Source organism: Flavobacterium tructae (assembly GCF_002217475.1).
Classification (GTDB): domain Bacteria; phylum Bacteroidota; class Bacteroidia; order Flavobacteriales; family Flavobacteriaceae; genus Flavobacterium; species Flavobacterium tructae.
The window spans coordinates 57,672-104,080 of record NZ_MUHH01000036.1 but is presented as its reverse complement, the minus strand read 5'-3'; the positions used below and the strand labels follow the sequence as shown (position 1 = coordinate 104,080).

Annotated in this window: 34 protein-coding genes (1 of these 34 only partly in view); 23 read left to right on the top strand and 11 right to left on the bottom strand. The window is 36.1% G+C overall.

Annotation, left to right across the window (positions count from 1 at the left end):
- The first annotated feature begins 1,080 nt into the window (after nt 1-1,080).
- The 5 genes from B0A80_RS16650 to B0A80_RS16630 all read left to right on the top strand — a co-directional run bounded on the left by B0A80_RS16650 (nt 1,081) and on the right by B0A80_RS16630 (nt 19,553).
- Nucleotides 1,081-13,692 (top strand): Ig-like domain-containing protein, encoded by a 12,612-nt coding sequence (locus tag B0A80_RS16650; protein ID WP_089078011.1) that lies wholly within the window; start codon nt 1,081-1,083, stop codon nt 13,690-13,692.
- A 46-nt stretch (nt 13,693-13,738) separates the two neighbouring features.
- Entirely contained in the window at nt 13,739-14,671 is a 933-nt protein-coding gene (locus B0A80_RS16645) for a PorP/SprF family type IX secretion system membrane protein (protein ID WP_017497149.1), read from the top strand.
- A gap of 12 nt (nt 14,672-14,683) precedes the next feature.
- The gene (locus B0A80_RS16640; RefSeq protein ID WP_089078010.1) at nt 14,684-16,621 is read left to right on the top strand and encodes an OmpA family protein; all 1,938 of its coding nucleotides are present in this window, start codon (nt 14,684-14,686) and stop codon (nt 16,619-16,621) included.
- Between the two features lie 246 nt (nt 16,622-16,867).
- Nucleotides 16,868-18,874 (top strand): NAD-dependent DNA ligase LigA, encoded by a 2,007-nt coding sequence (ligA, locus tag B0A80_RS16635; RefSeq protein WP_017497147.1) that lies wholly within the window; start codon nt 16,868-16,870, stop codon nt 18,872-18,874.
- Entirely contained in the window at nt 18,861-19,553 is a 693-nt protein-coding gene (locus tag B0A80_RS16630; protein WP_089078009.1) for a lysoplasmalogenase family protein, read from the top strand. Before ligA ends, B0A80_RS16630 begins: the two co-directional genes overlap by 14 nt.
- Here the strand turns inward: B0A80_RS16630 and B0A80_RS16625 are convergent.
- Both B0A80_RS16625 and B0A80_RS16620 read right to left on the bottom strand, forming a co-directional pair.
- Nucleotides 19,546-20,457 (bottom strand): bifunctional metallophosphatase/5'-nucleotidase, encoded by a 912-nt coding sequence (locus B0A80_RS16625; protein ID WP_089078008.1) that lies wholly within the window; start codon nt 20,455-20,457, stop codon nt 19,546-19,548. The genes B0A80_RS16630 and B0A80_RS16625 overlap by 8 nt on opposite strands.
- Nucleotides 20,458-20,484: 27 nt before the next feature.
- Nucleotides 20,485-21,264, bottom strand: a complete 780-nt coding sequence (locus B0A80_RS16620) for a 5'-nucleotidase C-terminal domain-containing protein (RefSeq protein WP_017497144.1) — start codon at nt 21,262-21,264, stop codon at nt 20,485-20,487.
- A gap of 47 nt (nt 21,265-21,311) precedes the next feature.
- Between B0A80_RS16620 and B0A80_RS16615 the strand changes: the two genes are divergently transcribed.
- The 18 genes from B0A80_RS16615 to B0A80_RS16530 all read left to right on the top strand — a co-directional run bounded on the left by B0A80_RS16615 (nt 21,312) and on the right by B0A80_RS16530 (nt 38,607).
- Nucleotides 21,312-21,824, top strand: a complete 513-nt coding sequence (locus tag B0A80_RS16615; RefSeq protein WP_017497143.1) for a DUF6913 domain-containing protein — start codon at nt 21,312-21,314, stop codon at nt 21,822-21,824.
- A gap of 16 nt (nt 21,825-21,840) precedes the next feature.
- A complete protein-coding gene (gene dapA / locus B0A80_RS16610) occupies nt 21,841-22,722 on the top strand; it encodes a 4-hydroxy-tetrahydrodipicolinate synthase (protein WP_017497142.1) in 882 nt (293 codons plus the stop codon).
- A 137-nt stretch (nt 22,723-22,859) separates the two neighbouring features.
- Nucleotides 22,860-23,654 (top strand): outer membrane protein assembly factor BamD, encoded by a 795-nt coding sequence (locus B0A80_RS16605; RefSeq protein ID WP_017497141.1) that lies wholly within the window; start codon nt 22,860-22,862, stop codon nt 23,652-23,654.
- Nucleotides 23,655-23,663: 9 nt separating this feature from the next.
- A complete protein-coding gene (locus tag B0A80_RS16600; protein WP_007807938.1) occupies nt 23,664-23,981 on the top strand; it encodes a DNA-directed RNA polymerase subunit omega in 318 nt (105 codons plus the stop codon).
- A 9-nt stretch (nt 23,982-23,990) separates the two neighbouring features.
- Entirely contained in the window at nt 23,991-25,205 is a 1,215-nt protein-coding gene (coaBC, locus tag B0A80_RS16595) for a bifunctional phosphopantothenoylcysteine decarboxylase/phosphopantothenate--cysteine ligase CoaBC (RefSeq protein WP_089078007.1), read from the top strand.
- Between the two features lie 74 nt (nt 25,206-25,279).
- Nucleotides 25,280-26,164 (top strand): type IX secretion system protein PorD, encoded by an 885-nt coding sequence (gene porD, locus B0A80_RS16590; protein WP_089078006.1) that lies wholly within the window; start codon nt 25,280-25,282, stop codon nt 26,162-26,164.
- A 50-nt stretch (nt 26,165-26,214) separates the two neighbouring features.
- On the top strand, nt 26,215-27,867 hold the full coding sequence (gene recN / locus B0A80_RS16585) for a DNA repair protein RecN (protein WP_089078005.1): 1,653 nt from the start codon (nt 26,215-26,217) through the stop codon (nt 27,865-27,867).
- Between the two features lie 53 nt (nt 27,868-27,920).
- Nucleotides 27,921-28,619 (top strand): hypothetical protein, encoded by a 699-nt coding sequence (locus tag B0A80_RS16580; protein ID WP_070908540.1) that lies wholly within the window; start codon nt 27,921-27,923, stop codon nt 28,617-28,619.
- A 69-nt stretch (nt 28,620-28,688) separates the two neighbouring features.
- Nucleotides 28,689-29,879, top strand: a complete 1,191-nt coding sequence (gene fabV / locus B0A80_RS16575; RefSeq protein WP_089078004.1) for an enoyl-ACP reductase FabV — start codon at nt 28,689-28,691, stop codon at nt 29,877-29,879.
- Between the two features lie 127 nt (nt 29,880-30,006).
- Nucleotides 30,007-31,005: a glycosyltransferase gene (locus B0A80_RS16570; RefSeq protein WP_070908538.1), complete on the top strand. Its 999-nt coding sequence runs from the start codon at nt 30,007-30,009 to the stop codon at nt 31,003-31,005.
- A gap of 2 nt (nt 31,006-31,007) precedes the next feature.
- Nucleotides 31,008-31,604 carry a dephospho-CoA kinase gene (gene coaE / locus B0A80_RS16565; RefSeq protein WP_089078003.1) on the top strand — a complete coding sequence of 199 codons (597 nt, stop codon included), beginning with the start codon at nt 31,008-31,010 and terminating at the stop codon, nt 31,602-31,604.
- A gap of 59 nt (nt 31,605-31,663) precedes the next feature.
- The gene (locus B0A80_RS16560; RefSeq protein WP_017497134.1) at nt 31,664-33,250 is read left to right on the top strand and encodes a sensor histidine kinase; all 1,587 of its coding nucleotides are present in this window, start codon (nt 31,664-31,666) and stop codon (nt 33,248-33,250) included.
- Between the two features lie 3 nt (nt 33,251-33,253).
- Nucleotides 33,254-33,970, top strand: coding sequence for a response regulator transcription factor (locus B0A80_RS16555; RefSeq protein ID WP_017497133.1), 717 nt, complete (start codon nt 33,254-33,256; stop codon nt 33,968-33,970).
- Between the two features lie 614 nt (nt 33,971-34,584).
- Nucleotides 34,585-35,331 carry a hypothetical protein gene (locus tag B0A80_RS16550; protein ID WP_089078002.1) on the top strand — a complete coding sequence of 249 codons (747 nt, stop codon included), beginning with the start codon at nt 34,585-34,587 and terminating at the stop codon, nt 35,329-35,331.
- A gap of 3 nt (nt 35,332-35,334) precedes the next feature.
- Nucleotides 35,335-36,726 (top strand): RtcB family protein, encoded by a 1,392-nt coding sequence (locus B0A80_RS16545; protein ID WP_089078001.1) that lies wholly within the window; start codon nt 35,335-35,337, stop codon nt 36,724-36,726.
- 13 nt (nt 36,727-36,739) lie between these two features.
- Nucleotides 36,740-37,351 (top strand): hypothetical protein, encoded by a 612-nt coding sequence (locus B0A80_RS16540; protein ID WP_089078015.1) that lies wholly within the window; start codon nt 36,740-36,742, stop codon nt 37,349-37,351.
- Nucleotides 37,339-38,028 carry a peptide chain release factor H gene (prfH, locus tag B0A80_RS16535; RefSeq protein ID WP_089078000.1) on the top strand — a complete coding sequence of 230 codons (690 nt, stop codon included), beginning with the start codon at nt 37,339-37,341 and terminating at the stop codon, nt 38,026-38,028. Before B0A80_RS16540 ends, prfH begins: the two co-directional genes overlap by 13 nt.
- A gap of 75 nt (nt 38,029-38,103) precedes the next feature.
- On the top strand, nt 38,104-38,607 hold the full coding sequence (locus B0A80_RS16530) for a tetratricopeptide repeat protein (RefSeq protein WP_070908532.1): 504 nt from the start codon (nt 38,104-38,106) through the stop codon (nt 38,605-38,607).
- Between the two features lie 120 nt (nt 38,608-38,727).
- On the opposite strand, the gene B0A80_RS16525 is transcribed toward B0A80_RS16530, so the two are convergent.
- From B0A80_RS16525 to B0A80_RS16485, 9 genes are all read right to left on the bottom strand, one after another.
- Complete coding sequence (locus B0A80_RS16525) at nt 38,728-39,474, bottom strand: acyl-[acyl-carrier-protein] thioesterase (RefSeq protein ID WP_089077999.1); 747 nt, start codon at nt 39,472-39,474, stop codon at nt 38,728-38,730.
- Between the two features lie 75 nt (nt 39,475-39,549).
- The gene (miaA, locus tag B0A80_RS16520) at nt 39,550-40,470 is read right to left on the bottom strand and encodes a tRNA (adenosine(37)-N6)-dimethylallyltransferase MiaA (protein ID WP_089077998.1); all 921 of its coding nucleotides are present in this window, start codon (nt 40,468-40,470) and stop codon (nt 39,550-39,552) included.
- Nucleotides 40,471-40,555: 85 nt separating this feature from the next.
- A complete protein-coding gene (locus tag B0A80_RS16515) occupies nt 40,556-41,395 on the bottom strand; it encodes an ion transporter (RefSeq protein ID WP_089077997.1) in 840 nt (279 codons plus the stop codon).
- A gap of 30 nt (nt 41,396-41,425) precedes the next feature.
- The gene (locus B0A80_RS16510; protein ID WP_089077996.1) at nt 41,426-42,787 is read right to left on the bottom strand and encodes an exonuclease domain-containing protein; all 1,362 of its coding nucleotides are present in this window, start codon (nt 42,785-42,787) and stop codon (nt 41,426-41,428) included.
- 98 nt (nt 42,788-42,885) lie between these two features.
- Nucleotides 42,886-43,233, bottom strand: a complete 348-nt coding sequence (locus B0A80_RS16505) for a four helix bundle protein (protein WP_089077995.1) — start codon at nt 43,231-43,233, stop codon at nt 42,886-42,888.
- Between the two features lie 41 nt (nt 43,234-43,274).
- On the bottom strand, nt 43,275-43,934 hold the full coding sequence (locus B0A80_RS16500; RefSeq protein WP_089077994.1) for a YggS family pyridoxal phosphate-dependent enzyme: 660 nt from the start codon (nt 43,932-43,934) through the stop codon (nt 43,275-43,277).
- A gap of 12 nt (nt 43,935-43,946) precedes the next feature.
- Nucleotides 43,947-44,840: a 3-hydroxyacyl-CoA dehydrogenase family protein gene (locus B0A80_RS16495; RefSeq protein WP_089077993.1), complete on the bottom strand. Its 894-nt coding sequence runs from the start codon at nt 44,838-44,840 to the stop codon at nt 43,947-43,949.
- Between the two features lie 92 nt (nt 44,841-44,932).
- A complete protein-coding gene (locus B0A80_RS16490) occupies nt 44,933-45,898 on the bottom strand; it encodes a Gfo/Idh/MocA family protein (protein WP_089077992.1) in 966 nt (321 codons plus the stop codon).
- Nucleotides 45,899-45,992: 94 nt separating this feature from the next.
- Nucleotides 45,993-46,409, bottom strand: the 3' portion of a protein-coding gene (locus B0A80_RS16485; RefSeq protein ID WP_070908526.1) for a LytR/AlgR family response regulator transcription factor. The gene runs 306 nt beyond the window's last position; 417 of the gene's 723 nt are visible here — the last part of the coding sequence; its start codon lies beyond the right edge, outside the window — the gene reads right to left on this strand; the stop codon is at nt 45,993-45,995.

Below are 46,409 nucleotides of genomic sequence, written 5' to 3'. Positions count from 1 at the left end.
GTAGTAAATATCAAATCCTTCCTGTTTTTATGTCTTTTTTGTTCAATTTCAATCGATTACCTTTTTAAATTGTAATCTTTTACTTTCTTTTTTGATGATTTTGAAAAAAGATAAAATATTTTCATTCTTTTAATTCATCTCATTTTGACGTTATTAGGGCAGGTTTTTCCGATGATTTACCTGTTTTTTCTATTTTCGTTTTTTCTTTAAATTTAAAAAACAGGAAAATTATACTTGTTTGGTGTTTTCCTTTTTTCTAATTTTAGTATAAGAAAAAGTTAAACAAAACTTTTTGTTCTTTTTCCAAAAACAACTATTTAAGTTATTATGTAATACATCAAATAGTGTTTTTTGTATGATTATCTAGAGTTGAGGTTTTTTATAATAACTTAATTAGTTTGCGTATGGAATTGATCACTACTTTCTTTATCAAGTTTGCATTAGGTTTTCGTATTATTTTAGCTTTATCTTGTAAGAGTTTGAAAAAAAATGAATTTATCATCAAATTTAATTTTTGTTCCACTTCAGACTTGTTTCATAAATTTTCCAGTTTTAGTATTTTTTTATTTTCAAATCCCAATAAGGGGTTTGTTGATGAAACGTATTGTTGTGTTTAAAAATTTTTTAAATCCGCACTGCGTTTTTTAAAATGAATTGATTCAATTTTTAGAGTTCTGTTCTAAAAGAAACAAAGTTTATAAAAAGAGTAATCAACTTTTTATGAATATTGAATCAGACTATATAGGAGGTAGAATTTCCCAATTCTCCAAAACGTATATTTTCTTTCATGAAAATTGGTTAATAACAAATCACCCTTTTTGGAAGTCTGATTTCGATCTGTATTTCCGCACTTTTTTTGGTATGTCTTTTATTCGAAAGAATAGGAGCGGTTCTTTAATGTACTTCTGTTTAGAGTGTACAGCATGATTTTTTTTTACTGAAATGTTGTTTACATTCTTAGTATTCTGGGAATCTAAATTTTATTTCAACAAGTTGATTATTAGTGTTTTTTGAAATTGCCTAAGCATAAGTGCTTATCGCAAGAGGTATTTTATTGTCCATTTTCTAATCTTCCAAATTATGAAAAAAAAATTTACTTTTTATGATCTTCTTATGAAGAGGAGATTATTGGGATTAATTTTTTTACTGCTCTTTTGCAATGAAAATTTTGCCCAGACTTTTTGTAGACCCATCTCTCAAACGAACAGTAGAGCGGGAGTATGTTTGGGAACTACAGAAGTACTAAACCCAACCTTTGCTTATGATGCAAATACAAGTACGTATGCATCATTAACCAATGCGCTGGGTGTACTTTGTTCCGTGCAGGAAACAGTTAAATTTAGTCAGATGGCGAAAGCCGGTGACCAGATTGTAATTGTTTACGGATCAAATGCCGATTTGCTGGATGTTGGATTATTGTCTAATGCGACAATCCAGCCAAGCAATTCAGTCAATAGTACAAGCAGTACGGCATTGGCTTTAAACAGTCCGTTGCTGAATGTGAACGCGATTAGCGGAGCAACTACAGGTACAATAAAGTATACCCTAACGGCCGATTCCGATCAGGTAAAGGTAGAAATTGGCGGGTTACTTAGTGTCTTGACTAATATACGTATATATGATGTGCGATTGGAGTTTGCAAAACCAACCATTACCGGAGGAGCCACTCAGTCTGTTTGTTTAGGACAGTCTATTGCACTTACTGCAACTCCTGCAGCTGGTACTACATTGGCCTGGTACAGTTCGCCAACATCTACCACAGCTCTTTCAAGCGTGAATACTTTTACAACACCGGCATTAACCACAAGTACTACTTATTATATAGGTATAACCAGAAGTGCAGGTTGCGAAAGTGACGAAAGATTTCCGGTAACTATTAATGTTCTGGACCCGGTATTGCCAACGATAAGTACGGTTGGAACTTCAATTTGTTCTTCGGGAGCAACACAGGCAACTACCTTGTCGGTTATTAATCCGGTACTGGGAACGACTTACTCCTGGTACAGTGCACCAACAGGTGGTGTGGCATTGAGTACAGGCAGTACCTATACACCAACCGTTCCGACGGGTGTGACCAATTTTTATGTCGAAGCATCGATTGGTTCCTGTGTGACACCAACACGAACTCTGGTTACGGTTACTTCAACTCCGGTTCCCGGGGTCGCTACTATTTTAACCCAAAGCGTATCTATATTATCTGGTCAGAATGCTACTTTAAGTGCTTCAACAGCTGAAGCGGGAGTAACTCTGGATTGGTATGATGTACCTACTGGCGGAACAAAGTTATTAGGAGATTCAAATACATTTACCACTCCGATATTAGTGGCAACCAAAACATATTATGTGGAGTCTCGTACTATTGCAGGAGGCTGCGTTAGCGCTACGAGAGCTCCTGTTACAGTAACGGTTTTAGCTAATCCTTTGGGAGGATGTCTGGAAGCCAACAGTCAGCAAACTACTCAAAACGGTCTTTGTTTACTTTGCTCTTCAAGTGCCCAGAATAATTCTGTTGACGGGAATAGCACTACTTCCTCCTCTATAACGCTGCCAGTAGGTTTAGTCAATGGGTGGATTCAGCAAACCTTACAATTTAATAATCCCGGAAAGACAGGTGATTTTATAGATGTTGACCTGGAGTTACCTGGAGGAATTGCTGATCTGAGCTTGTTAGGCGCTGTCAGTCTGGCTACTTATAATGGTGCGACTTATAATAATGATCGCACTTTTATCAATAACGCTCTGGTTACCTTACAATTGTTGTCGGGGGATAAGTTTAGAGCGACTATTACAGCGGGAGCCAATTTTGATCGTGTAGAAGTTAGATTGGGCGGACTGGTATCTGCCTTAACGACTTTAAAAATTTATCAGGCTACTCATCGCTATAAGCTGCCATCATTTACAGGAAATACCACAATTTGTGGAGGACAAACGACTACTTTAACGGCAAATATTGTTGCTGGCGAAACTATTAAATGGTACGACGCTCTAACAGGAGGAACTTTGTTAGCCAGTACAGCGGCTTATACTACTCCGGCTTTAACGGCAAATACGACGTATTATGTAGAAGTTACTCGCGATGGTTGCGTGAATAGTGAAAGAAATCCTGTTACTGTTACTGTAAATAATCCCATAGCTCCGGCAACTGTTGTTGCTAGTCCTTTGAATTTGTGCAGCGGAACTTCAACAACAGTGACTATTGATTCACCGGTTGTCGGGACTGTTTACAAATGGTATGATGCAAGTTCCGGTGGGAATTTAGTATTTACAGGTACTGTTTACAATACACCAAATCTGACGGCTACGACTACTTATTATGTCGAAGCTTCAATCGCAAGTTGTATAAGTGCAACCCGCACACCGGTTACGGTAAATGTTAATTCACGACCTTCAGCACCGGTTGCGGTATCTTCACCTGTGATTATTCAGTCCGGTCAGGATGTAACACTGGCCGTTGTAGCTAATCCGGGGATTAAACATACGTGGTATGATGTACCTACGGGAGGGACTTTTTTGGCCACTAATGTCGACAGTTTCACACCTAGCCCGTCACTAACAGCCAGTAAAACATTTTATGTAGAGTCGGTAGATTTAACGTCAGATTGTACCAGTAGTACAAGAACCGCAATTGTTGTTACCGTAATTACCGGAGTGAATAATTGCTTATTAGCCAATTCACAAATAACCACTAAAGGAGGAACCACAAATTGTTTAACCTGTAGTTCCAGTGCAGATGGAAACTCTGTAGACGGTAATAATGCTACAGCAGCTACTCTTTCAATACCTATTGGTTTAGTAACAGATCATATTCAGCAAGATTTAACTTTTCCAACAACGGGGCAGGCAGGCGATATTATAGATGTGGAACTGGGAATTCCTGTTGGACTTCTTGATATTAGTGCACTTTCTAATGTTAGCCTGCAAAGTTTTAACTCGGGGGTACCTAACGGAGATTTTAGCACCATCAATAATCTTCTGAATGTTCAGATCTTATCAGGAAATCGTTTCAAAGCAAGTTTTGCTGCAGCGGGTACTTTTACCAGTGTGCGTGTCCGATTAAATGGATTAGCTACTGTTTTATCAAGTCTGGAGATTTACGAAGCTTCTTATAGATTTGCCAATGCGGTAATTACAGGGAACGCAACACCAATTTGTGCCGGACAAACAGCTTCTTTAACAGCATCCGCAACCGGAGGAGATACATTTGTGTGGTACGATGCGCCAACCGGAGGAAACATAGTAGCTGTGAATCCAACGGCTGCATTAAGCGCTACTACTACATTTTATTTAGAAGCTACACGTGGCGGAACTTGTATTAATACAGTTCGTCAGGCTGTTACGGTAACAGTTTTACCTCTGCCGACAGCCAGTGATATCAATATAACAAGCCCCGTAACAGCTTCTTGTGCCGGAGGTATTGTTTTGACTCCTTCTTCTCCTTTAGCAGGAGCAACATTCAAGTATTATTTAGATGCAAATAAAACACAGGAAGCAACCGGAACGATAGCCGGGGTTACTTATTCTAAAGATTTAGGAACAGGTGCCCTTACCATCAGCGGACTTACAGAGTTAAATGCTCCTTATACCTATTATGTGTCTGTACTAAATGGAGGTATCTGTGAGAATGCATCAGGATTTCTTAAGGAAGTTGTTGTTAATTTCCCAACAGGTACTGCTTTAACGGTAACACCAACTTTGTCCGGTTGTGCTAAAGTAAGTCTGAAAGATGCGATTACAAATTTTGATACATCGGGAAATACTACTTATACGTTCTTTGATGCGGGAAATAATCCTATTACAGAGCAGGCCGCGTCAAATATTACTGCAAATGGTAATTACTTTATTCAGGCTCAGCTTAATGGAGGCAATTGTCCATCAGTTAAGTTACCTGTAGCAGTAACGGTTAATCCATTGCCAACTTTAACAGTACTAACAAATTCAGTAGCGGTTACTAAAGGTTCTTCTGTTGCTTTAACAGCCACTTCAAACGGGACTATAACCTGGTACGATCAGCAGGGTAATGTATTGCCTTCAAATAATACAGGTGTTCTTAATACTGTAGGTGTTTTTGCTTATACTGTAGTAGCCAGCAATGGTACCTGTACAGTTAGTCAGACCATCACGATTAGTGTGATTGATCCTGCTGCCTGTGATACCTTACAGGAAAGAGTGTACGCCAATACACAATCTTCAGGAACAATTATTACGGGAGGGGTAACTAATGGACCTCTTGCTGCCGATAATGATCCAAGTACGTATTCAACTATTACAACCGGTTTAGGACTTTTGGGTATTGGAACGACCTGGCAAAATTTGCAATGGCCAACTACAATTGCCAAAGGAACACCGGTAACGGTAAAATTAGGTTTAGAAAACAGTTTGCTTGCTGTAGCACAAAGTATCTCGGTTGTAGGTACTAAACGTGACGGATCTAATAACCCTATCGATATAGGAACATTACAATCCGTTACAGGATCTTTATTGAACCTGTTACCGGGACAAAATTCATTCGAATATACTTTTGTTCCTTCTGATGGTTCCGGACTTCAGGATTACGACGGTATCCGTGTGCAGCTGGGATCTGTTTTAAGTGTAGCGCAAAACATCAATGTTTATGATACTTATTACAAAAGAGAAGTAGCTCAGATCACCTGTGGTCAGGGCGATATCGAAGATGTTTTCTCCGGTGTAAAAGATTTGGGAGTAGGTGCTTTAACGGCTACAGTTGGAGTTTCAAATCCATGGAATATAGCCGATAAAGATATTGCAACTTATGCAACAATGTTTAACGCTGTAGGAGTATTGGCAGCTTCAGAGTTGACTGCAACTTTTAGAACGCCATCGATGGTGGGTGACAGTTTAAGAATTGTAATTTCTAAACCGGGAACAGTTTTAAATCTTAATTTACTTACCGGATTTACCATCCAGCTTTACTCCGGAAACATTCCGGTTGGCGGACCAATTGCCAATACAAGCAGTCTTTTGACTTTAAAACTGCTTTCAGGAGATACAATGGCTATGACTATTGTTGCACCTCAAACGCAGCCTTACGATAAAGTAGTGATAACTTATGGAGGTGTTGCTACTGTTTTAGATCAGCTAAGAGTTCATTCAGTAGATCGTACAACCAATACAGAAGTGATAGGGGCCGATCCTGATAATAAAATAACGGTCTGTCCGGGAGCCAACCTCACGCTCGTCGTCCCTCCGAAGCCTTGTGCTGATTATGCCTGGTACGATTCGCCTACGGGAGGAAATCTGTTGGCCAGCGGTCAGACTTATACACTTCCTGCTACATTAGCTGCCGGAACGTATAAATATTATATTCAGCCAATTCGTTACGGATGTCCGGCTCTGGAAAGAGGTGAAGTTACAGTAACTGTAAGAGCAACTGTTCCTGCAGCAACTATTACCAACGTAACTATAAATGGAGGTAGTGCAACTATTATTTGTTCTGAAAGCGGTACAGTAACACTAGATGCTGTTCTAAGTGCTGCACCAGTACTTACCAATCCGGTATACCACTGGTACAGTTTTGATGGTACAACAAGTCAGCCAATTCCTGGTCAGGTAACCTCTAAATTAATAGTTACCGGTTTACTTCCGGGGACTTATACCTATTATGTTGGAGTAAGTTCTGACGAGTATTGTGAAACTGCTCCGGCAGACAGAAAACAAGTGACTTTTACTATTTTACCAAGCTCACTGGTAACCGATATTTCAATAAACAATGCTTCTATTTGTCATGATACAGCAGCGGTACTAACACCGTCAAGCACTCTGACAAATCCTGTTTTCTCCTGGTATTTAGATGCGAACAAAACGCAACCTATTTTTAGCGGAACAATTGGCGGAGTAACCTATGCAATTAGTGGAAGCGGAGTTTTAACCGCTACAGGTTTAACACCGGCAATGAGCCCGATGATTTATTATGTTGCAGTTTCAAGTGATTTTACTTGTCAGAATAAAAATGGAGAATTAAGATTGGTGACCGTACTTATTAATGATCCGGGTACACCAACATCTACCACTTATAATCAGAATTTCTGTTTGATAAACAATCCTACAGTTGCTAATCTTCAGGCCGATCAGACTAATGTGGTTTGGTACAGTGCAGCCACAGGAGGAGTCGCATTAAATCCGACAACTGCTTTGACAAACGGAACCTATTACGGTGCGATCAGAGATGTGAATGATTGTGAAAGCTCAGTTCGATCAGTTGTAACCGTAATCGTAAACGATCCGGGAACACCTGTGATTACTAAAACTACTCAGGACTTCTGTTTGGTGAATGCTCCAACTTTTGCATCGATCGATGTAAGTCCTGCTGTTGCTGCCAATATTGTTTGGTATACGGCGCTGACCGGAGGAACCTTAATTCCATCTACTACAGCTTTAACTACCGGAGTTTATTATGCTGCGATCAAGGATCCTACGACTCTTTGTGAAAGTAATGTAAGATTAGCAATTACGATAAACGTAACTGATCCGGGAACACCTGTGATTACAGAAACTACTCAGAACTTCTGTTTGGTAAATGCACCAACTTTTGCATCAATCAATGTAAGTCCGGCTGTCGCTGCCAATATTGTTTGGTACACAGCACTTACCGGAGGAGTTTTAATTCCATCCACAACGGCTCTGACTACCGGAGTTTATTACGCTGCGATTAAAGATCCTACAACTCTTTGCGAAAGCAATGTTAGATTAGCAATTACCATCAACGTAACCGATCCTGGAACACCAGTAATCACTAAAACTACACAGGATTTCTGTTTGGTAAATGCACCAACTTTTGCTTCTATTGATGTAAGTCCTGCTGTTGCCGCCAATATTGTTTGGTACACGGCTTTGACAGGAGGAACTTTAATTCCATCAACGACAGCTTTGACTACCGGAGTTTATTATGCTGCCATCAAAGATCCAACAACTCTTTGTGAAAGTAATGTGAGATTGGCAATTACAATAAATGTAACCGATCCCGGTACTCCAACTTTAGTTACTGCCGGAACGCAAAACTTCTGTTTGGTAAATGCTCCAACTTTTGCCAGCGTTCAATTTAATGAAGCGAATATTGTTTGGTACACGGCGCTTACCGGAGGAACCGTTATTCCTTCTACTACAGCTTTAACCAGTGGTACTTATTTTGCAGTAATTAAAGATCCAACAACTCTTTGTGAAAGTGCTGTTAGATTGTCCGTAACAATTAGTGTTACCGATCCTGGAACACCAACTTTAGTTACAGCAGGAACACAAAACTTCTGTTTGGTCAATGCACCGACTTTTGCGAGTGTTCAGTTTAATGAAGCCAACATCGTTTGGTACACAGCGTTGACTGGAGGAACCGTTATTCCTTCGACTACAGCTTTAACCAGCGGTACTTATTATGCCGTAATCAAAGATCCGGTAACCAATTGTGAAAGTGCAGTTAGATTAGCTGTAGTGATCAGCGTTACCGATCCGGGAACACCAACTTTAGTTACAGCAGGAACACAAAACTTCTGTTTGGTAAATGCTCCAACTTTTGCGAGTGTTCAGTTTAATGAAGCCAATATTGTATGGTATACGGCGCTGACTGGAGGAACCGTTATTCCTTCTACAACAGCTTTAACCAGCGGTACCTATTATGCCGTAATCAAAGACCCAATCACAAATTGTGAAAGTGCTGTTAGATTAGCGGTAACGATCAGTGTTACCGATCCTGGCACGCCAACTTTAGTTACAGCAGGAACACAAAACTTCTGTTTGGTAAATGCGCCGACTTTTGCCAGCGTTCAGTTTAATGAAGCTAATATCGTTTGGTACACAGCATTGACTGGAGGAACAGTGATTCCTTCTACAACAGCTTTAACCAGCGGTACTTATTATGCCGTAATCAAAGATCCGGTTACCAATTGTGAAAGTGCAGTTAGATTAGCTGTAGTGATCAGTGTTACCGATCCTGGTACGCCAACTTTAGTTACAGCAGGAACACAAAACTTCTGTTTGGTAAACGCACCGACTTTTGCGAGTGTTCAATTTAATGAAGCCAATATCGTTTGGTACACAGCGTTGACCGGAGGAACCGTTATTCCTTCGACTACAGCTTTAACCAGTGGTACTTATTATGCCGTAATCAAAGATCCGGTAACCAATTGTGAAAGTGCCGTTAGATTGGCTGTAGTGATCAGTGTTACCGATCCGGGAACACCAACTTTAGTTACAGCAGGAACACAAAACTTCTGTTTGGTCAATGCTCCAACTTTTGCCAGTGTTCAGTTTAATGAAGCCAATATCGTTTGGTACACAGCGTTGACCGGAGGAACCGTTATTCCTTCGACTACAGCTTTAACCAGCGGTACTTATTATGCAGTGATCAAAGATCCGGTAACCAATTGTGAAAGTGCAGTTAGATTAGCTGTAGTGATCAGTGTTACCGATCCGGGAACTCCTGTGATTACAGAAACTACACAGAATTTCTGTTTGGTGAATGCGCCAACTTTTGCATCAATCAATGTAAGTCCGGCAGTTGCTGCTAATATTGTTTGGTACACAGCGCTTACCGGAGGGACTTTAATTCCATCGACTACAGCTTTGACTACCGGAGTTTATTATGCTGCAATTAAAGATCCAGTAACTCTTTGTGAAAGTGCTGTTCGATTAGCGATAACCATTAGCGTAACCGATCCTGGTACTCCTGTGATTACTGAAACTACGCAGAATTTCTGCTTGGTCAACGCACCAACTTTTGCATCGATTAATGTAAGCCCTGCTGTTGCCGCCAATATTGTTTGGTACACAGCACTTACCGGAGGAACTTTAATTCCTTCAACTACAGCTTTAACTACAGGAGTTTATTATGCTGCCATCAAAGATCCAATCACGAACTGTGAGAGTAATGTGAGATTGGCAATTACAATAAGCGTAACTGATCCGGGTACCCCAACTTTAGTTACAGCAGGAACACAAAACTTCTGTTTGGTAAATGCACCAACTTTTGCAAGCGTTCAATTTAATCAGGCAAATATTGTTTGGTATACAGCGCTTACCGGAGGAACAATTATTCCTTCGACTACAGCTTTAACCAGTGGTACTTATTATGCTGTAATCAAAGATCCGATCACGAACTGTGAGAGTGCAGTAAGATTGGCTGTAATAATCAGCGTAACTGATCCGGGAACACCAACTTTAGTTACAGCGGGAACACAAAACTTCTGTTTGGTTAATGCACCGACTTTTGCCAGTGTTCAGTTTAATGAAGCCAATATCGTTTGGTATACAGCGTTAACTGGAGGAACAGTGATTCCTTCGACTACAGCTTTAACTAGCGGTACCTATTACGCTGTTATCAAAGATCCAATAACCAATTGTGAAAGTGCTGTTAGATTAGCGGTAACGATCAGTGTGACTGATCCTGGCACCCCAACTTTAGTTACAGCAGGAACACAGAACTTCTGTTTGGTAAATGCGCCGACTTTTGCCAGCGTTCAGTTTAATGAAGCCAATATCGTTTGGTACACAGCATTGACCGGAGGAGCAGTTATTCCTTCAACTACAGCCTTAATCAGCGGTACTTATTATGCGGTAATCAAAGATCCGGTAACTAACTGTGAGAGTGCCGTGAGATTAGCGGTAACGATTAGTGTTACTGATCCCGGAACACCGGTAATCACTAAAACTACTCAGAATTTCTGTTTGGTGAATGCACCAACTTTTGCATCGATTGATGTAAGTCCTGCTGTTGCCGCCAATATTGTTTGGTACACGACGTTGACCGGAGGGGTCTTAATTCCATCCACAACAGCTTTGACCACTGGAGTTTACTACGCTGCAATCAAAGATCCGACAACTCTTTGTGAAAGTGCTGTCAGATTAGCGATTACTATCAATGTAACCGATCCGGGAACTCCTGTGATTACAAAAACAACTCAGAATTTCTGTTTGTTCAACGCACCAACTTTTGCGTCGATTGACGTAAGTCCAGCTGTTGCGGCCAATATAGTTTGGTACACTGCCTTAACCGGAGGAATTTTAATTCCATCGACTACAGCATTGACAAGTGGTACATATTATGCTGCAATCAAAGATCCGGTAACTCTTTGTGAGAGTAATGTGAGATTGGCGATTATCATTATTGTAACCGATCCTGAAGCACCAATTATTACCAAAACTACTCAGGATTTCTGTTTGGTAAATGCACCAACTTTTGCAACAATCGACGTAAGTCCTGCCGTTGCCGCCAATATTGTTTGGTACACAGCTTTAACCGGAGGAACTATAATTCCTTCTACAACAGCTTTAACTACGGGAATTTATTATGCTGCGGTTATAGATCCGGTATCAGGATGTGAAAGTACCGAAAGATTACCAATTACAATTAATGTTACTGATCCTGGTACACCAACATTAGTTACAGCAGGAACGCAAAACTTCTGTTTAGTAAATGCACCAACCTTTGCCAGTGTTCAGTTTAATCAGGCTAATATTGTCTGGTATACAGCGCTGACTGGAGGAACAGTGATTGCATCAACCACAGCTTTAACCAGCGGTACTTATTATGCAGTAATTAAAGACCCAGTTACAAACTGTGAAAGCGCCGTAAGATTAGCGGTAACGATCAATGTTGCTAATCCGGGAACACCAACTTTAGTAACAGCAGGAACACAAACGTTCTGTACGGTAAATGCACCAACGTTTGCGAGTGTTCAATTCAATCAGGCAAACATAGTTTGGTATACTGCGCTAACCGGAGGAACAGTGATTCCTTCTACTACAGCTTTAACCAGTGGTACTTATTATGCAGTGATAAAAGATCCTGTATCAGGATGTGAAAGTGCTGTGAGATTAACAGTAAATGTTAATGTAATCGATCCGGGTACGCCAACAACAACAGCTGCCACTCAGGTATTCTGCTCAGGAAATAATCCAACGGTTGCTAACATTCAAGTAAACGGAAGCAACATCGTGTGGTATACCACTGCAACTGGCGGAACTGTCGTTGCGGGAACTACACCACTAGTAAATGGTGATTATTATGCAGCGATAAAAGATCCGGTATCCGGTTGTGAAAGCAGTGTGAGATTAAAAGTTACGGTAACTATTGGAATTTCTAAAGATCCAACTACAACTGCGGCGACTCAGAATTTCTGTTCTACAAGCGCTCCTACCTTTGCAAGTATTCAGGTTAACGAGAGTAATGTAGCATGGTTTAGTAGCGTAACAGGCGGAACAGCAATTCCATTGACAACCGCTTTAACTTCCGGTACCTATTACGGAGAGCTTACAGATCCGGTAACAGGATGTAAAAGTGCTAATCGTTTGCAGGTTGTCATTACCATTGTAACCCCAATGGCGACACCTACAACTAATGCAGCAACTCAAAACTTCTGTTCGGTAGATGCACCAAAAGTGTCTAACATTCAAGTGAATGAATCCGGTGTAATCTGGTACAGTACTCCAACAGGCGGAACTGCTATTCCGGCAACTACAGCTTTAGCTACTGGTACTTATTATGGCGTAATCGCAAGCAGTTCTGGTTGTGAAAATCCAATTAGACTGGCCGTTGCAGTAACGGTAAACGTACCGCTTAGTGTTACTACTCCAAGAACGACACAGGTATTTTGTTTATCAGCAGCGCCAACAGTTCAGGATATTGTAGTAAATGAGGCTAACATTGTTTGGTATACCACTGCATCTGGAGGAACTCCTTTGGCAGCGAATACACCTCTTGTTGCGGCAACTTATTATGCTGCGGCACAAGGGAACATTACTAATGGCTGTGGAGCAGTTCCGAGATTAGCGGTGATTGTTACCTTTAACAATGATGCATTGGTTCCTATCACAACAACAGATGATACGCCATGTGTATTTCAGGGAGTTACTTATTCGATTGCCAATGGAAAATCAAATTATGTATGGTCAGTTTCTAACGGAACAATTACTTCAGGCGGAGGACTTAACGATGGTTCTGTAACCATTTCCTGGTCAGATATCGGACCGGGTAAAGTTGAGGTTGAGTATATTAATACTTGTAACGAGAGAACTACAAAATCATTAAATGTAATTGTAGCAACTTGTTCTGATCTAACAATAACCAATACAGTTAGCAATCCTAAGCCTAATTTTGGTGATCAGATAACATTTACTGTAACAGTAAATAATATTGGTCAGGGTAACTTTATCAATACGATAGTAAGCGATTTATTACCTAGCGGATATAATTTGATAAGCGCATCTGCAACTGTAGGAACTTACAGTTTGTTATCTCAAATTTGGACGATTCCAACGTTGAATGCAGGACAAAGTGTTGTCCTTACAATTGTAGCAGAAGTATTGCCAGGTGGTAAATACTTAAGCGTTGCAACTGTCGAGACTTCCACTCCGTTAGATGTAGATGCATCAAATAACTCGGCTTCAGTTTCTGTTGAACCAATTTGTTTGACCGTTTACAATGAATTTACTCCAAACAATGACGGGGCAAATGATTTGTTCAGAATTGATTGTATCGAAACTTATCCAAATAATGAGTTGAAAGTGTATAACAGATACGGTTCATTAGTATATAGTAAACAACATTATGAAAATGATTGGGACGGAACCGCTAATGTATCCGGAGTTATCAACAGAGGAGATATGTTGCCAACAGGTACTTATTTCTATGTGATAGCAATAGGAGACGGAACGGTTAAAAAAGGATGGTTATCTATAATGAGATAAGCAGCCGTATTAATCATCTAATTAATTAAACTTAATAAGTATCGTTATGAAACTATATATAAAATCAATAGAAACGTATTTTATTTTAATATGTTCTTTTATCACATTTTGTGCCAGTGCACAACAGGATCCGGAGTACACGCAATACATGTACAATACGATGTCGGTGAATCCAGCTTATGCTGGATCTACCGGAACCATCGAGGCGACACTTTTACATCGTTCGCAATGGGTTGGAATCGATGGAGCACCCGAAACACAATCATTCTCTGTTCATTCACCTCTTCGAAACGAGATGATTGGTTTAGGATTAAGTGTTGTTAACGACAAAATTGGTCCGTCAAACGAGTTGTATATCGACGGGAACTTCGCTTATTCAATTCCTTTAGGATATGAAAAAAGACTTGCGTTTGGATTAAAAGCAGGTATGCGAATGTTAAACGTAGATTGGTCAAAAGGACGATTCTATAACAATAATGATGTATTACTGAATCAGAATATTAATAATCAATTGAAACTGGCTGTAGGAGCAGGGGTGTACTATTACACTAACAAATGGTATGTTGGTCTTTCAGTTCCAAGCTTTATTAAAAGTGATTATTACGATGATATTCAGGAGTCTATATCGTACGATCGATTGCATTACTACCTGATGGGAGGTTATGTTTTTGATTTGAATCCAAACTTAAAATTTAAGCCGGCATTTTTGGTAAAAGCAGTGAGTGGAGCACCACTTACTGCTGATATCTCGGCAAATTTTATGATAGCAGAAAAGTTTGTAATAGGTGGATCTTACCGAACAGACGACTCGATAAGTATTCTGGCAGGTTTTCAGATATCCAGAAGTTTTTATGCAGGGTATGCTTTTGATTATACCGTTAGTGATTTGAATAAATACAATGATGGATCACATGAGATCATCTTGCGTTATCAGTTTACTAGAAAACAAAGTAAAATCAAATCACCTCGATTCTTCTAAAACATAAATCCTATGAAAAAACTATATATCCTCAGTTTAGTCTTGAGCATTACCTTTGGTTTTGCTCAAAAGACTAATTTAAAAAAAGCCGATGCATTGTTTCGAAATTTCTCTTATCTAGATGCTTCTAAAGCTTATGAAGAGTGTTTGCAGAATATAGAGAATCCAACAGCACAAACCATAAAAAATGCGGCAGATTCTTATTATTTTATTTCCGATGGAAGAAATGCGCTTCGATGGTATAAAAGACTCTATCAGATACAAGGGAATAATCTGACCGACATTTATTACCTGCGCTATATTCAGTGCTTGAAATCTGTTATGGATTATGATGAAGCCGATAAAATTACCAAAGAATATCTCAATAAAAAAGGAGATCAGAAAGAGATCAATCGGTATGTTGCTCAGAAAAAACAATTAGACAGTCTGGCCAAAACTAAGTCTTTGTACGACACTAGAAACTTAGATATTAATACCGGTAAATCTGATTTTGGAGCTACATTTTTTCAGGACCGAATCGTATTTTCATCGGCCAGAGATACTACGAAGTTTGCCGATAAACTTTACAACTGGAACAATCAGCCTTTTCTTAATTTGTATGTAGCCGAACGAAATCCCGCTGATGGAGGTTTATTTAACGAAAAACTGTTTATCCCTAACGTGATGACTAAATATCACGAAGCAACCGCCTCTTTTGATGCCAGCGGAAAAACAATTTACTATACGTCTAATATTGTCAAGAAAAACAAATTAGTAGTCGACCAGGACAGAATCAACAACTTCCAAATTCTAAAAGGATCTTTGGTAGACGGAAAGGTAGAAAACCCGCAAAAGATTTTCTTTGATAGTGATGATTATTCTGTTGGGCATCCTAGTTTAAGTGACGACGGTAAATTACTCTTCTTCGCTTCCGATATGCCGGGCGGCTATGGAGAAACCGATTTGTATGTTGTGAAAATTGCAAACGACGGAACCATGAGTTCCCCTCAAAATTTAGGGCTAAAAATTAACACATTAGGAAATGATCTTTTTCCATTCTTTCGTAACGGAACACTTTATTTTTCTTCAGACGGACATTATGGTTTAGGAGATTTAGATGTGTACGAAAGTAAAATGTTATCCGATGGAAGCTTTTCGATACCGAAAAATTTGGGAGCTCCGATAAACAGTAATAAAGATGATTTTACTTTTGTGATTGATAAAACGGGAAGTTATGGCTATGTATCTTCCAACAGAGCAGGAGGAAAAGGAGATGATGATATTTATTCCTTTACTAAAGGTCAACCCGTTTGCAATCAGAATATTTCAGGTAAAGCAATCGATCATAAATCAAAAGCACTTTTAGCCGATGTAACTATAATAGCTTATGATCCGTACAATGAAGTTTTGGCGGAAACTAAAACCAATTTTGACGGTAAATATGCGGTAACAGTTCCTTGCAATAAAGCGGTTCGCTTGGTAGCTTCAAAGTTTAATTACAGTGACGACGAAAAAAAGGTTGCAACAACCAAGATCAATGAAGCCGAAATTACCGATGTTGATTTTGAGCTCAGTAATTATGATGACCTGGTAGTGAAAAAACAAGGAGTCGAAAAAGTAGACGTTAATCCGATCTATTTTGATTACGACAAATACAATATTACACCTTTGGCAGCCACTGAGCTGGATAAAGTAGTGTTTGTGATGCGAAAATTTCCTAAAATCCGCATCAAAATTGAGTCCCATACCGATTCCAGAGGTAAAGATGCTTATAACCTGAAACTCTCAGATAATAGAGCTAAATCAACACGTGATTATATCCTTTCACAAGGTATTGATACTGCAAGAATCGAAAGTGCTATTGGTTACGGTGAAAGCCGTCCGATCAATAAATGCAAAAATGGTGTAAAATGTACCGAGGCGGAACATTTGTTAAACAGACGCTCAGACTTTATTATAATTCAAAAATAGAGTTACATTTTTAGGCTAATGATTGGATTGTTAGTTTGAATTTGTAAAATGAAGAAACCATTTGGAAGTTGGTTTTTATTAATTCTTTTTTAAGAAGAATGGGCAGGAAGAAAATCAAGTTGCATCTTTTTGCAACTTGATTTTTGAGTTTATAAAACTTTCGGATTTTACTGTTTTTGAACAAAAATAATCCTAATTTTGGTATTCAATTATTCAAAATCAAAACCTCCGGTATTTTAAAATCTTATGAGTATTCAAGAAACAATTCAGACTTTACGAAACGAACTTAATCAGCACAATTACAATTATTACGTGTTAGACAACGCTACAATTTCTGATTATGATTTTGATATTAAGTTAAAGGAACTTCAGGATTTAGAAAATAAACATCCTGAGTTTTTTGATGAAAATTCCCCAACTCAAAGAGTAGGAGGTGCCGTGACCAAGAATTTTAAAACAATTGCACACCAGTACAGGATGTATTCTTTGGATAACTCCTATTCTAAAGAAGATTTACTGGATTGGGAAGCCAGAATTCAGAAAGTTTTAGGAAATGTAGATCTGCAATATACCTGCGAATTAAAATACGATGGAGCTTCGATCAGTATTACTTATGAAAACGGAAAACTGGTTCAGGCTTTAACAAGAGGAGACGGTTTTCAGGGAGATGAGGTAACCAACAACATCAAAACCATAAAATCGATTCCTTTACAATTAAAAGGGAACTACCCGGATAAATTTGATATTAGAGGAGAAATAATTCTGCCTTTTGCCGGTTTCGAAAAAATGAATCAGGATTTAATTGAAATAGGTGAAACACCGTATTCAAATCCAAGAAATACAGCTTCAGGAAGTTTGAAATTACAGGATAGTGCTGAGGTCGCTAAACGTCCGTTAGAATGTTTGTTGTATTTCGTTACAGGAAACAATCTCCCGTTTACTTCCCAGTTTGAAGGATTGGAATCAGCCAGAAATTGGGGATTCAAAGTGCCTAACGAAGCAAAACTGGTGCAAAATATGCAGGAAGTTTTCGACTTCATTGATTATTGGGACGTACACCGTCATAATTTACCTTACGAAACCGATGGTGTAGTCGTAAAAGTAAACAGCATTCAGCATCAGGAAGAATTAGGATACACTGCAAAATCTCCACGTTGGGCCATAGCTTATAAATTCAAATCAGAACAGGTTTCGACCACACTTCAGTCTATTTCATATCAGGTAGGCCGTACGGGAGCAATAACTCCTGTAGCCAATTTAGAGCCGGTACAGCTGGCTGGAACCATTGTAAAAAGAGCCTCTTTGCACAATGCAGATCAGATTGAAAAATTGGATATCAGAATCAATGACACCGTTTTTGTAGAAAAAGGAGGAGAGATCATTCCAAAAATAATTGCCGTCGACCTGTCCAAACGCCCAGAAGATTCAGAAGTTACTGCATACATCACACATTGTCCGGAATGTCAAACCGAATTGATTCGAAATGAAGGAGAAGCCAATCACTATTGCCCTAACTTTTATGGGTGCCCACCGCAGATTATTGGAAGGGTTCAACATTACATTTCAAGAAAAGCAATGGATATTGAAGGGCTTGGTGGCGAAACAGTTGCTTTGCTTTTTAACAATGGATTGGTGCACAATTATGCCGATTTGTATGAATTAAAAGTAGAAGATATTTTACCTTTAGAGAGAATGGCGCAAAAATCTGCCGAGAATCTGGTAAAAGGAGTAGAGAAATCAAAAGAAATCCCATTTGAAAGCGTTCTTTTTGCCTTAGGAATTCGTTTTGTAGGTGAAACGGTAGCCAAAAAACTGGCGAAACATTACAAAAATATTGATGCATTACGTCAGGCCACACTGATGGATTTGATTTTGGTAGATGAAATTGGAGAAAGAATTGCCAAAAGTGTAATTGAGTTTTTTGAGAATAAAGAGAATCAGGAAATTATAGACCGTCTCAAAAGTTACGGCATTCAGTTTGAAATTGTAGAGAAGATAAACCCGAATGCCACTGAAAAATTTATCGGAAAAACATTTGTAGTTTCAGGAGTTTTTACTCAATTCTCCAGAGACGAATTGAAGAAAACTATTGAAGACAATGGAGGTAAGGTAGGAAGCTCTATTTCGGCAAAAACAGATTTTGTTGTCGCAGGAGATAATATGGGACCGGCAAAATTAGAAAAAGCCAGTAAATTAAATATCCCTATTCTGTCTGAAGAAGATTTTATAAACAAACTAAATGAAAGCGAATAAACCGTCGTTGATTTTATTTTTTTTAGCATTATTGTGCACGGCCATTTTTGACTGGACCGAGCTGTTTTTATTTGCGACTTATGCCAAAGCCATTGTAATTCCTTCGATTTTTATTTACTTTTTGATTAGCACCGAATTCAATATCGGTAAAATCGAAGGGGTTATCTTTTTATTCAGCTTTATCGGTCAGGTATTTAATCTAATGGATATCGAAAGTTCTGAACTAGGGGGAGTCTTGTGCTTTCTGGTCGTTTACCTTTTAATTATCCGACTTTATCTGGGAGGGCATGAAAAAATAAAACTGGAAAAAAAAGATTTTCTTCCAGTTTCTATAGTAGTTATTTTTATCGTATATCTTTTAGTATCAGCACTAGGAATGCAATTTGATAATATGAAACGATTTAGTTTGATCTATATGATCTACGGAATTGTCTTAAGTGTGTTAAGTTGTTTGTCCTTCATTAGTTATATTACAAAAGGAACCTACTTAGCGTTACTCATGTCATTAATGGCAATTTCCTATATCTTTTCAGATATATTCTATATTTTCAATGAATACTTTTCCTATTCCGTAGTCCTGGTATTGATCCGGGATGTCACTCAAATTTTAGCGTACTTTTTTATGGTCGAGTATTTCCTGGAAAAAACGAAAACCAAAAAAAAGAAAAACGCTAAATAATAATTGATTTCCCTTCGTTTGTGTGAGCTTTGTTCTTATCGAAGTAAAAGTCTATTCTTCCTAAATTGATTCCGTAGCAGCCTACCTGATTCACCAAAACATCCTGATTGGCTTTGTTTTTTACAACAGTTGGCTTGTCTAAGAAAGTATGTGTATGACCTCCGATAATCAAATCAATATCCTGAGTTTGAGCAGCTAGTTTTAAATCACAAATTTTAGATTCATCGTCTTTGTATTTGTATCCAAGGTGTGACAGGCAAACAACCAAATCACATTTTTCTTCTTTCTTTAGCAATTGCGTCATGTCCTGTGCAATTTCTACAGGATTGTTGTAGATTGTTTCTTTGTACATTTGTTTGTCAACTAAGCCGGCAAGCTCGATTCCTAAACCAAAGACACCTACTTTAATTCCGTTTTTATTGAAAATTTTATACGGTTTTACAAGACCGTTCATCACCGTATTTTTAAAATCGTAGTTCGAGCAGATAAAATCAAAACTAGCGTGAGGCATTTGTGCGTGTAATCCGTCAAGACCATTGTCGAAATCGTGGTTTCCAATAGTCGATGCGTCGTACTTCATCATACTCATCAGTTTAAATTCCAATTCCCCTCCATAATAATTAAAGTATGGAGTTCCCTGAAAAATATCACCGGCATCCAGTAAAAGTACATTTGGATTTTCTTTACGAATCGTTTCTATAAGTGCGGCTCTGCGTGAGACACCACCTTTGTTTGGATTACGAGGATCATCAGCCGGAAATGGATCAATATGGCTGTGAACATCGTTAGTATGTAGAATGGTTAAGTGTTTGATATCGTTATTTTCAAAACTGCTCAACGACAAACCTAGACTTAATAAGGCAGTACTTGCAGCTGTTTTTTCGATAAATTCTCTTCTTTTCATTTTGTATGTTTTTGCGAAATGGGATTTTTATTCTTCTGTAATTCGGATGTCTTTTGCTACCGGAATCGTATCAACTTCTTTAAAGTAATCAATTAATACATCTCTCAGTTTGTAGTTCAGATCATATTTTTGAACACTTTTTGCGAAAAAAGACATACTGTCTCCGCCATTTGCCAAGTAATCATTTGTTGCTACATAGTAAATTTTATTAAGATCAAGTGGTTTTCCCTGAATCATAATATTCTTTGCAGTCTTGTCTTTTGCAATAGTAAAAGTCATACCCGATAAAGGCTGTGCTTTTTGTGCTTTAATAATATAGGAAGTCATTTCTAAAATCTGATCTCCTTTTAAAGCCATAACCACCATACTGTTTTCAAAAGGCATGATTTCAAATGCTGTTCTGTTGGTTACATTTCCTTTAGGTAATATAGCTCGTATACCACCATGATTTAGTAAGCACAAGTCAATTTTTTTCTTCTCGCGTGCCTCAAAAACCAGGTTTCCTCTTTTAACACAAACATCAGCCATAAGGTTACCAATGCTGGTTTGCCATTTCCCTGTACTTTTATCAAGAGTTTCAGGGCAATAAGCCAGAACATTATCTAAATCCTTATTAATATGATCACGATAAGGTTTAATAAAGTTCTCAATAGCAGGCGTTTCAGTTCCTTTTTCAGTTATCGGAAGTTGCTTTCCTTCAATTTTTGTTAGATTATAATTTTTCTGGCTACAGGAAAATATAAAAAAAAGTGTTAAGAATATAACAAAAAGTTTCAAAACTCCGTTATACTTTTTTAGTTTTACCATCTTAAATGCGACTTAAATAATTAATTTTGTAATCTGGTAAAAGTACTATGTTTTTAAATTATATAAAGGAATTTTTTGTAAAAAAATCATTAAAAAATAACTTGAATAATGTCAAAAACGAAGTATTTACAAGTAATGTGCAAACAATTGGTTTACTGATTGATGAAAGTAGATTTGATCATTCAGAAGACCTGATAAAGGAATTGGTCTCGAAAGGAATTACTCCTGAGAATATCAAAATTGCAGTGTACAGAAGTAAATTTAGCGAGAAACAAACGTATTCAAGACCAACTTTTGGACGAAAAAGCGTCAATTGGAAGGGGGAAATTACAGAAGGTTTCTTAAATGAATTTATAAAAACAGAATTTGATCTTTTGATTAGTTATTATGACATTGAAACGGCCATTTTGATGCTGATAACTGCCAAGTCAAAAGCGAAGTTTAAAGTAGGATTCGCATCAGTAGATGAAAAATTAAATCGATGGATGATTGATACTGCTATAAAGAATTACAAACTTTTCGTGCACGAATTGTTTAGATATTTAAAGAGTATAAAATAAAATTATAAAGTAGAATATGCAATCATTAATAGGAACTGGTGTTGCGCTTGTAACCCCATTTAAAAAAGACTTTTCAGTAGATATCGAAGCTTTACAGCGCATCGTTAATTTTTCGATAGACGGTGGTGTTGAGTATCTTGTAGTTATGGGAACAACGGCAGAAAATGCTACTCTGACACAAGCCGAAAAAGAACTGGTGATTAAAACGGTTATAGATACTAATAAAGGAAGACTGCCATTGGTACTTGGCGTTGGTGGAAATAATACCATGCAAATTGTAGAGGAATTAAAAACAGGAGATTTTTCTGCTTTTGAAGCCATACTCTCTGTTTCTCCTTATTATAACAAGCCAACACAAGAAGGAATCTATCAGCACTTTAAAGCTATTGCAGAAGCTTCCCCAATTCCTGTGATTTTATATAACGTTCCGGGAAGAACATCCAGTAACATGTTGCCGTCAACAGTAATTCGTTTGGCGAATGACTTTAGCAACGTGGTAGCGATTAAAGAAGCTGCCGGAGATATGGCTCAGGCTTTACAATTGATTAAAAATGCACCGGAAGGTTTTCTGATTATTTCAGGAGATGATATGATTGCTTTACCAATTGTTTTGGCAGGTGGAGCAGGGGTAATTTCGGTTATCGGACAAGGTTTTCCAAAAGAATTTACAGAAATGATTCGTTTAGGACTCAATAAAAAGGTAACTGAAGCGTTTAAAACACAGTATCTTTTATCTGATTGTATTGATATGATTTTTGAGCAGGGAAATCCTGCCGGAATCAAACAAGTTTTTCAAGCCCTTGGTATTGCTGAGAATACAGTACGTTTGCCATTGGTGGCTGTTGATGATTCATTAGCAGGCAGATTGAATGAATTTGTGAAAAATAGTATAAAATAAGCATGAGATTGTCGGTATTCTATATATACCAAAAAATATTTTGTAGTAGCTAAATTAATAACTAAATTTGCCACCGAAACTTCGGTGTGATTTTGCTTTGGCATAATTGTCTAAGAAATCATAATAAAAGTAAGAAAATGAAAAAAATAGTATCTCTGTTAATTATTGTTGTCCTTTTTTGTTCTTGTAGCGAATACCAAAAGGCATTAAAGAACGATGATGTTGCTGCAAAATTCGAAGTTGCAACGAAAATGTATGATGCAGGTAAATATTCAAAAGCCATACGTCTTTTTGAACAATTAGCATCTTCTTACAGAGGGAAACCTCAGGCAGAGAAATTATTTTACATGTTCTCACAATCGTATTACAAAACAAAACAGTATTATTTAGCAGGTTACCAGTTTGAGAGTTTCGTTTCAGGTTATCCTAGAAGTGAAAAAGTTCAGGAAGCTGCTTTTTTAGGAGCATACAGTTATTCTAAATTAGCGCCTGTTTATAGCTTAGATCAGACAGATACTGTAAAAGCCTTAGAGAAATTACAAACTTTTATCGAAAGTTATCCAAATTCTGAGTATATCGCTCAGGCAAACGAAGCTGTAAAAGTTTTAAATGGTAAACTGGAGAAAAAAGCATACGAAAACGCGAAAGGATACAATACAATTTCTGATTACAAATCAGCATTAATCGCTTTTGATAATTTTATTGCTGATTTTCCGGGAACACCGTTAAAAGAAGATGCATTGTTTTATAAATATGATTCAGCATATAAATTAGCCATAAACAGTATTCCTTCAAAAATGGAAGAGCGTTTAAATGTGGCTAAAGTAGCTTATGGAAACTTGATTAAGTTTAATGGAGCTACGAAGTATAAAAAAGAGGCAGATGAAATGAATGCCAGAGTGGAAACAGATTTACAAAAATTTACTAAATAAAATAAAGTCATGGATTTAAAAAAGACGAATGCTCCTGTAAATACAATAACTTACAATAAAACAGTTATTGAAGAGCCAACAGGAAATGTGTATGAAGCAATTACCATTATGGCTAAAAGAGCAAATCAAATTAACTCTGAAATTAAAAAAGAATTGACAGAGAAATTGGAAGAGTTTGCTACTTATAATGACAGTCTTGAAGAAGTTTTTGAAAATAAAGAACAAATCGAAGTTTCTAAATTTTACGAAAAATTACCAAAACCTCACGCTTTAGCAGTTCAGGAGTGGTTAGACGGTAAAACATACCACAGAGGTTCAAACAAATAATATAGTATAATGTCAGTTTTAAACGGGAAGAAAATTTTACTAGGGGTTTCTGGTGGAATTGCAGCCTATAAAACAGCCTCATTAGTACGACTCTTTATAAAAGCAGGTGCACATGTCCAAGTGATAATGACACCTGCTTCTAAGGATTTTGTAACTCCACTTACCTTATCTACACTATCAAAAAATCCGGTACATTCCAGTTTCTTTAATCAGGATGATGAAGATGCTGTCTGGAACAATCATGTTGATTTGGCTCTTTGGGCCGATTTGATGCTGATTGCGCCTGCAACATCCAATACCTTGTCTAAAATGACAACAGGGAACAGTGATAATCTTTTAGTAGCTACTTATTTATCAGCCAAATGTCCGGTTTATTTTGCGCCGGCAATGGATTTGGATATGTACAAACATCCTTCAGTTTTGTCTAGTTTTACGGCTTTAAAAAGTTTCGGAAACATTATGATTCCGGCTGAAAGCGGTGAGTTAGCCAGCGGTCTGTCCGGAGAAGGACGAATGGCTGAACCCGAAAATATTATAGCCTTTCTGGAAGCCGATTTAGAAAGTAAATTGCCTTTAAAAGGGAAAAAAATACTAATTACTGCCGGTCCAACATACGAAGCAATCGATCCTGTGCGTTTTATAGGAAATCATTCTTCGGGAAAAATGGGTTTTGATCTGGCAAATGAAGCAGCAAACTTAGGTGCTCAGGTTATTTTGATTGCAGGACCAACACATTATAAAGCTAAAAATGGTTTAGTGGAAGTGATCAATGTAGTTTCGGCACAAGATATGTATGATGCCTGTCATGCTTATTTTAATAATGTTGATGTGGCAATCGCTGCGGCTGCAGTAGCCGATTACAGACCAAAAGTAGTCGCTTTACAAAAGATTAAGAAAGCGGCAGATGAATTTTCGATTGAACTTGAAAAAACAAAAGATATTCTGGCTTCATTAGGAGCGATAAAGAAAAATCAGTTTTTAATTGGATTTGCATTGGAAACCGAGAATGAAATTGAAAATGCGAAGCTGAAAATTCAGAAAAAAAACTTAGATTTGATTGTTCTAAATTCCTTACAGGATGAAGGAGCAGGTTTTAAAAAAGAAACCAATAAAGTAACCTTTATTGATCAGGATTTTAAAATCGAACCGATGGAATTAAAATCAAAAGAATCTGTTGCTGTTGATATTTTAAATAAAGTGGTTTTGCATTTTGCGAAATCATAAAGATTTAGAGTAAACAAAGCAATGACAAGGATAGTAAGTCTGTTGTATGCTGTAATCAAAATAATATCTTTCGTATGAATAAATTAGTTACTTTTTTAGCATTTTTAATTTTTGGCTTCGCACAAGCACAGCAGCTAAATTGCACTGTAACTATTAATACAGAAAGATTACCCAATCCCAATCAGCAAGTATTTAAAACACTTCAGACTTCGTTGTCGGAGTTTGTAAATAAAACAGATTGGACGGGAATAGCCTTAAAACAAAATGAGCGAATCAATTGCTCGATGTACATTACGCTGTCGTCAAACAGTTCCGATCAGTTTTCGGGCACTATTCAGGTGCAATCCTCACGATTGATTTATAATTCTACTTATTCTTCCCCAATATTAAATTACAACGACAAAGATTTTAACTTCAGGTATATTGAATACGAGCCTTTGTTGTTTAATCCGACCACGTTTGAGTCTAATTTAGTATCTGTGGTTTCTTTTTACAGTTATTTAATTTTAGCGATGGACGCAGATAGCTTTCAAATGGGAGCAGGAAGTCAATATCTTGAAACCGCTCAGAATATTGCAAGTGTAGCACAACAAGGAGGATCAAAAGGCTGGAGCCAGTCAGACGGAGTTCAAAACCGTTATTATTTGATTACCGATATGATTTCGCCAATGTACAGCGATTTACGTCAAACCATGTTCATGTACCATAATGGCTTGGATGGCATGAGTCAGGATTTGAAAGCCTCAAAAGAAAAAATCAAATCAGCCTTGATGCTTACCGGAAAATTGAATTCGGTAAAACCCAATGCTTTTTTGACCAGAGTGTTTTTCGATGCCAAATCAGACGAAATTGTCTCCATATTTTCTGGAGGACCAAGTATTCCGATTACAGATCTGACCGATGTCTTAAATAAAGTATCTCCGTTGAATACTACCAAATGGTCACAGATTAAATTCTAAGTCCATTTTAGTTACTCTCTTTATTAATTTTTATATTTCCCAAATTTCCTATGATAACGTCCTTGTCGATTAAAAACTATGCGCTTATTGAAAAATTAACTATAGATTTTTCAAAAGGTTTTTCTATTATTACTGGTGAAACAGGTGCGGGTAAATCTATTATATTAGGAGCGATAGGATTGGTTTTAGGAAAAAGAGCCGATTTAACTTCACTAAAAAATAAAGAAGAAAAATGTGTTATCGAAGCACAGTTTGAAATTTCTAAATACAACCTGAAAGATTTTTTTACAGCAAATGATCTCGATTATGAAGACGAGACTATTATTAGAAGAGAAATTTTGCCTTCAGGAAAATCGCGAGCTTTTATTAATGATAGTCCGGTAAATCTGCAGGAATTGCAGGATCTGAGCTTGTTTTTGATTGATATTCATTCACAACAGCAGACTCAGGAGTTGTCAGACGAGGGAGTTCAGTTTAAAATTATTGACGCTATTGCTAATAATGGAGAAGTGATTCAATCGTATCAGGATGTTTTGAAAGGATATAAATCAGATAAGTCCAAACTAAATGCTTTGCTGAAAAAACAAAGTGATTCAGGAAAAGAGCAGGAATACAATACCTATTTGTTAAATGAATTGGTTACTGCAAAATTAAAATCAGGAGAGCAGGAAGAATTGGAGGCTGATTTTGAAAAACTGAACAATGTTGAAATTATTAAAGAAGCTATGGATAAATCATTGGCAATTGCCAATGAAGAGCAATTTGGTGTTTTCCACAGTCTGAATGAAATAAAAACGGCACTACAGAAAATTGCACTTTTTTCTCCGGAGTACCAAAATGTTTTTGAAAGGATTACCAGTTTGGCCATTGAATTTGATGATGTTTCAAAAGAATTGCAAAACGCCTCTGAAAAACTTTTAAATGATCCCGCACAGTTAGAATTGGTGAGTCAAAAATTACAGCTAATTTATAATTTGCAAAAAAAGCATCAGGTAACGTCTGTTGATGAATTACTTGGAATACAGGCGACATTAGAAAACTCATTGGTAGAATTGGATAATATTGGAGAAGAAATTACTGCTTTGTCAGAATCTATAGCGCAAAAAGTTACAGACTTAGATGCTTTTGCGGCAGCTATTCATCAGAATAGAATCAATGCAATTCCGGTTTTGTCACAAAAGTTAGTGTCAATATTAGAGACATTGGGAATGCCAAATGTGCGTTTCAATATGGAGCTTTTGTCTTCTGAGACTTATTTCCAAAACGGAAAAGATGAATTACAGTTTTTATTCTCGGCAAATAAAGGAACTGATTTCGGCTTGCTGAAAAAAGTAGCTTCAGGAGGGGAAATGTCACGTATTATGCTGGCAGTCAAAGCGATTTTAGCGCAATATTCAAAACTTCCAACCTTAATCTTTGATGAGATTGATACCGGGGTTTCAGGAGAAATTGCAATTAGAATGGGAGAAATTATGAAAGAAATGAGTGGTACAATGCAAATTTTTGCCATCACCCATTTGCCTCAAATTGCAGCCAAAGGAGATTCGCACTTTAAAGTCTCTAAATCAACGGTTGATGAGGATACACAGTCAGAACTTAAGCTATTGTCTCAGGAAGAAAGAGTTACCGAAATTGCGCAGATGTTATCAGGTGCAAAAATCTCTGATTCGGCATTAAATCATGCAAAAGAATTATTAAATTAAATATTTAAATTATATTTGCTTCTATAACTATTAGACCAAAATCAGAATAAAATATGATTAAAAAACTATATGTTTTGTCTTTTATTTGCTTGTTTATTAGTAAAATAAATGCTCAGGATACTGCTGTAAAAGAAGGTACAGAAGTAGCTGGTAAAGAAGTTAAATCTTATTTAGTAAAAGACTTTCCTGAAGGCGTTTATAAAACATATGAAGATTTCATTGCAAAAACGGGAATTTTCATGGGTGATGCGTTAGAAAGACGCACTATTGTGGGGTATAAATCAATTGAAAAAAATGTAGATGCTTATCATGTTTTCTTTTGCTGGAAAAGAAACAATATAAAAATTACAGATTATTTTGCTATTGTTTACAATGGTAACCTGTATATTCAGCAAAGATATTTAATGAAATTTGCATCAAAAGAAGATGGAAATATGTCTGCTGATAATCCAAATTCGTATCACAGAGTTTTAAATGACGGAAAGTTTTTATATCTCGAAGGGCCTTTTGCAAATATGTGGTCTAAGGCTTTTGCATATAATGCCGGAGCAGTAGGCGGAGCAATTTTAGCTAATTTGAATACGTTAAAAGGAATTGTTTTTAATGTTGATAAGAAAGAATTTAACTTCATAAGAGAGTGCGAAAATTTAAATGCGCTAATTGAAGAGTATAATGGAGTTAAAATTGAATGTAAAGATAAAAAAGTTGACATTTTAACGGTTAGGGAAAATGTTGATAAAATTATTAAATAGTAAGTATTTGTCTATTTTGTTGAAATAGAATATGTTGTTTAGATCAAATTAAATTGAAATAAAAAAAGTATGATTATAGAACCTAGAATGAGAGGATTTATTTGCTTGACAGCCCACCCAAAAGGCAGCGAGCAAAATGTTAAAAATCAAATAGAATATATCAAATCAAAAGGACCAATTGCTGGTGCAAAAAAAGTCTTAGTTATTGGTGCTTCAACAGGTTTCGGATTGGCTTCAAGAATTACAAGTGCTTTTGGATCTGATGCTGCAACAATTGGAGTATTTTTTGAAAAGCCACCGGTTGAAGGAAAAACAGCTTCACCAGGATGGTATAATTCTGCTGCATTTGAAACAGAAGCTCACAAAGCAGGTTTATATGCTAAAAGTATCAACGGAGATGCTTTTTCAAACGAAATAAAAAGACAAACTTTAGATTTAATCAAAGCTGACTTAGGTCAGGTTGATTTGGTAATCTACAGTTTAGCTTCTCCGGTGCGTCAGCACCCGGTTACAGGAGTTTTACACCGTTCGGTTTTAAAACCAATCGGACAAACTTTTACCAATAAAACAGTTGATTTTCATACTGGAAACGTTTCAGAAGTTTCTATTGCTCCGGCAAATGAAGAAGATATTGCCAATACAGTTGCTGTAATGGGAGGTGAGGACTGGACAATGTGGATGGATGCCCTAAAAGCAGAGAATTTATTAGCTGAAGGCGCTACAACAGTGGCCTATTCTTATATTGGACCATCATTAACAGAAGCAGTTTACCGTAAAGGTACAATTGGTCGTGCTAAAGATGATTTAGAAGCTACAGCATTCTCTATTACAGATAATCTTAAATCTCTTGGTGGAAAAGCTTACGTTTCTGTAAACAAAGCTTTGGTAACACAGGCAAGTTCTGCAATTCCGGTTATTCCATTGTATATTTCTCTTTTGTACAAAACAATGAAAGAGGAGGGAATTCACGAAGGTTGTATCGAGCAAATCCAACGTTTGTTTCAGGACAGATTGTACAACGGAGGAGAAGTTCCTGTAGATGAAAAAGGAAGAATCAGAATTGACGATTGGGAAATGCGTGAAGATGTGCAGGCTAAAGTGGCTAAACTTTGGTTAGAAGCTACAACCGAAACATTACCTGAAATTGGAGATTTAGCCGGATATAGAAATGACTTCCTGAATCTATTTGGATTTGAATTTGCAGGTGTAGATTATGCTGCCGAAGCGAATGAAGTTGTAGAAATTGAAAGTATCAAATAAAAAAGAAAAAAATACTACTAGATATGAAAACCATTCGTTGCGACGAATGGTTTTTTTATGAATATAACATATCTTTGTTAAAATTTTGAAATTTAAAATATTGCCACTTTAATACCGCGTGATCGCTATGATTTTTTCTTTAATTATACCCGTGTATAATCGTCCGGATGAAGTAGATGAACTTTTAGAAAGTTTGTCTAAATCCGATTATAATGAAGCCTTTGAAATTGTTCTTGTCGAAGACGGATCATCAATACCTTGTAAAGATGTCGTGATGAACTATCAGGGGAAATTGAATATATCGTACTATTTTAAAGAAAATTCAGGGCCGGGAGATTCCAGAAACTTTGGAATGCAGAAGGCCAGAGGGGATTATTTTATCATTTTTGATTCTGATTGTATCATTCCTTCTAACTACCTGACCGAGGTTCGAAAAGCGCTTAATGCGGGTTATGTGGATTGTTTTGGAGGGCCGGATAAGGCATTAGATAGTTTTTCGGATATTCAGAAAGCCATTAACTTTGCAATGACTTCATTTTTGACTACAGGAGGAATTCGTGGAGGCTCTGAAAAAATCAATAAATTTCAGCCCAGAAGTTTTAACATGGGGATTTCAAAGAAAGCTTTTATAGCTTCAAAAGGGTTTGGAAACATTCACCCGGGAGAAGATCCTGATCTTTCTATTCGTTTATGGAACCTGGGATTTGAAACCAGATTGTTCCCGGAAGCGTATGTATATCATAAGCGAAGAATTGACTGGGAAAAGTTTTCAATTCAGGTGAATAAATTTGGAATCGCCAGACCAATATTAAACAGCTGGTATCCGGAACATAATAAACTAACATTCTTTTTTCCTACCGTTTTTATCGTAGGATTATTATTAGCTTTTTTACTGTTAATTTTCAATATTGATATCCTATTACAATTATATTTTGTATATTTCGTGGTAATTTTTCTGACAGCCGCTATTCAGAATAAAAGCATTAAAATTGGATATTTATCTGTAATTGCAGTATGGAAGCAATTTTATGGTTACGGGACAGGATTTCTAAAATCGTTCCTGAAAGTTATTATTTTAAAGAAAAAACCCCAGGAGGCTTTTCCTAAAATGTTTTTTAAAATATAGGTATGGCTAAAATTATTGGCCTGACAGGCGGAATAGGAAGCGGAAAAACCACTATCGCAAACTACTTTGCAGAAATGGGGGTGCCCTTATATATCGCCGATGATGAAGCCAAAAAAGTAATGCAGTCTGAAAAGATTGTGAAACAAATTAAACTTGCTTTTGGAGACTCGCTCTTTGAAAATGATGTTTTAAACAGAGCTAAATTAGCCGAGATTGTTTTTAATGACGCCGATAAACTGGCAACATTAAATGCAATTGTACATCCGGCAGTTAAAGAAGACTTCGAGCTTTGGTTGTTGAAAAACAAAAAATACCACTATGTAATTTACGAAGCTGCAATTTTGTTTGAAAGCGGCCGTTATAAAGATTGTGATGTTATAGTAACCGTTACAGCTCCCGAAGAGATGAGAATTGAAAGAGTTGTTAAGCGTGATAAAACCACACGAGAGCAAGTTTTAAGTCGAATGAAAATGCAGTGGGATGATGAAAAACGAATTTCTTTAAGCAATTTTGTTATTAATAACAGTAATCTTAAAATTGCTAGAGAAGAAGTTGTTAAAATTCTTAAAATTTTAAATATAAAACAAAATCAGTCTTAAATGTTAATATTTGGTTAATGTATTATTTAGTATATTGTTAAAATATTAATTTTGTTTCGATGAATAAATTATTTTTTAGATTACTTGTTTTATTGATGAGCTTGTCCTTAATAGGGATAATTTTGGTGCAGGTATACTGGTTTAATTCTTCGTTCAAAAATAACGATGAGCAGTTTAAATATCATGTTACTCAGGTAATTGGAAATGTTGCTGATAAATTGGAGCAGCAGGAAGAATACAGTTTTTACGATAAATACAACCGCATTAAAGACAGTACCGGTAAAACACCTAAAAAAGAAGACTTACTTCAGGTTTTTTACATTCAAAGAAACGCAAAAACAAACAAAACAATAGTTTATTCTAATACGCTTACATCTGAAGATTATGATATTAGCGGCTCGATTTTTAATAAAAAATTTAGCAGCGAAAGATTTAAAAACTTTAGTTCAAAAAGAGTTACAGAAGTATACAACAATAACAATAATATTGACAATAATGCTTTAGGACAAAGTATTATACCTGATTTAAAAATCGAAAAATCTGGAAGTCTAGATATTTTAAATAAAGTTCAACAGCAAATTCAGTACAAAGACGTTGCTTCTTTGACGCCTATAGAAGGTAGAATTACAAAGGATAAACTTCAAAAACTCTTAAAGAAAGAACTGGAAGAATATGGTGTAAAAACCAAATTTGAATACGGAGTTCTCAACAATGGTCTTGCGACGAAAGTAAGATCGGATGGATTTCATTACGATAAAGACGCAAGTTACCACGTGCCAATTTATACAGATAATGAAGGAAATAGTAAATATGAATTGTTTATTACATTTCCGCATAAAAAGAAATTCTTATTGTCAGAATTATTAAGTATTACGATACTGTCAATAATTTTTACATTAATTATTATAGTTGCTTATACCAGTGCACTAAATCAATTGTTACGTCAAAAACATATTTCTGAAATCAAGACCGATTTTATAAATAACATGACGCACGAGTTTAAAACGCCGATAGCGACAATTAATCTGGCATTAGATGCTATTAAAAATCCTAAGATAATTGAAGATAAAGAAAAAGTGTATCGTTATCTTCAAATGATCCGGGATGAAAATAAAAGAATGCATGCTCAGGTAGAAAACGTGCTTCGTATTTCTAAACTGGAAAAGAGAGAACTGGATATTACAAAAGAACCAACTGCTATTCATGATATCATTGATGATGCAATTGAACATGTAAATTTAATTTTAGAAGACAGAGGAGGAAGTGTAGCCAAACATTTTAATGCAGCGAGAACAACCTGTCTGATAAACGAAGTGCATTTTACAAATGTGTTGGTTAATATTTTGGAGAATGCCATAAAATATTCTCCGGGTACGCCTGAAATAGAAATTTTTACAGAAAATGTCAAAGACATGATTCTGATAAAAGTAAAAGATAACGGTCTTGGTATGAGTAAGGTAGCTCAAAAACGAGTTTTTGAGAAATTTTACAGAGAACATACAGGAGATTTACATAATGTAAAAGGACACGGGCTAGGTCTGGCTTATGTGAAAAGAATAGTAGAGGACCATAACGGTCAAGTATATGTTGAAAGCGAGAAAGGAAAAGGTAGCACCTTTATAATAAAAATACCATTAATAAATTAAAATATGGAAAATAATAACAAAAGAATACTTTTAGTAGAAGATGACCTTAATTTTGGGGCAGTTCTTAAAGATTATCTAATGTTAAATGACTTTGAAGTTACTTTAGCTAAAAACGGTATGGAAGGTTTCGAAAAATTCAAGAAAGATGTATATGATTTATGTATTCTTGATGTGATGATGCCTTATAAAGATGGTTATACTTTAGCCAAGGAGATTAGAGAAAAGAACAGCGAAGTGCCAATTATCTTCTTAACAGCTAAGTCTATGAAAGAAGATGTATTAAAAGGATACAAAGCTGGTGCTGATGATTATTTGAATAAGCCTTTTGATTCTGAGGTTTTATTGATGAAAATAAAAGCAATTATTCAAAGAAAATCTGCTGATACAAAAGCAGAGCAGGTACAGTTCGAATTCAATATTGGTAAATTCCATTTAAATTCAAAACTAAGATTCCTGACTTTTCAGGACGAAGAGCCAATTAAATTGTCTCCAAAAGAGAACGAATTGCTTAAAATGTTGATTCTTCATGAAAATGATTTAATGCCAAGAGAATTAGCTTTAACTAAAATCTGGAGAGACGATAACTATTTTACATCCAGAAGTATGGACGTTTACATTGCTAAACTTAGAAAATACTTAAAAGCTGACGAAGATGTTGAAATTCTAAACATTCACGGTGAAGGTTTCAGACTTGTTGTTAAAAGCAAAGTTACAGAATAACAAAAAACATAACCAAACAAAAAAATATTAGAGTCCTGAGAAATCAGGACTTTTTTTATGCAGAATTTTAACCGCGAGGCACGCAACGATTTTCGCAAAGTTCGCAAAGAGTTCACCTCAAAGCTTCGCGAACTTTGCGTTTTTTCCTTTGCATTCTTTGCGGTTAAGTAAAAAAATATCAAGAAAAATATTCTTAAAATACGATTTCTATCTTTTTGATTTTGAGTTCTGTAGTCTTTTTTTTGGCTTTAAGAATAATATGAATAAATTTTTTGTACTGATTTTTCTTAAAATAAATTTGGAAAATCGAAAAAGTATTCTGAATATTTGCAGACGAAAAAAATAATAACCCTTTAAAAACGAAGAAAAAATGTTTGTATTTACATCGACATCTCAGAGCTTCACATCAAACAATTTTGGTGCAGTGCTTCTTCGTGGCTTATTTCAATCTTAGAAATATATTTTTAGATATATAAAAGCCCGAAGACATTTAGTTTCGGGCTTTTTTTTATTCTAGACACTTCAAATTTTCCCGAAAAATCGATTTTATTTATCCTTCAAGGATAAAATGCTAAGCCTACTGGGCTGTTAATTTAATGCACTATAATTTTTTTATGGAAAATTATACGGTAGATGAGTATGCTTTATGTGCTCGTTTTAAAAGTAAAAGAAAGAAAAGACGATTAATTAAAGAAGATTTTGAAAAACAATTAATTGAGTTAAGAAAACTTGAAGTTGACCTTTGGAAAAAGCGTAGAAATTTACCATTGGTAGCTTTAGAAGTTCCTTATCAGAAAGGATGGCAGCGTAATTTTAAATTAAGAGATGATGTCGCCAGATCAAGTGAAGCTTCATTTTACACAGAATTATTGGAAAAAATAAATACATGGCAGTTTTCTCCTGAAAAATCTTTTAAAAGAAAGAAAAAGAGAAAAAGAAAGCATGTGTATGTAGAAAATATCCAAACTGTAAAAGAATTTTCAGAATGGGAATGGAAAAGTTCAAAACTCGAATTAACCGAAAAAGAAAAAGTACATTTTTATAAAAGAGAACGCTGGTGCAGCAATTGTAAACGATACAAAATTCACTATGTATTCAATGAGCCCTGGCGATATGTACTGCGTGTTAGTCCTTATACGATAACACATGCCAAAATGGTTGATTCTGATTTGGAAAGTCAAATTCAGTTTATAGACAATTATATTGTAAACAATCATCTGAGATATAAAATAAACAGATTAATAAATGGCTCTTCTCATAAATGGAGTTACTACGAAAAAGAGAATCCAAAAGAGATAAGTCCAATTAAAAATAAAAGTCTACAGGCATTGTATCAGCAGTATGTAGACGAAATGATCTAAATCATGGGAAATAAATTATCCGGAAAAGACCTGATTAAATTGGGGTTTCCAAAAAACAATTCAATAAATATTGCCTTAGGGCAGATAAACAGATATAGAAAAAGAGAGAAAAAAGAATCTATTCTAACCGAAGCGAAAGATGTTCTGCTGAATCCCGAAAAGTACGAAGGAAATGGTACTTGGGGCAAGGTGGCTGAAGGTTTAATAAATCCGGTGCAGGTAAGAATGCATCAGTTGAAAACAACAAGAGCTCCCTTCAAAATTTTTGGCGAAAATGAGATTGATGAACAGGCGAAATATCAATTGTATGATTCATTAAAATTGCCAATTTCAGTTGCAGGTGCTTTAATGCCGGACGCGCATTCGGGCTATGGATTGCCCATTGGAGGAGTTTTGGCAACAGATAATGCCGTAATTCCGTATGGAGTTGGAGTGGATATTGGATGTCGAATGAGTCTTTCGATTTTTGACTTGCCAGCTTCTCATTTTAAAGGCAAAGAACATCAATTAGAAACTATTTTGAAGGACAATACCAAATTTGGAATGTATGAAACTCATGCTTCAAGAGTGGATCATGATGTTTTTTACAAAAGCGAATTTCAGGATATTCCATTATTGAAAAATCTTTTACCGAAGGCGTATAAGCAGTTGGGAAGTTCCGGAGGAGGAAATCATTTTGTAGAATTCGGAATTGCTAAAATTGAAAATCCTGAAAATGAGTGGAAGCTTGAAAAAGGGGAGTATTTCGCAGTTTTATCGCATAGTGGATCTCGAGGGTTAGGAGCAAATATTGCGAAACATTATACCTATTTGGCGACAAAACAGTGTCCGTTACCAAAAAATGTGCAGCATTTAGCCTGGTTGGATTTGAATACGCATGATGGACAGGAATATTGGCTTGCTATGAATTTAGCCGGTGAATATGCAAAAGCCTGTCACGATGATATTCACAGACGAATTGCCAAAGCTATTGGGAAAAGGGTAGTGGTCACGATTGAAAACCATCACAATTTTGCCTGGAAAGAAATGGTAAACGGTCAGGAATGTATTGTACACAGGAAAGGTGCAACACCTGCCGGAGAAGGGCAATTAGGAATTATTCCCGGATCGATGACCGCTCCAGGTTATATCGTGAAGGGTAAAGGTAATGCTGAGAGTTTAAACTCTGCGTCTCACGGTGCCGGACGTTTATTTTCGAGAGCAAAGTGTAAAAGTACTTTTACGCAAAGTGAAATTAAAAAGGTACTAAAAGCGAATGAGGTTACCTTGATTGGAGGGAATATTGATGAAGCACCTATGGCATACAAGGACATTACTAAAGTGATGTCAAATCAAAGTGATTTGGTTGAAGTTCTGGGAACTTTCACTCCAAAGATTGTTAGAATGGACCGATAAAAAAACAAAGATTATGAAAAGATTTCAGGATGAGAATAAGTTTTTAGAAAGTTTTATAAACGAGATTTTAGTAAGGTGTCCGAAATGTGATTCTAAAGCTAAGGTAAAGAGTAAACTTTCAGAAGGATGTGAGTGCGGGCATTGTTGCACTAAAGTTTTTGAATGTAAAGATTGCTTTCTTAAACTTGATAGCCCCGTTTATCAATACATTGCTTATGGCAAAGCACATTGTAATCAATGTTATGAGAGATATGAATTTAAATCACAACCCTTAAAAGATAAACCGAAAGTATATAAAACAAGATGTCCGTATTGTAATTTTCAGGAAGAATGGAAACCAAAAGTGGAAAAGGTTTTGAAGAATTCAAAAAGGGATGACGGCTTAGTTAAAGAGTATTATTACAATTTGCCGCTTTGGTTTCAAAAAGAAGTGGGAACAGCTGTTTTTTGGGCTTATAACCAGCAGCACATTGATTATTTAGGAAGATACATTGAAGCGGAATTAAGAGAAAGAAATAATAATGGAAGCGGTAACAGCACTATGGTTTCAAGACTTCCAAAATTTGTAAAGGAAGCTAAAAACAGAGAAAAGCTTCTTAAGATAATAGAAAAATGGAAAAAATAATTCAGATAACAGCGGGTCGGGGACCGGCAGAATGTACCTGGGTAGTGGCTCAGGTACTTAAAAAAGTTCTGGAAGAAGCGCAGGAGGAGCAATTAGAAACGACTTTGCTTCAGCGAGAAGTGGGCCAGGAAAATGGAACAATTGAAACGGCAACAATTGCAGTAAAAGGTAAAAATGCCGCTCAATTTGTAGCTTCCTGGGCGGGAACTATTCAATGGATTGGTCAAAGTCAGTTTAGGAAAATGCACAAACGTAAAAATTGGTTTATTGGCATTTTTGAGATTGAACCACAACAGAATGCATCATTTTTAGAAAGTGACATTCAGTATCAGGCCATGCGAAGTTCCGGAGCTGGCGGACAGCATGTAAACAAGGTGAGTTCGGCAATCAGAGCAACTCACGTTCCAACCGGAATTTCGGTTGTTGCAATGGACAGCCGTTCGCAGCATCAGAATAAAAAACTGGCAACAGAACGATTATTAAAAAAACTAGAAGACGAAACTTTACAGCAACTTAAAAATCATGTTGGAAAACAATGGGAAAATCAGCTGAACATTCAGCGGGGGAATCCGATCAGAGTTTTTACCGGAACTGATTTTAAAAAGAATAAAACAGAGAAGAGTTATAAAGGAACGCGTCAGAAGTTAAAAACAGATTTGCGAAATGAGCATAATTAAAAAGTTGGTCACAAAAAATAATGACTATATGCGAATTATATGTGACCCAAAAAACAATAAATATCGATACGTAAAATGAAAACAATAGATAAATATCTCTTTCAGGCGCTGGACAGTTATCCTTATTCATTAGAAGAAACGATTGAATCTTTAGATTATGCATTTTCATATGATGCTAAGAATACGATGGTTTTCTGTTTGTATGGACGGATTCAGGCGGAACAATTATGGAATTATGAAGAAGCCAAATGGTATTTTCAGGAAGCTTTAGCAATAAATATTCATGCACTTGAGATATATCCGCATTATGTACAAACTTTAATTTTGAATGAAGATTTTGAAGAGGCAGAAAAATTAATTGATTTTGCTTTAACAGTAAAAGGTATAAACAAATCTGAAATTTTTGTCAAAAAAGCAATTCTTTACGAAGCACAGCAAGAGTTTGGATTAGCATTAAAAGAAATTAAAAAAGCCAAACTATGTACGTTGCAATTTGCTTTTGAATGCAACATTAGGGAAGTAGAGAAAAGAATTGAAGGTAAGATGGATTTGTTAAAGAAGAAGAAAAAATCAAAGTAACTTGATTGAATAAAAAACGATGCAACACTGCATCGTTTTTTATTTTCATGATACGGAATCAAATTTTAAATGCACCAGATAATCGTTGGGCAATAAAAAGCAGTTTTTTTTAATCTTCTTTTATTTCCAGTGTAATTTTAAAGCAAAAGATGTTTTCTCCCCTTTGGTAATGCTGAATGTTGAAATAGTTTGATTGTCGTTTTCGCCCTCGTGAATGATTACATTATCCTGAAGCGAAAGTTCTTTCATGAAGTTCATTTCAAAACTTTTTACTTCCTGTTTCAGGATTCTTTTCGGGTCAACGTGATCGAGACACCATTCCAGATACTTGACATTATTGACATGATTTACGATATCCAGATCAGAGAGGTAAACTGTTTTTTCAAAAATAGCTTCTTTTTCGTGAGTGATATTTATTTTTGAAAAACCTTCTGTAGTAGCGCGTTTCTCCGGATACAATTCAAAATGTTCGTAAGGCAGAGCTAAAGCTTCCGGACGTCGTAATTGTGTATTAAAAACAGCCCAGTACGTTTCGCATCCTACTATTTTTTTTCCGTTTGCGTGTATCTCTAAAGCACGAACGGAACGAGAATTTTCTAAACTGTTGATCCATGTGGTTACCGTAACAATATCTCGCCATTTTGGTAAGGCAGTAATTTCTACACGCATACGGCTTAAGACCCAGGCCTGATCAAATTCCTGCATATCCGTAAAGCTGATGCCTCCAATTTCAGAATGTGCAGCAGCCGTCAATTGCAGAATGTTGCATAAGTCAGTGTACTTTAGAAAGGCATTTGGTGTACATTGTGTAAAATTGATTTCCCAGTCTTTGCTTAGAATGGAAGTAAAATTAGGAGATATTGGCATTTTTGAATTTTAGATTTTAGATTGTTGATTTTGGATTGATTTAGAAAATAGAGTAAAGAGTACAGAAAATGATTTTTACTTGAAAGAATTCTCTATATAATCTATAATTTCTTTTCTGTCTGTCGCGTAATCAAACCATTTGGTAGCTTCGTTTCGTTTGAACCAGGTAAGTTGTCTTTTTGAGAAACGTCTGGTATTTTTCTTGATTTCTTCGATGGCAAATGGCAACGAGAATTCTCCGTCAAAATAACTAAATAATTCGCGATACCCGACTGTTTGAAGTGCATTTAACGTTTTGTTGGGATGCAAAGCTTTGGCTTCTTCCAGTAAACCGCCATTCATCATCAGATCTACGCGTTGATTGATACGGTTGTAAATTACAGCTCTGTCGGCTTCTAAACCTATTAAAATCTGAATAAAGTTTCGGTTGTTTTTCTTCTGATTTAAGAAAGAAGAGTAGGGTTTCTGAGTCCCAATACAAACCTCTGTAAAACGCATCATTCTTTGCGGATTTTGAAGTGTTTGCGGGTTTTCTACGATGAGTTTTTGATAATAATCAGGATCCAGTTTTTGTAATTGCTCCTGCAGATAATTGATTCCTAGTTTTTCGTAGTTTGCGTTTATGTCAGAACGTATTTCAGGATCAATTTCCGGAAATTCATCGAATCCTTTTAAAATGGCATCAACGTACAATCCTGAACCGCCAATCAATATAGCGAAATCATTTTTTGAGAATAATTCTTCTAACTTTAAAAGCGCCTCTTTTTCGTAGTCACCAACAGTATAATTTTCGAAAATAGATTTATTCTGTATAAAATGATGTGTCGCTGATTGTAATTCTTCGGGAGTAGGAACTGCGGTACCAATTGTCATTTCTTTAAAAAACTGACGACTGTCGCAGGAGATTATCTCACAATTAAAATGTTGTGCCAGAGCAATGCTTAAAGCTGTTTTGCCTATTGCTGTTGGTCCGACGATGGTAATTAGATATTTCATATTTTTTTAGTCTTAATGGTGGTAAAACCTTAGACTTGCAGGGTTTAACTTTTAATAAAAATGAGATGGAGAAATTTTTGTTGAATTAATTGTTCGGCAATTTCGTTCCACATTCAAAGCAATATTGTGCATGATCAAAATGTACCTGTGCCTTGCAATTTTTGCATGTTTTTTTGCTGCTTATGACACTGTTTTTTAGACTGCTTTTTGCAAATTCAGCCGTTACAATTCCGGTAGGAACAGCTATAATTCCGTAACCTAAAATCATGACAAAGGCAGCAATAAACTGACCAAGAGGAGTCTGCGGAGAAATGTCGCCGTAACCTACCGTGGTTAAGGTAACAATCGTCCAATAAATACTCATTGGGATACTTGTAAAGCCGGATTCTTTACCTTCGACCAGATACATAATCGAACCGATTATAATGGTGCTGATCAATACGAAGTAAATAAAAACAAGGATTTTCTCTTTACTGGCTTCGATGGCTTCCCGAAGTTGAATAGACTGATGTGAAATTTGCGGGATATGCAGGATTTTAAACAATCTAAAGAAACGTAAGGCTCTTATTATGGAAAGCACACTTGCTCCGGGGAAAAATATCGATAAATACATTGGCAGAACTGCCATTAAATCAATAATTCCGTAAAAACTAAAAATATATCGGATTGGTTTTTGAATTGAAATTATTCGAAGTACATATTCAATGGTGAAAAATACGGTGATAATCCATTCGCAGATAATAAGTTGAGTATGGTATTTTTGATTGATTCCCTGAACGGTTTCCATCATAATCAAAATAACGCTCAGTAAGATCAATCCAAGCAGAACCAAATCAAACATTTTTCCTAAAAATGTATCTGTCCCGTAGAGGATGATTTTGACTTTTTCCCGGAAGATTTCGTATTTTGATTTTATTTTTTTCATCCTCACGAAGATAAGGAAAGTTTTGCAGTGTTAAAAATGAAGAACCTTTATTGATTTACTCTTTCGGAGGTAACTCTGAATAATGTTTTTCACATCACGATTATGCTGCATCGGAATTAAAATATTTTTTAGAATCTCGATGTTTGTAATCTGATAATTTAGATCGTAAAAGGCATATCCTTTATAAAGGCCATTTTCAATTAAAATGGCACTCCTTTCGTTGACATTTCGGCCTCTGTCCAGCAAAATCATGCTTTTATTTTCGAAACTGTTTTCTGTGATAAATTGTTGTACACGGGCATTGTAAACTTCAGGCGTTACTTCTTGAATACAGGCACCATCACATTCTTTGATTTTATATTGAAAACACTCTTTTTTGGTTTGATAAAGTCCTGTTAGCTTTTGGCATAAATGGTATTTTGACGTAAATCTGAACAGAGCATTTTTGCCTTCCTGCAAAGTACCAAATGAGGTAATTTCTTTTTTACGACCGTCTGCTTTTTCAAGCTTTAAATTGATATAACCATTAGTGTCTCTCTCTGCATATAAAGCATACTGAAAGATCGTTTTTCGTTGTGAACGATTGTATTTGGGACGATTTATTTTTATTTCTTCACTTTCTTTTAAGAGCGCAATTAATTCGCTTCCCGTTTCATCATAGGTGATAGTAAAAACTTCGGCCTGAATTTTTTTGCTTTTGGTGGTGATTCCCGTAAAATGTTGATTGACTCTTTTTTTGATGTTTTGGCTTTTTCCAATGTAGATTAGAGTCCCGCCTTCATTGTAAATGTAATAAACACCGGTTTTAGCAGGCATTTGTGCCAGAATATCCAGAAATTTTGGAGCAATTCCTTTTTCTACTTCCAGTTTGATAAAATCTTTTACAATGGTTTTTTCCAGGTCTTTTTCCAGAAGCATTTTAAACAGCTTGGTAGTTGCCATTGCATCTCCGCTGGCACGATGTCTGTCTGCCATTGGAATTCCAAGTGCTCGCACCAGTTTTCCTAAACTATAGGAAGGCTGATCCGGAATTAATTTTTTGGCAAGTTCGACTGTACAGAGGGTTCTGGCTTCAAAATTGTAACCCAAACGTCTGAATTCTGTGCGTAAAATTCGGTAATCAAAAGAAGCGTTGTGTGCTACAATTATACAATCTGTAGTGATTTCTATAATTCGTTTAGCAACTTCAAAAAATTTAGGAGCAGACCGCAACATAGCATTATTGATTCCAGTTAATTTCACCACGAAGGGCTGAATCGGAATTTCAGGATTGACAAGGCTAATGAACTGGTCAATTACCTCGTGGCCATCAAATTTGTAAATGGCTATTTCGGTAATTCCTTCTTCATTAAACTGGCCTCCAGTGGTTTCTATGTCTAGTATTGCGTACATTTTCAATGTCAATATCAATTTCAAAAATCAATGTCAATGCTAAAAATCAATATTAAAAATTGAAATTTGCAATTGCTATTGTAATTGTCATTGAAAAATTATCTTTTATTTATTATCATTTTTGATGAAATTGCGATAAGTTGTTCAACTTCAATTAGAAGTTTGTCCCTTTTGTTATTATCACCTTCTTTTATATAATCTAAAATTTTTAGCGAATTTCTGGATTCCTTAAGTTCTTTTACAACTAAAGAAAGTTTAAAAATAAAATCTTTATCTGTAATTGAGCCTTGTGCTTCTCCAAAATTCAGTGAAGCACTTCCGGATGATCTAATCAATTGATTTTTGTAATATTCATTTTCGAATAACTTCTCTAATTGTCTTGTAAAGAAAATACATTCTCCGGCAAAACGAACTAATCGATCCTCAAAATTGAATATTTTTTCCATTTATATAATTGATTTTTGAAATTGCCATTGATATTGAGAACTTATCTTCCTCCAAAAATACTACTTCCAATGCGGACCATGGTGCTACCACATTCAATTGCGAGTTGATAATCTCCGGACATTCCCATAGAGACAGTAGTCAGGTTGCAGTTTTCAGTTTTCAGTTCTTTTATGGAATCAAAAATAGATTTTAAATGTGTAAATTCTTTTTTAATTTGGCTTTGATCTTCTGTAAAAGTTGCCATTCCCATTAATCCTAAGATACGAATGTTTTTCAGTTCTTTGAATTCTGGTGAAGATAGTAATTCATTTAATTCGTTTTCGTCTAAACCAAATTTAGATTCTTCTTCGGCAATATATATTTGAAGCAGGCAATCAATAATTCGATTGTTTTTCAATGCTTGTTTATTGATTTCCTGCAACAATTTTAAGCTGTCAACACCATGAATCAAACTTACAAAAGGCGCCATAAATTTGACTTTATTCGACTGTACATGACCAATCATGTGCCATTGAATGTCTTTTGGCATTTGTTCCCATTTTTCAGTCATTTCCTGGATTTTATTTTCTCCAAAAATGCGCTGACCGGCATCATATGCCTGCATTAAATCGGGAACCGGTTTTGTTTTAGAAACGGCAACTAAAGTTACATTTTCAGGTAAACCTGTCTTGATTGTATTTAAATTCGATGCTATCGACATGGTATTTCTTTTTTAGGAAAGGATAAATTGCTTGGAGATTTTCTCTGCTTTTTTACTTTCGCTATAATCATAAAAACCTTCACCTGATTTTACTCCTAACTTTCCGGCTCTCACCATATTCACCAATAGTGGGCAAGGGGCGTATTTTGGATTTTTGAAACCGTCGTACATTACATTTAAAATAGCAAGACAAACATCAAGACCAATAAAATCAGCTAATTGAAGAGGCCCCATTGGGTGTCCCATTCCTAATTTCATTACCGTGTCAATTTCGTAAACTCCGGCAACTTTGTTGTATAAGGTTTCGATAGCTTCGTTTAACATTGGCATTAAAATTCGATTGGCCACAAAACCAGGGTAATCGTTTACTTCAACAGGAACTTTACCTAATTTTACAGATAAGTCCATGATGGTTTTGGTAACTTCATTGCTGGTGTTGTATCCGCGGATGATTTCGACCAATTTCATAATCGGCACCGGATTCATAAAGTGCATTCCGATAACTCTTTCAGGATGTGCTACAACTGCTCCGATTTGAGTAATAGATATCGAAGAAGTATTCGTTGCCAGAATGGTGTTATGAGAACAAGCTTCGTTTAATTGTTTGAAAATATTAAGTTTTAACTCTACATTTTCAGTAGCGGCTTCAACTACTAGATCTACACCAACAACGCCGTCTTTAATATCAGTATACGTAATAATATTAGTGATCGTTTTGGTAACTTCTTCCTGAGTGATGGTTCCTTTAGAAAGCATTCGGTCTAAATTGGCAGCAATAGTTGCCATTCCTTTGTCTAATGATTTTTCAGAAACGTCAATTAGTTTTACCACAAAACCACTTTGTGCAAATGTATGAGCAATTCCGTTACCCATTGTTCCTGCACCAATTACAGCTATAGTTTTCATTTAAATTTGATATTATATTTATGATTTTAGCCACGAGTTCACAAATTAATTTATGAACTCGTGGCTAATTTATTTTTTTAAAACTTCCAAAATTATTTATCGAAACAATCAATTATCTGATAAGCCACTCGTAATGCATCTGTTGCCTGTTCCAGGGTCACAACCGGAGTTGTGTCTGTTTTTATCGCATTGGCAAATGATTCCAGCTCATCTAAAATTGCGTTATTTTGTTCTACATCAGGATTTGTAAAATAGATTTGCTTTTTTACACCTTCTGCATTTTGTAAAATCATATCAAAATCACCAGGGATTTCCGGAGCGTCTTTCATTCGAACCACTTCACATTTTTTCTCCAGAAAATCTACAGAAATGTAGGCATCTTTTTGAAAAAATCGTGTTTTACGCATGTTTTTCATCGAAATTCTGCTTGCGGTTAGATTAGCCACACATCCATTCTCAAATTCGATTCTGGCATTGGCAATATCAGGAGTTTCGCTAATTACAGAAACACCACTTGCATTGATGTTTTTTACTTTTGAGTTTACAACGCTCAAAATGGCATCAATATCATGAATCATTAAATCCAAAACAACAGGAACGTCTGTACCACGAGGATTGAACTCGGCGAGACGGTGTGTTTCTATAAACATTGGGTTTTCGATCATGTTTTTTGTAGCAATGAACGCAGGGTTAAAGCGTTCAACGTGACCTACCTGACCTTTTACATGGTGTTCTGCCGCCAAAGCAATGATTTCTTCGGCTTCTTCAACAGTATTGGCAATTGGTTTTTCTATAAAGATATGTTTTCCTGATTTGATGGCTACCTTAGCACATTTGTAGTGTGAAAGAGTTGGGGTCACAATGTCGATAACATCCACAGCGTGAATTAATTTTGCAATTGTGTTGAAGTTTTTATAGCCAAACTCTTTTGAGATTCTTTCGGCATTTTCCTGATTTTCGTCGTAAAATCCAACTAATTCGTATTGGTCAGATTGTTGTAATAAGCGTAAATGTATTTTACCAAGATGACCTGCACCTAAAACTCCTACTTTTAACATGAGAATGTATTTTAAACAAAAATATAATTTATTTGTTGAAAGTAAAAGTTTAGTTAGGACAAAGTCGAAATTATTTGAACAATTTTAAATGTATTTACAGACTTAACTTCTCTTTAAAGTTATTGGTTTGTCTTCGTGATATTTCTACTTTTACTTCTTTCGGAAGCTGTACGAGCAGATTACCACTAAACCAAGGGTCTATTTTGAGTATGTATTCTATATTGATAATTTGGTTTCGATTGGCCCGGAAGAAATAATCATCAGGAAGTTTCTCTTCAATATGGTTTAATGATTTATTAAGTACCGCTTTTTCATCCTGAAAGAATACTTTGGTATAATTGCCATCTACTTCAAACAGAAAGATATCGGCAATTTTTACAAGCCAGCATTTTTCGCCATCGCGAATAAAAATCTGATTGTTTGGCGTCAGTTTCTTATTGCTTTTTTCTTCTTTTTCAATTAGATTTTGACTTACTTTTTCGATGGAATGCGCAAATCTTTTTGGATTTAT

Coding starts and splice junctions, on each gene's coding strand:
- miaA (WP_089077998.1), bottom strand. CDS start 40,470: ATGAAATATCTAATTACCATCGTCGGACCAACAGCAATAGGCAAAACA.
- B0A80_RS16555 (WP_017497133.1), top strand. CDS start 33,254: ATGGAAAATAATAACAAAAGAATACTTTTAGTAGAAGATGACCTTAAT.
- B0A80_RS16600 (WP_007807938.1), top strand. CDS start 23,664: ATGGATTTAAAAAAGACGAATGCTCCTGTAAATACAATAACTTACAAT.
- B0A80_RS16530 (WP_070908532.1), top strand. CDS start 38,104: ATGAAAACAATAGATAAATATCTCTTTCAGGCGCTGGACAGTTATCCT.
- B0A80_RS16620 (WP_017497144.1), bottom strand. CDS start 21,264: ATGGTAAAACTAAAAAAGTATAACGGAGTTTTGAAACTTTTTGTTATA.
- B0A80_RS16640 (WP_089078010.1), top strand. CDS start 14,684: ATGAAAAAACTATATATCCTCAGTTTAGTCTTGAGCATTACCTTTGGT.
- fabV (WP_089078004.1), top strand. CDS start 28,689: ATGATTATAGAACCTAGAATGAGAGGATTTATTTGCTTGACAGCCCAC.
- B0A80_RS16570 (WP_070908538.1), top strand. CDS start 30,007: ATGATTTTTTCTTTAATTATACCCGTGTATAATCGTCCGGATGAAGTA.
- B0A80_RS16625 (WP_089078008.1), bottom strand. CDS start 20,457: ATGAAAAGAAGAGAATTTATCGAAAAAACAGCTGCAAGTACTGCCTTA.
- porD (WP_089078006.1), top strand. CDS start 25,280: ATGAATAAATTAGTTACTTTTTTAGCATTTTTAATTTTTGGCTTCGCA.
- B0A80_RS16630 (WP_089078009.1), top strand. CDS start 18,861: ATGAAAGCGAATAAACCGTCGTTGATTTTATTTTTTTTAGCATTATTG.
- B0A80_RS16560 (WP_017497134.1), top strand. CDS start 31,664: ATGAATAAATTATTTTTTAGATTACTTGTTTTATTGATGAGCTTGTCC.
- coaBC (WP_089078007.1), top strand. CDS start 23,991: ATGTCAGTTTTAAACGGGAAGAAAATTTTACTAGGGGTTTCTGGTGGA.
- B0A80_RS16525 (WP_089077999.1), bottom strand. CDS start 39,474: ATGCCAATATCTCCTAATTTTACTTCCATTCTAAGCAAAGACTGGGAA.
- B0A80_RS16550 (WP_089078002.1), top strand. CDS start 34,585: ATGGAAAATTATACGGTAGATGAGTATGCTTTATGTGCTCGTTTTAAA.
- B0A80_RS16650 (WP_089078011.1), top strand. CDS start 1,081: ATGAAAAAAAAATTTACTTTTTATGATCTTCTTATGAAGAGGAGATTA.
- coaE (WP_089078003.1), top strand. CDS start 31,008: ATGGCTAAAATTATTGGCCTGACAGGCGGAATAGGAAGCGGAAAAACC.
- B0A80_RS16490 (WP_089077992.1), bottom strand. CDS start 45,898: ATGTTAAAAGTAGGAGTTTTAGGTGCAGGTCATCTTGGTAAAATACAT.
- prfH (WP_089078000.1), top strand. CDS start 37,339: ATGGAAAAAATAATTCAGATAACAGCGGGTCGGGGACCGGCAGAATGT.
- B0A80_RS16580 (WP_070908540.1), top strand. CDS start 27,921: ATGATTAAAAAACTATATGTTTTGTCTTTTATTTGCTTGTTTATTAGT.
- ligA (WP_017497147.1), top strand. CDS start 16,868: ATGAGTATTCAAGAAACAATTCAGACTTTACGAAACGAACTTAATCAG.
- B0A80_RS16545 (WP_089078001.1), top strand. CDS start 35,335: ATGGGAAATAAATTATCCGGAAAAGACCTGATTAAATTGGGGTTTCCA.
- dapA (WP_017497142.1), top strand. CDS start 21,841: ATGCAATCATTAATAGGAACTGGTGTTGCGCTTGTAACCCCATTTAAA.
- B0A80_RS16495 (WP_089077993.1), bottom strand. CDS start 44,840: ATGAAAACTATAGCTGTAATTGGTGCAGGAACAATGGGTAACGGAATT.
- B0A80_RS16510 (WP_089077996.1), bottom strand. CDS start 42,787: ATGTACGCAATACTAGACATAGAAACCACTGGAGGCCAGTTTAATGAA.
- B0A80_RS16500 (WP_089077994.1), bottom strand. CDS start 43,934: ATGTCGATAGCATCGAATTTAAATACAATCAAGACAGGTTTACCTGAA.
- B0A80_RS16540 (WP_089078015.1), top strand. CDS start 36,740: ATGAAAAGATTTCAGGATGAGAATAAGTTTTTAGAAAGTTTTATAAAC.
- recN (WP_089078005.1), top strand. CDS start 26,215: ATGATAACGTCCTTGTCGATTAAAAACTATGCGCTTATTGAAAAATTA.
- B0A80_RS16515 (WP_089077997.1), bottom strand. CDS start 41,395: ATGAAAAAAATAAAATCAAAATACGAAATCTTCCGGGAAAAAGTCAAA.
- B0A80_RS16615 (WP_017497143.1), top strand. CDS start 21,312: ATGTTTTTAAATTATATAAAGGAATTTTTTGTAAAAAAATCATTAAAA.
- B0A80_RS16645 (WP_017497149.1), top strand. CDS start 13,739: ATGAAACTATATATAAAATCAATAGAAACGTATTTTATTTTAATATGT.
- B0A80_RS16505 (WP_089077995.1), bottom strand. CDS start 43,233: ATGGAAAAAATATTCAATTTTGAGGATCGATTAGTTCGTTTTGCCGGA.
- B0A80_RS16605 (WP_017497141.1), top strand. CDS start 22,860: ATGAAAAAAATAGTATCTCTGTTAATTATTGTTGTCCTTTTTTGTTCT.